This is a genomic window from Vibrio sp. D54 (assembly GCF_021728075.1).
GTDB classification, from domain to species: Bacteria; Pseudomonadota; Gammaproteobacteria; order Enterobacterales; family Vibrionaceae; genus Vibrio; species Vibrio alginolyticus.
Window position 1 is genome coordinate 57672 of the sequence record NZ_JAKKCS010000013.1, and the last position, 57671, is coordinate 115342.

General features: G+C 45.3%; 50 protein-coding genes (2 of these 50 cut by a window edge). 21 read left to right on the top strand and 29 right to left on the bottom strand.

Annotated elements, in window-relative coordinates; genetic code table 11:
• From L3V37_RS16645 to dapD, 3 genes are all read left to right on the top strand, one after another.
• Nucleotides 1-610, top strand: partial view of an iron-sulfur cluster assembly scaffold protein gene (locus L3V37_RS16645; protein WP_237306628.1) — the 3' portion only. 83 nt of this gene lie to the left of the window's left edge; the window shows 610 of its 693 coding nt (coding positions 84-693); its start codon lies beyond the left edge, outside the window; the stop codon is at nucleotides 608-610.
• 23 nt (nucleotides 611-633) lie between these two features.
• Complete coding sequence (locus L3V37_RS16650; RefSeq protein ID WP_009707468.1) at nucleotides 634-1617, top strand: GGGtGRT protein; 984 nt, start codon at nucleotides 634-636, stop codon at nucleotides 1615-1617.
• 324 nt (nucleotides 1618-1941) lie between these two features.
• The gene (dapD, locus tag L3V37_RS16655; protein WP_005391708.1) at nucleotides 1942-2973 is read left to right on the top strand and encodes a 2,3,4,5-tetrahydropyridine-2,6-dicarboxylate N-succinyltransferase; all 1032 of its coding nucleotides are present in this window, start codon (nucleotides 1942-1944) and stop codon (nucleotides 2971-2973) included.
• An 81-nt stretch (nucleotides 2974-3054) separates the two neighbouring features.
• Here dapD and glpQ read toward each other — a convergent pair whose 3' ends face one another.
• Nucleotides 3055-4110 carry a glycerophosphodiester phosphodiesterase gene (glpQ, locus tag L3V37_RS16660; RefSeq protein ID WP_025768218.1) on the bottom strand — a complete coding sequence of 352 codons (1056 nt, stop codon included), beginning with the start codon at nucleotides 4108-4110 and terminating at the stop codon, nucleotides 3055-3057.
• A gap of 56 nt (nucleotides 4111-4166) precedes the next feature.
• Complete coding sequence (glpT, locus tag L3V37_RS16665; RefSeq protein WP_005380199.1) at nucleotides 4167-5531, bottom strand: glycerol-3-phosphate transporter; 1365 nt, start codon at nucleotides 5529-5531, stop codon at nucleotides 4167-4169.
• Between the two features lie 896 nt (nucleotides 5532-6427).
• Here glpT and L3V37_RS16670 point away from each other — a divergent pair.
• The 5 genes from L3V37_RS16670 (at nucleotide 6428) to L3V37_RS16690 (ending at nucleotide 12776) form a co-directional block, all read left to right on the top strand.
• Nucleotides 6428-7282, top strand: coding sequence for an MIP/aquaporin family protein (locus L3V37_RS16670; protein ID WP_005380195.1), 855 nt, complete (start codon nucleotides 6428-6430; stop codon nucleotides 7280-7282).
• Between the two features lie 59 nt (nucleotides 7283-7341).
• The gene (gene glpK, locus L3V37_RS16675; protein ID WP_005380193.1) at nucleotides 7342-8859 is read left to right on the top strand and encodes a glycerol kinase GlpK; all 1518 of its coding nucleotides are present in this window, start codon (nucleotides 7342-7344) and stop codon (nucleotides 8857-8859) included.
• Between the two features lie 159 nt (nucleotides 8860-9018).
• Complete coding sequence (locus L3V37_RS16680) at nucleotides 9019-9810, top strand: DeoR/GlpR family transcriptional regulator (RefSeq protein WP_005380192.1); 792 nt, start codon at nucleotides 9019-9021, stop codon at nucleotides 9808-9810.
• A gap of 177 nt (nucleotides 9811-9987) precedes the next feature.
• Nucleotides 9988-11547 (top strand): glycerol-3-phosphate dehydrogenase, encoded by a 1560-nt coding sequence (gene glpD / locus L3V37_RS16685; RefSeq protein WP_017636005.1) that lies wholly within the window; start codon nucleotides 9988-9990, stop codon nucleotides 11545-11547.
• 275 nt (nucleotides 11548-11822) lie between these two features.
• Nucleotides 11823-12776 carry a CorA family divalent cation transporter gene (locus tag L3V37_RS16690; protein ID WP_005380188.1) on the top strand — a complete coding sequence of 318 codons (954 nt, stop codon included), beginning with the start codon at nucleotides 11823-11825 and terminating at the stop codon, nucleotides 12774-12776.
• 73 nt (nucleotides 12777-12849) lie between these two features.
• On the opposite strand, the gene L3V37_RS16695 is transcribed toward L3V37_RS16690, so the two are convergent.
• Nucleotides 12850-14034, bottom strand: a complete 1185-nt coding sequence (locus L3V37_RS16695) for an NnrS family protein (RefSeq protein ID WP_005380186.1) — start codon at nucleotides 14032-14034, stop codon at nucleotides 12850-12852.
• A 182-nt stretch (nucleotides 14035-14216) separates the two neighbouring features.
• Between L3V37_RS16695 and L3V37_RS16700 the strand changes: the two genes are divergently transcribed.
• Nucleotides 14217-14768: a gamma-glutamylcyclotransferase family protein gene (locus L3V37_RS16700; RefSeq protein ID WP_154205079.1), complete on the top strand. Its 552-nt coding sequence runs from the start codon at nucleotides 14217-14219 to the stop codon at nucleotides 14766-14768.
• A gap of 38 nt (nucleotides 14769-14806) precedes the next feature.
• Here L3V37_RS16700 and L3V37_RS16705 read toward each other — a convergent pair whose 3' ends face one another.
• Nucleotides 14807-15403 (bottom strand): outer membrane beta-barrel protein, encoded by a 597-nt coding sequence (locus L3V37_RS16705; protein WP_012841470.1) that lies wholly within the window; start codon nucleotides 15401-15403, stop codon nucleotides 14807-14809.
• Nucleotides 15404-15549: 146 nt separating this feature from the next.
• Nucleotides 15550-15882: a tRNA-binding protein gene (locus tag L3V37_RS16710; RefSeq protein ID WP_005494151.1), complete on the bottom strand. Its 333-nt coding sequence runs from the start codon at nucleotides 15880-15882 to the stop codon at nucleotides 15550-15552.
• Nucleotides 15883-16059: 177 nt separating this feature from the next.
• Here L3V37_RS16710 and L3V37_RS16715 point away from each other — a divergent pair, with 177 nt between their 5' ends.
• The gene (locus tag L3V37_RS16715) at nucleotides 16060-17058 is read left to right on the top strand and encodes a substrate-binding domain-containing protein (RefSeq protein ID WP_237306629.1); all 999 of its coding nucleotides are present in this window, start codon (nucleotides 16060-16062) and stop codon (nucleotides 17056-17058) included.
• 90 nt (nucleotides 17059-17148) lie between these two features.
• Here L3V37_RS16715 and L3V37_RS16720 read toward each other — a convergent pair whose 3' ends face one another.
• A complete protein-coding gene (locus tag L3V37_RS16720; protein WP_237306630.1) occupies nucleotides 17149-18537 on the bottom strand; it encodes an MFS transporter in 1389 nt (462 codons plus the stop codon).
• A 70-nt stretch (nucleotides 18538-18607) separates the two neighbouring features.
• On the bottom strand, nucleotides 18608-19678 hold the full coding sequence (locus L3V37_RS16725; protein ID WP_130545050.1) for a cellulase family glycosylhydrolase: 1071 nt from the start codon (nucleotides 19676-19678) through the stop codon (nucleotides 18608-18610).
• Between the two features lie 212 nt (nucleotides 19679-19890).
• Between L3V37_RS16725 and L3V37_RS16730 the strand changes: the two genes are divergently transcribed.
• Nucleotides 19891-20916, top strand: a complete 1026-nt coding sequence (locus tag L3V37_RS16730; RefSeq protein ID WP_237306631.1) for a LacI family DNA-binding transcriptional regulator — start codon at nucleotides 19891-19893, stop codon at nucleotides 20914-20916.
• Between the two features lie 73 nt (nucleotides 20917-20989).
• Here the strand turns inward: L3V37_RS16730 and galM are convergent, their stop codons facing one another.
• The 4 genes from galM to galE form a co-directional block, all read right to left on the bottom strand.
• The gene (galM, locus tag L3V37_RS16735; protein WP_237306632.1) at nucleotides 20990-22054 is read right to left on the bottom strand and encodes a galactose-1-epimerase; all 1065 of its coding nucleotides are present in this window, start codon (nucleotides 22052-22054) and stop codon (nucleotides 20990-20992) included.
• A gap of 9 nt (nucleotides 22055-22063) precedes the next feature.
• Nucleotides 22064-23224, bottom strand: a complete 1161-nt coding sequence (gene galK / locus L3V37_RS16740) for a galactokinase (protein ID WP_237306633.1) — start codon at nucleotides 23222-23224, stop codon at nucleotides 22064-22066.
• A 109-nt stretch (nucleotides 23225-23333) separates the two neighbouring features.
• Complete coding sequence (locus tag L3V37_RS16745; RefSeq protein WP_237306634.1) at nucleotides 23334-24386, bottom strand: UDP-glucose--hexose-1-phosphate uridylyltransferase; 1053 nt, start codon at nucleotides 24384-24386, stop codon at nucleotides 23334-23336.
• An 82-nt stretch (nucleotides 24387-24468) separates the two neighbouring features.
• Nucleotides 24469-25488 (bottom strand): UDP-glucose 4-epimerase GalE, encoded by a 1020-nt coding sequence (galE, locus tag L3V37_RS16750; protein ID WP_130545046.1) that lies wholly within the window; start codon nucleotides 25486-25488, stop codon nucleotides 24469-24471.
• 379 nt (nucleotides 25489-25867) lie between these two features.
• Between galE and ebgR the strand changes: the two genes are divergently transcribed.
• From ebgR to L3V37_RS16770, 4 genes are all read left to right on the top strand, one after another.
• The gene (gene ebgR, locus L3V37_RS16755) at nucleotides 25868-26854 is read left to right on the top strand and encodes a transcriptional regulator EbgR (protein WP_005494135.1); all 987 of its coding nucleotides are present in this window, start codon (nucleotides 25868-25870) and stop codon (nucleotides 26852-26854) included.
• Nucleotides 26855-27200: 346 nt separating this feature from the next.
• A complete protein-coding gene (gene ebgA, locus L3V37_RS16760) occupies nucleotides 27201-30299 on the top strand; it encodes a beta-galactosidase subunit alpha (protein ID WP_130545045.1) in 3099 nt (1032 codons plus the stop codon).
• 3 nt (nucleotides 30300-30302) lie between these two features.
• A complete protein-coding gene (locus L3V37_RS16765; protein ID WP_130545044.1) occupies nucleotides 30303-30755 on the top strand; it encodes a beta-galactosidase subunit beta in 453 nt (150 codons plus the stop codon).
• A 78-nt stretch (nucleotides 30756-30833) separates the two neighbouring features.
• Nucleotides 30834-32267: an amino acid permease gene (locus L3V37_RS16770; protein WP_005484989.1), complete on the top strand. Its 1434-nt coding sequence runs from the start codon at nucleotides 30834-30836 to the stop codon at nucleotides 32265-32267.
• A gap of 48 nt (nucleotides 32268-32315) precedes the next feature.
• Here L3V37_RS16770 and L3V37_RS16775 read toward each other — a convergent pair whose 3' ends face one another.
• Nucleotides 32316-33260, bottom strand: a complete 945-nt coding sequence (locus L3V37_RS16775) for a LysR family transcriptional regulator (RefSeq protein WP_237306635.1) — start codon at nucleotides 33258-33260, stop codon at nucleotides 32316-32318.
• 88 nt (nucleotides 33261-33348) lie between these two features.
• Between L3V37_RS16775 and chrA the strand changes: the two genes are divergently transcribed.
• Entirely contained in the window at nucleotides 33349-34488 is a 1140-nt protein-coding gene (gene chrA / locus L3V37_RS16780) for a chromate efflux transporter (RefSeq protein WP_237306636.1), read from the top strand.
• Nucleotides 34489-34601: 113 nt separating this feature from the next.
• A complete protein-coding gene (locus L3V37_RS16785) occupies nucleotides 34602-35717 on the top strand; it encodes a phosphatase PAP2 family protein (RefSeq protein WP_213912240.1) in 1116 nt (371 codons plus the stop codon).
• A gap of 99 nt (nucleotides 35718-35816) precedes the next feature.
• On the opposite strand, the gene L3V37_RS16790 is transcribed toward L3V37_RS16785, so the two are convergent.
• The 14 genes from L3V37_RS16790 to L3V37_RS16855 all read right to left on the bottom strand — a co-directional run bounded on the left by L3V37_RS16790 (nucleotide 35817) and on the right by L3V37_RS16855 (nucleotide 48348).
• Nucleotides 35817-36830, bottom strand: a complete 1014-nt coding sequence (locus L3V37_RS16790) for a lipopolysaccharide assembly protein LapB (protein ID WP_005386465.1) — start codon at nucleotides 36828-36830, stop codon at nucleotides 35817-35819.
• Between the two features lie 20 nt (nucleotides 36831-36850).
• On the bottom strand, nucleotides 36851-37792 hold the full coding sequence (locus L3V37_RS16795) for a type II secretion system F family protein (RefSeq protein WP_005386462.1): 942 nt from the start codon (nucleotides 37790-37792) through the stop codon (nucleotides 36851-36853).
• 2 nt (nucleotides 37793-37794) lie between these two features.
• Nucleotides 37795-38763 carry a type II secretion system F family protein gene (locus tag L3V37_RS16800; RefSeq protein ID WP_046875024.1) on the bottom strand — a complete coding sequence of 323 codons (969 nt, stop codon included), beginning with the start codon at nucleotides 38761-38763 and terminating at the stop codon, nucleotides 37795-37797.
• Nucleotides 38764-38772: 9 nt separating this feature from the next.
• Nucleotides 38773-40218 carry a CpaF family protein gene (locus tag L3V37_RS16805; RefSeq protein ID WP_046875025.1) on the bottom strand — a complete coding sequence of 482 codons (1446 nt, stop codon included), beginning with the start codon at nucleotides 40216-40218 and terminating at the stop codon, nucleotides 38773-38775.
• A gap of 12 nt (nucleotides 40219-40230) precedes the next feature.
• Nucleotides 40231-41439 carry an AAA family ATPase gene (locus L3V37_RS16810; RefSeq protein WP_237306637.1) on the bottom strand — a complete coding sequence of 403 codons (1209 nt, stop codon included), beginning with the start codon at nucleotides 41437-41439 and terminating at the stop codon, nucleotides 40231-40233.
• Between the two features lie 4 nt (nucleotides 41440-41443).
• Entirely contained in the window at nucleotides 41444-41977 is a 534-nt protein-coding gene (locus tag L3V37_RS16815; protein ID WP_005386454.1) for a TadE/TadG family type IV pilus assembly protein, read from the bottom strand.
• Nucleotides 41974-42438, bottom strand: a complete 465-nt coding sequence (locus L3V37_RS16820; RefSeq protein ID WP_237306638.1) for a TadE/TadG family type IV pilus assembly protein — start codon at nucleotides 42436-42438, stop codon at nucleotides 41974-41976. The genes L3V37_RS16815 and L3V37_RS16820 overlap by 4 nt, the downstream gene beginning before the upstream one ends.
• A gap of 1 nt (nucleotide 42439) precedes the next feature.
• Nucleotides 42440-43765, bottom strand: coding sequence for a pilus assembly protein TadG-related protein (locus L3V37_RS16825; RefSeq protein WP_237306639.1), 1326 nt, complete (start codon nucleotides 43763-43765; stop codon nucleotides 42440-42442).
• Between the two features lie 25 nt (nucleotides 43766-43790).
• Entirely contained in the window at nucleotides 43791-44015 is a 225-nt protein-coding gene (locus tag L3V37_RS16830) for a hypothetical protein (RefSeq protein WP_031781045.1), read from the bottom strand.
• A 13-nt stretch (nucleotides 44016-44028) separates the two neighbouring features.
• Complete coding sequence (locus L3V37_RS16835) at nucleotides 44029-45492, bottom strand: type II and III secretion system protein family protein (RefSeq protein WP_237306640.1); 1464 nt, start codon at nucleotides 45490-45492, stop codon at nucleotides 44029-44031.
• 7 nt (nucleotides 45493-45499) lie between these two features.
• Nucleotides 45500-46255 (bottom strand): Flp pilus assembly protein CpaB, encoded by a 756-nt coding sequence (gene cpaB / locus L3V37_RS16840; protein WP_005386448.1) that lies wholly within the window; start codon nucleotides 46253-46255, stop codon nucleotides 45500-45502.
• Nucleotides 46256-46268: 13 nt separating this feature from the next.
• Nucleotides 46269-47582 (bottom strand): AAA family ATPase, encoded by a 1314-nt coding sequence (locus L3V37_RS16845; protein WP_237306649.1) that lies wholly within the window; start codon nucleotides 47580-47582, stop codon nucleotides 46269-46271.
• A 71-nt stretch (nucleotides 47583-47653) separates the two neighbouring features.
• Nucleotides 47654-48145, bottom strand: a complete 492-nt coding sequence (locus L3V37_RS16850) for a prepilin peptidase (RefSeq protein WP_237306641.1) — start codon at nucleotides 48143-48145, stop codon at nucleotides 47654-47656.
• A gap of 5 nt (nucleotides 48146-48150) precedes the next feature.
• Nucleotides 48151-48348 (bottom strand): Flp family type IVb pilin, encoded by a 198-nt coding sequence (locus L3V37_RS16855; RefSeq protein ID WP_237306642.1) that lies wholly within the window; start codon nucleotides 48346-48348, stop codon nucleotides 48151-48153.
• A 336-nt stretch (nucleotides 48349-48684) separates the two neighbouring features.
• Here L3V37_RS16855 and L3V37_RS16860 point away from each other — a divergent pair, with 336 nt between their 5' ends.
• On the top strand, nucleotides 48685-49410 hold the full coding sequence (locus tag L3V37_RS16860; RefSeq protein WP_151515083.1) for an AraC family transcriptional regulator: 726 nt from the start codon (nucleotides 48685-48687) through the stop codon (nucleotides 49408-49410).
• Between the two features lie 148 nt (nucleotides 49411-49558).
• A complete protein-coding gene (locus L3V37_RS16865) occupies nucleotides 49559-51250 on the top strand; it encodes an AMP-binding protein (RefSeq protein ID WP_237306643.1) in 1692 nt (563 codons plus the stop codon).
• A gap of 68 nt (nucleotides 51251-51318) precedes the next feature.
• On the opposite strand, the gene L3V37_RS16870 is transcribed toward L3V37_RS16865, so the two are convergent.
• Entirely contained in the window at nucleotides 51319-51528 is a 210-nt protein-coding gene (locus L3V37_RS16870) for a DUF1127 domain-containing protein (protein ID WP_005380156.1), read from the bottom strand.
• A 97-nt stretch (nucleotides 51529-51625) separates the two neighbouring features.
• Here L3V37_RS16870 and L3V37_RS16875 point away from each other — a divergent pair, with 97 nt between their 5' ends.
• On the top strand, nucleotides 51626-52573 hold the full coding sequence (locus L3V37_RS16875) for a LysR substrate-binding domain-containing protein (protein ID WP_130545035.1): 948 nt from the start codon (nucleotides 51626-51628) through the stop codon (nucleotides 52571-52573).
• Between the two features lie 118 nt (nucleotides 52574-52691).
• On the opposite strand, the gene fusA is transcribed toward L3V37_RS16875, so the two are convergent.
• Nucleotides 52692-54782, bottom strand: a complete 2091-nt coding sequence (gene fusA / locus L3V37_RS16880) for an elongation factor G (protein ID WP_005386444.1) — start codon at nucleotides 54780-54782, stop codon at nucleotides 52692-52694.
• Nucleotides 54783-54997: 215 nt separating this feature from the next.
• Nucleotides 54998-56377: a DNA repair protein RadA gene (gene radA, locus L3V37_RS16885; protein ID WP_005386443.1), complete on the bottom strand. Its 1380-nt coding sequence runs from the start codon at nucleotides 56375-56377 to the stop codon at nucleotides 54998-55000.
• A gap of 136 nt (nucleotides 56378-56513) precedes the next feature.
• On the opposite strand from radA, the gene L3V37_RS16890 reads away from it, so the two are divergent.
• A protein-coding gene (locus L3V37_RS16890; protein WP_005380143.1) for a PilZ domain-containing protein crosses the window boundary here: on the top strand, nucleotides 56514-57671 show its 5' portion. It continues 1191 nt past the right edge of the window; only the first 1158 of its 2349 coding nucleotides appear in the window; its start codon is at nucleotides 56514-56516; its stop codon lies beyond the right edge, outside the window.

A 57671-nucleotide genomic window follows, 5' to 3' on the forward strand; every position in this document is an offset into this window, starting at 1 on the left:
CGCAATGATCAATCCAAAAGACGTTATCGCGATTTCTGGTCTTAGCCACGGCGTTGGTGCTTGTGCTCCTCAACAAGGCGCAGCAAAACTGACTCTTAACGTCAAAAACGGCATCATCGAAGAAGCTTTGATCGAAACGATCGGCTGTTCAGGCATGACTCAATCAGCCGCGATGGCCGCAGAAATCCTAACTGGCAAAACCATTCTTGAAGCACTGAATACCGACTTGGTATGTGATGCTATCAACGTCGCGATGCGCGAAATCTTCCTTCAATTTGTTTACGGTCGTACTCAATCTGCTTTCTCTGAAGGCGGCTTGGAAATTGGTGCGGCACTGGAAGACCTTGGTCAAACTCAACGTAGCCAAGTGGGTACTAGCTACTCAACCAAAGCAAAAGGCGTGCGTTACATGGAGTTGGCTGAAGGCTACGTAACAAAACTCGCACTAGACGAAAACAAAGAAGTGATTGGTTACCAATATCTCAACCTAGGCAAGATGATGAAAGCCATCAACGAAGGCGTATCTGCTGCAGAAGCCGCAGACAAAGCAACGGGGACTTACGGTCGTTTTGACGAAGCCGTAACGATCATCAACCCACGCCAACAATAATTGCCACCAAGAGGAAAGAGATTATGAACACTCCAATTACTGAATCTGTACGTCGCACATTAGACGAAATGCAACTTTCTTCTCTGGAAGAGGCTTACCAATACTGTATGGATCGTGGTATCGACCCTAAAGCACTAGTGATGGACACTCAACCTATCGCGTTTGAAAGCGCTGCCGATGCCTACACTCTAGGTACCGCTTTGGCGATTTTCCGCGGTGCAAAAACAGCAGAAGAAGCGGCAAACATCATCGGTGAAGGTCTTCAGGCGTGCACTAAACCCGGCAGCGTGGCAGAGCAACGCCGAGTGGGTATCGGTCACGGTGCATTGGCGGCTCGTCTATTGAATGAAGAAAGTGGCTGTTTCGCTTTCCTTGCCGGTCATGAGTCATTCGCAGCGGCAGAAGGCGCAATCAAAATCGCATTGAACGTGAACAAATCACGTAAAAATCCGTTGAAAGTTATCCTAAATGGTTTGGGTAAAGACGCCGCTTACCTAATCTCACGCATCAATGGTTTCACTTACGTACGCACTCAATACAACTACCAAACTGGTGAGTTAGTGGAAGTAGAACGTCGCCGTTTCTCCCAAGGTCCACGTGGTGAGATCCTTTGTTACGGTGCAGACGATGTGCGTGAAGGCGTGGCTATCATGCATAAAGAACAAGTGGATGTGAGCATCACTGGTAACTCAACCAACCCGACTCGCTTCCAACACCCAGTAGCAGGTATCTACAAAGCGGAACGTAACCGTGAAGGCATGCCTTACTTCTCAGTTGCATCAGGTGGTGGTACTGGTCGTACTCTACACCCGGATAATGTGGCGGCAGGTCCTGCCTCTTACGGTATGACAGATACCATGGGTCGCATGCACGCCGATGCGCAATTCGCGGGTAGCTCTTCAGTACCTGCACACGTAGCAATGATGGGCTTCATCGGTATGGGCAATAATCCAATGGTAGGTGCAACGGTTGCACTTGCAGTAGAGGTCGGTGAGCTAAGCCTCTAAGTCGATTTATCGCTTTACTACCCAAAGCCAGTAAATCCAACAAACCCAGTGTAGGGGGAGTGACTTCGGTCCTCCCCTTATTTTTTGCGATGCTCCCTTCTCCCACTTCACTGTGTCTCTGCCCAAAATCGGTCTGATAAGGCTTTTGCGACACATTTCTCATCAGACAAACATATCTCTAAAAAGACAAAAGGTATCCATCTACGGACTTTCTCCATTTCCCCTCTTTAAACTCCCTAGCACTCTCATTATGATGACTGACAACTTAATTATTTCTTGTCAATGAACAGACGAGACACAAGACTCAACACATGGAGATCAACTATGGCTTTCTTCTCTCTAGCCTTTGGTACGGCAACTAAAAACCGCGACGGCAAAATCATTGAAGCGTTTTTCCCAAACCCAGTTCTTAACCCAAGCGAAGCGCTTGTTAACGCACTAGCAGCAGTAGCAGGTTACGAGCAAGGCAACCAAGCTATCGAGATCTCTGCAGCACAAAGCGCAGAACTGGCAGCAGCATTTGAAGCAAACGGCGATGCGGCAAACGCATCTTTCGCAGCAAAAGCAGCAGAATCAGCACAACCACTTGTACTGGTTATCCTTGCCACTGACGAACAGCCACAAAGCGTTGCTGAAGGTTTCTTAAAACTTCAACTTATCTCTAACCGCCTAGTTCAACCGCACGGCACGGTACTAGACGGCATCTTCGGTCTACTACACAACATCGCATGGACTAACGAAGGTCCAATCGATCTACCTGAACTAGCAGAGCGTCAAATTGAAGCTCGCCTAGCGGGTCGTGCACTAAGCGTAGATTGCGTAGACAAGTTCCCTAAAATGGTGGACTACGTAGTACCAACTGGCGTTCGTATCGCTGATACTTCTCGCGTACGTCTTGGCGCACACGTTGGCGAAGGCACAACAGTAATGCACGAAGGCTTCATCAACTTCAACGCGGGTACAACAGGCGTGAGCATGGTTGAAGGTCGTATCTCTGCTGGCGTAGTGGTTGGTAACGGCTCTGACATCGGCGGCGGCGCATCTATCATGGGCACACTATCTGGCGGCGGTAAAGTTGTAGTTTCTATCGGTGAAAACTCTCTACTAGGCGCGAACGCAGGTCTTGGCTTCCCAATGGGTGACCGTTGTACTATCGAATCAGGTCTGTACGTAACTGCTGGTTCTAAAGTACGCATGCTAGATTCTGCTGGCCAAGAAGTAGAAGTAGTGAAAGCACGCGATCTTGCAGGTGTTTCTGACCTACTGTTCCGTCGTAACTCTGTAACAGGTCAAATCGAGTGTCTTGCTAACAAGAGCGCGGTTGAACTGAACAGCGAACTGCATAAAAACAACTAATTCATTCGTGAATTAACCCTACGAAAAATCCCCCAGCAGGAAACTGTTGGGGGATTTTTTAGCTTACAGCAAAATGCGTGATTACTGATTTAAAAAGCTGACCGCTTTATCTGGGAAATCAGTAAACAAACCATCCACTTTTACTTGGTTGTAGTACACATCCATCATGCCTTCAAAGCTGTCAGTGTACGCTGGAATGCGTCCTGGATCGGCGCGGAACGTGTATGGATGCACTTGCAAGCCAGCGTCTTTTGCAGCCTTCATCAACGGCTTGATGATGATATTGTCTTTGGTTGACTTATCATCCACCAGCATCGGCTTCCAAGGTCCAATTCCTTCCGCGTAACTCGCTACTTTCTTCATTCCGTCGGCTTCGAACATCCAGTCATAACTGTATGGTGTTGCCTTGTCGCCTTTGTACACCATAGTTTCGTTCCAGTCCGTGTAAGCCATAAGCTGAACGAGCTTTAAGTCCATGTCCATTGCAGGCATGAGTTCACTGTTGATGCGTTGAAGTTCATTCGCATCAAAACACTGAAGGTAGACTTTGTCGTCTTGAGAGCCGTAACCGTACTGCTTCAAGACTTTAAGTACTGCTTTAGAAATGTCCTTACCTTCATGACGATGGAACCAAGGCGCTTTAATTTCTGGGTAAATACCGATGTCATAACCCAGCGTTTTGTTTAAGCCTTGGATCAGCTCAATCTCTTCAGCAAACGTCGGCACGGTGAAATCAGATTTCCACATAGGGAATCGGGTTGGATAGCCCGCTACTTTGTTGCCTTTGTCATCGATATTAAAGCCTTCAGTTACTCGCAAGGATTTGATTTCCGCCAGAGTGAAATCAATCGCATAATAACGACCATCTTTACGTGCACGATCAGGAAAACGCTCCGCAACATCCGTTACGCGATCGAGATAATGGTCATGCAACACGACCAACTGGTCATCTTTCGTCATTACCACATCTTGCTCTATGTAGTCAGGTTTCATTGCGTAAGCAAGTGCTTTGGCTTCTAGCGTGTGCTCAGGCAAGTAGCCCGATGCACCACGATGCGCAATGACAAGCGGCTTCGCAATCGCACCAGCAGAGAGGCTAAGTGCTAAAAAAGTAAGACATACTGACTTTGTTTTCATTGTTATTTCCTTGATAAAGCGAAGAGGCAGTATTCCACTGCCTCTTTAAATAAATATTACGCTAGCGCTTCCTTCTCGCGCTCTTTTTGCTCGTGGTGCGCACGTTCACCTAAGAAGGCGTACATCAAACACACGATAGAAGTAATACAAGAACCCACTAAGATGATAAAGCCACCATCCCAGCCAAAGTGGTCTACGGTGTAGCCCAAAATCGCGTTTGCGGCAACTGCCCCACCCAGGTATCCAAACAAACCAGTAAGACCAGCGGCAGTACCTGCGGCTTTCTTCGGAGCGAGTTCAAGTGCGTACAAACCGATCAGCATAACCGGACCATAGATTAGGAAGCCAATTGCAATAAGCGCCATCATATCTACTGTTGGGTTGCCTGCAGGGTTAAACCAATAAACCATCACTGCAACTGTCACTAACACCATAAATAAGATACCAGCAGGTGCACGACGACCTTTGAACAATTTGTCAGAGATCCAACCACACAATAGTGTTCCTGGAATGCCAGCCCATTCGTATAAGAAATAAGCCCATGACGATTTATCTACCGAGAAATCCTTCGCTTCTTTTAGGTAAACAGGTGCCCAGTCCAGTACGCCGTAACGAATTAGGTAAACAAATGCGTTTGCAATTGCAATCGACCAAAGAAGTTTGTTGTTGAAGACGTATTTGAAGAAGATTTCCTTCGCTGTCATTTCTTGTTCATGGGACTTGTCATAGTCATCTGGGTAATCGTCTTTGTATTCTTCAATAGGAGGCAGACCACAAGACTGAGGGGTATCGCGAACCGTCATCCAAACAAACACAGCAACCAACGTGGCGAAAAATGCAGGAACATAAAATGCAGTGCGCCAATCATCGTTAAATGCCCACAGGCCAAGAATAAATAGTGGACCAATCAAGCCACCACCCACGTTGTGCGCCACGTTCCAAACCGAAACGATCTCACCACGCTCTTTACGTGACCACCAGTGCACCATGGTTCGGCCACAAGCAGGCCACCCCATCCCTTGGAACCAACCGTTTAAGAAAAGCAAAATGAACATCGCAGTGACGCTACCAGTCGCCCATGGCATAAAGCCAAAGCAAAACATCACTAATGCAGACATCAATAGGCCGCCACTAAGGAAATAGCGAGGGTTGGAGCGGTCTGAAACGCTGCCCATTAGAAACTTAGAGAGACCATATGCAATGGAAACAGCTGCCAAGGCGACACCTAAGTCTCCGCGGCTAAAGCCTTGCTCGATAAGATAAGGCATCGCCAAACTGAAGTTTTTACGAACTAGATAGTAACCGGCGTAGCCAACAAAGATACCGATAAAGAGTTGCCAACGGAGGCGAGAGTAGGTGCTATCGATGCTGCCAGGGGACAGACGATCAATGTGCGCCTTAGGTTTGAATATTCCAAACATAGGAACCTCATTATTTTGTATGCGATGGTAAAAACACAAAAGGAGCGAACGAAACAAAATAAATCTTCGTTCGAAAGTTCATGAATTGTATGGAGTTAGGATTTTATTTCTGTGACAAATGTTGCACATGAATTAAATATAAGTAAATACAGTAAATTATATGAGCATTAATTAGATCATCGTTCAACTTTACTCAAGATTCGTTAATATTAAACTGATGTTCAAACCCCTCACTTTAGCATTCCAATTCGAAACCTTTGAAACAAAGGCTCGAATTAGAACATAAACTAACCGTAAAAAGGGCGATTTACGCCTGCCCTACTCGCTCCGAACCAACTAATAACTAAAAAGCTGAAAAACGATCACGTTTAGCATCAAACGAAATAAAAAAAACAATTTTTTATTTGAATACAAGCCGAAGCAATGATTCACAAACACAAGACATTAACAGCGTTTATTCTCTTCTCAACTCATCCTATTGGTATCAATGGGATGACGATTTTTTCTAAAAGTCCAAACATGACTGCGTATTTTTATATCACTGCTAGCCCTTGATACATTTGACATCCTCCTACTCCTTTAGGGTTAACTGCTACACAAGTTCTGTGTAATAAATCTCCAAGCACGTAGCAGCTTCACAAAACTCCTCTTACCAGTTGTGCATTCTTTTTCACATCGGTAATTTGAGCGCTCTCAACACTGGCCTCGTGACAAATAAATTATTTTCGTTGTGTTCTTTTCCGGTTAAAAGATGCGCCATTTAACAAAAACGAAGACTTTGATTAACAAATTTATGCTCAAACGCTCATTTTTAACGCTCGTTTGTTTTCGCAAACGTTTATATATGCACAATAGTATCGTGCTAGACAGGCAAAAATGATCAAAGGACTTTTAACATGACAACGAACAAACACCCCTCTCTGCTCGGAGAATGTTTGGCCGAGTTTATCGGTACAGGACTACTTATTTTCTTCGGCGTAGGCTGTGTTGCAGCCTTAGTTCTAACAGGCGCATCATTTGGACAATGGGAAATCAGTATTGTATGGGGCTTCGGTGTCGCCATCGCTATTTACTGTACGGCTGGCGTCTCTGGTGCACACATCAACCCTGCCGTTACCATCGCACTTGCTATGTTCCATGGTTTTGATAAGGCGAAAGTGGTGCCATACATTATCGCTCAAATGCTTGGGGCATTCTGTTCTGCTGCATTGGTATACAGCTTATACAGCAACCTTTTCACCGACTACGAAATCGCTCATAACTTCGTTCGCAGCAGCCAAGATGCACTAGCAACTGCTGGTATCTTCTCAACCTATCCGCATGCCTCCCTCTCTTTCTTTGGTGCTTTTGCTGTGGAATTCGTTATCACTGCTGTGCTGATGTTTGCGATTCTGGCTCTGGGCGATGAAAATAACGGCGCAGCACGTGGCGCAATGAACCCTCTATTGATCGGTATTTTGATTGCCGTCATCGGTGGTTCACTTGGCCCACTAACAGGCTTTGCGATGAACCCTGCTCGTGACTTTGGACCGAAGCTGTTCGCTTACTTCGCAGGTTGGGATTACGCTCTGACAGGTGCTAAAGACATTCCTTACTTTATCGTGCCTTTACTTGCTCCGATTGCAGGTGCGTGTTTTGGTGGTTGGTTGTATCCAAAAGCGATTGCCGCTTACCTTCCACAACAAGGCCACGGTTGTACGATTCCAAACCAATGTGAGACGGAAGAAGAAACAGAAGAAGCTAGAGCTTAAAACTGACGTAACTCGAACATTTACTAAAATATAAATAACGAAACAAAAGGATTCTTACCATGACTGAGCAAAAATACATTGTTGCCCTGGACCAAGGTACAACAAGCTCTCGCGCAGTGATTCTTGATCACGATGCGAACATCGTAAGCGTCGCGCAACGCGAATTTACTCAGATTTATCCAGAAGCTGGTTGGGTTGAACATGATCCAATGGAGATCTGGGCAACACAAAGCTCTACTTTAGTAGAAGCTCTAGCTAAGTCTGGCATCCGTAGCGACCAATTAGCGGCTATCGGTATTACTAACCAGCGTGAAACGACCATCGTCTGGAACAAAGAAACAGGTAAACCCGTTTACAATGCGATCGTATGGCAATGTCGCCGTACTGCTGATATCTGTGAAGATTTAAAAGCACGCGGTCTCGAAAACTATGTACGTGACAACACTGGTTTGGTGCTTGACCCTTACTTCTCAGGTACCAAAGTTAAATGGATTCTGGACAATGTTGAAGGCGCACGAGAAGACGCAGAAGCAGGCAAGCTGTTGTTTGGTACTGTCGATACTTGGTTAGTTTGGAAGATGACTCAAGGTCGCGTTCACGTAACCGACTACACTAATGCATCGCGTACCATGCTGTTTAACATCAACGATCTATGTTGGGATCAAAAAATGTTAGATGAGCTTGGCATTCCAGCATCTATGATGCCAGAAGTGAAGCGCTCATCGGAAATTTACGGTAAAACCAACATCGGTGGTAAAGGCGGTACTCGTATTCCTATTTCTGGAATCGCAGGTGACCAACAAGCGGCGCTTTACGGCCAAATGTGTGTTGAAGCGGGTCAAGCGAAAAACACTTACGGTACGGGTTGTTTCTTGCTAATGAATACGGGCCAAGAAAAAGTCACTTCGACACATGGCCTTCTAACTACTTTGGCTTGTGGTCCTGCAGGCGAACCAGCTTATGCACTTGAAGGCGCCGTATTCATGGGTGGAGCTTCTATCCAATGGCTACGCGATGAATTGAAAATCCTAAACGGTGCAGAAGACTCTGAATACTTCGCGACAAAAGTGGATACATCAAACGGCGTTTATGTCGTGCCTGCATTTACTGGTTTAGGCGCTCCATACTGGGATGCCTACGCACGTGGCACGATTGTCGGCCTTACTCGCGGTGTGAATTCAAACCATATCATCCGTGCAACATTGGAAGGCATCGCTTATCAAACTCGTGACGTACTGGATGCGATGCAAGCTGACTCAGGCATTAAGCTTGCGAACCTTCGCGTCGATGGTGGTGCAGTAGCGAACAACTTCCTAATGCAATTCCAATCCGATGTATTGAACACAGAAGTACACCGCCCTCAAGTAACTGAGGTTACCGCTCTTGGTGCAGCCTACCTTGCCGGCCTTGCAGTTGGTTACTGGGATAGCATTGATGAGTTGCAGAATAAAGCGGTACTTGATCGCACCTTTGAGCCACACGATGATGAAGAAAAACGCAATCGTCGTTACAAGGGCTGGAAACGTGCAGTGAAATGTGCACAAACCTGGTCTGAACTTCACGACGAAGAAGATTAATCTCATCTCCATAAGAAAAAAAGAGCGCCATTTGTGCGCTCTTTTTGCGCTTTATCCCCGATTCCTGAACTCGCTTACTTCTCACAACGAGCAAATTCGAGCACAATAGAGCTTCGAATTTGAAGCATTGGCCGTTACCAATGCACAAGGGAGTGGTAAGTGAAGCAAATACCTCGACACCAGCAGATTGTTGAGCTGGTGAAAAAACAAGGCTATGTCAGCACGGATGAGTTAGTAGAAAGATTCAATGTCAGCCCACAAACCATCCGACGCGATCTCAATGAACTCGCCGATGACAACAAAATTCGTCGTTATCACGGTGGAGCCACTATTCCTCTCAGTTCTGAAAACACATCTTACAACACGCGTAAAGCGCTCAACTTCAATGAAAAAGATGTCATTGCAGACGAGGTAGTCAAACACATTCCAGATGGTGCCACACTATTCATCGATATCGGCACCACACCAGAAGCAGTTGCGCGAGCGCTCAATAAAAACCATAAACAGTTGCGTGTTGTCACCAACAACATCAATGTTGCGACCATTCTTTTCCCTAACCCTGAAATCAAAGTCATCTTAGCGGGTGGAGAAGTCCGCAGCAGAGACGGCGGTATTGTTGGCGAGGCTACCCTCGATTTCGTTAAACAGTTCCGTCTCGACTTTGGTATTCTCGGCATTAGCGGTATCGACTTCGATGGCTCGCTATTAGACTTTGATTACCACGAAGTCCGGGTCAAACAAGCGATCATTGACAATAGCCGTAGTGTATTTCTTGCCGTAGACCACACCAAGTTCGGGCGCAATGCTATGGTGAAACTAGGCAATATTGCACAGCTCAACATGATCTTTACCAATAAGCAGCCACCAGAAGAAATCTTGTCAATTTTGAAGGAAGCTTCTATCCCACTTGAAGTGGTTGAAGCTAACGAATCAAACTCCGAAAACGAGTAACGTCAATCGTATAACTCCCCCTCAAATGACCTCTGTCTTAATTAGACAGAGGTTTTTTTTGTGTCTAAATCACACAAAACGCTCACAAACGAAAATAATAGATGATCACAAACGAAACCTGAGCTAGGATTACATTATGTTCTAAAATGCTCGTTCGCTCACAAAGAGGTCAAATTTATGAGTATACAAAATAATGCTTCCACTACTAGCTCATCCACTACCTTAGACTTGATCGTAATCGGTGGCGGCATTAACGGAGCTGGTATTGCAGCAGACGCAGCTGGCCGAGGTTTGAGTGTTGGCTTATATGAAGCAAATGACTTCGCATCTGCGACTTCTTCAGCAAGTTCTAAACTGATACACGGCGGTTTACGCTACCTTGAACACTACGAGTTTCGTTTAGTTTCGGAAGCGCTCGCAGAGCGTGAGGTTATTCTTCGTAAAGCACCACACGTCGCACTACCAATGCGTTTCCGTTTACCGCATCGCCCATTCCTACGCCCAGCTTGGATGATTCGTTGTGGCCTTTTCCTTTACGATAACTTGGGTAAACGTACGACGCTGCAAGGCAGTAAAACCGTCAACCTTGCGAAGTCTGGCTTGCTAAAACCAGAAATGAAAACGGGTTTCGAATACTCTGACTGTTGGGTTGATGATGCACGTTTAGTATTACTGAACGTTCTTGCGGCTCGCGAAAACCATGCTGAAGTGCGTAACTACTGCCGCGTGGAAAAAGCACACCGTGAAGGTGGTATCTGGCACGTTACTATTCACGATGTGATGACAGACCAACGTTTCGAACGTAAAGCGAAAGCGTTAGTCAATGCTGCGGGGCCTTGGGTAAAACAGTTCTTTGATGATGGATTAGAGCAAGCCTCTCCTCGTAACATTCGCTTAATCAAAGGCTCGCACATCGTTGTTCCTCGTATCCACAACGAACCGCAAGCCTACATCCTTCAAAACAAAGACAATCGCATCGTATTTATGATTCCTTACTTAGATAAGTTCTCAATCATTGGTACAACAGATGTGGAATACAAAGGTGACCCACGTGAAGTGTCGATCTCAGATGACGAAGTCGATTACCTCATTGATATCGTAAACCAACACTTTGTCCACCAGTTGACTCGCGAAGATGTAGTTTGGACATACAGCGGTGTTCGTCCTTTATGTGACGATGAATCTGACTCTCCGCAAGCAATCACACGAGACTACACGCTAGAGCTCGATGCGGAATACGACCATGCACCTCTGCTTTCTGTTTTTGGTGGTAAGTTAACGACCTACCGTAAGTTAGGTGAAGCAGCAATGAAGAAACTTGCTCCGTTCCTACCTGAAATGGGTAAAGACTGGACCGCCAACCAAACCCTTCCTGGTGGTAACTTCAGCTGTAGTCGTGAACAATTAGCTAAACAAATTCACGCTAAATACACTTGGGCGCCAGAAGCATTGATTCTTCGTTATGTCACACAGTTTGGTACCCAAACCTGGAACTTAATGGAAGGCACAACAAGTGAAGCTGACTTAGGACAAACGTTCTCGGCACAAGCAGGTGGTGTTTACCAACGTGAGATCGATTACTTAATGAACCATGAAATGGCAATGACCGATGAAGACATTTTATGGCGCCGTACTAAGCTTGGTCTTTACATGAACGAGGAAGAAAAACAGGCCTTAACGGACTATTTAAAGAAAAAGCTACAACAGAAAGTGGTTAATCTTTCTCAAGTTGGCTAACAGCTCCCCTCCCTCCCCCACAATAAAGCCTGCTTAGTTGCAGGCTTTTTGTTTTGTTGTTTAAGCACAACACCTTGGTGCGCTCCACTCGATTGCAAATAAGAACAACTATTCATAGACATTTGGCGTTAAATACAATCATACTCATTTGAAAAATAATGCATCAATGACTTCAGAGTACCGTACTCAGAGTATTGCCTCTGTATGGCAATGCAATTCTCGCGAAAGAAGTATCTTGAGGTTATTTTGGTATCGGCTCAAACAAGGAAAAGAAAATGGGTTTTATGATTGAACATTGGGACTTCTCAACCCCAGAAGCAACTCAACAATCCACCACGGCAGAGCAAATTCAAGCGAAGCATTGGTACCATTGCGAACGGCTGCATCCTGATATTCGTGGTTGGCTGGAGCAGAACCAAGTACCTCGAGCTACGGTTGATCATCTATTAGCCGACGAAAGTCGACCATCTTTCCATCCTTTGGATGACGAGAACTTCATGTTGATTTTACGAGGCGTCAATATGAACGGCAATGCATCACCAGAAGATATGCTTAGTATTCGAATTCTCTACTTTCAAGGCGCACTCATTTCAACTCGTAAAATTCCATCACGCGCGATCATGGAGATTCGCCAAGCATTAGCTGAACACAAAGGCCCAAAAAGTCTTGCCAGTTTACTTCATCAGATCATTGAAGGATTAAACAGTAAAATAGACATTTACCTTGATACGATTGAAGAAACACTAAACCAGTTCGATGTGAATGATGAGTCGACGTACAAACATATGGCGACTCAAAAAGCACTGATTTCTATCAAGCGTTTTATTCGTCCTCAGCAGTACGCTATCCGTGATCTTGTGGAGTCAGAATCAGAATTGATTGCTTTGAGACCTCATCAATATCGCTTCGCACACAATAATATTACGCGCATAAATGAAACACTTGAGTTTTATCTTGGAGAAGTGGCGCTTTTCCAAGAAGAGATCAAACATCATCGTGATGAGAAAACCAATAAAAACAGTTACCTGTTTACTTTGGTAGCAACGATTTTTCTACCAACCAGCTTCTTAACAGGTTTACTCGGTATCAATGTTGGTGGAATGCCAGGCGTGGATTCCACCATGGCATTCACCTGGTTCTGCATCGCCTTAATTGTCATTTTTGGTCTAGAGTGGTGGCTATTTAAACGCTTGGGGCTCACGAATAAAGCGGACGACGAAGACGAATAAACACTAAACCTATAAAGAACAAAAACCAAAAGAGGAGCACGCGGCTCCTCTTTTCTCTACTCACATTAGAATCTTATCCGGGGTGACCATCCACACGAGGGGTCACAAGCATCACACCAAAGCGCCACACAAATAGCCCAAACGCAACAATCCATAATCCACCGCTGATATCAATCCACAGTATCATGTTCGCTGGATCAAAGATCACGGCGAAACTGCGAACCAAAGCTGCCGCGGTAATCGCTGCAAACGCAAGGCTCATGTTTGGCCCTTTGTAGATCATGCGACCAGTATGTCCCATCGTCACCCGTGTAATCATCGCTAAAATCAAACCGCCTAACGCACCTATCGCAAACAGGTGAATGAGGTTATGGCTGGCAAATGCATCTCCCCAGACGCCTCGCAAAATTAAGCTTAGTGGTAAACACAAATACGCAGCATGCAGCGACCACACTAAAGGCTCGTTCAGGGTTAACCAAGGTTTCCAGCGAACAAAACGCACCAACTGAGCAACACCTGCAAATAGCATCAAAGGACTACCTAGTTCTGCAAACGTCACAGGGAAAAAGCTCAGCACAAATAGCATTACCAATGGCAAGTTCGCGAACCACTCTAACCAAGCCAATGGTTGCGCTTTTTCGAAATTAAATCGACGCGCAGTAAAAAATGGAATCACACGTCCGCCCATCACTGACAACAGCAAGGTAAACCACCACAGCATTGCTTGCCACACCGCTGAAGAGCTAAAGGGCGGCATACCTTTTATCGTTGCGTAGCTTGCAAAGTTCGCAAAGATGGCTAAAAGAAACAGTGGAACGAAAAACAAATTACGCCAACCTTTGGCTCGATACACACGAATGCCCACCTCATAGGCGACAAACAGTAAAAATACCGCTTCGATACTGCTGGTTAACCATAACGGTGCTTGTGTCCAAAGCAATATGCGGGGCACTAACCACAAGCCAAATAAAGCCAGAAGCATGTAATGCTTGGTACCATTAATGCCAGTCCAGTTTTGTACCGCGGTCAGTACAAAGCCAACTACAATGGCCATCGAAAAACCGAACAACATTTCATGTACGTGCCACCACAATGCAGGCACGGCTAATGCGTTTGGCTGTCCGCCTTGGAACATCCACACCCACAACGCAATCGCAACAATGGCGTAAATCGACCCAAACAGAAAAAACGGCCGAAAGCCTAATCGCAGCCATGCGGGGATTTTTTCTTCTACTTTTTTATCGGTGATATTCAGCATTATCTTGCCCTCAAGCGTCTCTCGATGCTGGTTAACTCAACTACATATTGATGCTACCATAAACATGTATAAAAAATACATGTTTATAATTAAGATTATACTTAAGAGGTAAAGTTGTGCTTCAGATGCGGGTTAGGTATAAACATGAGAGGCACAACTATCAGTTAAGGGATGCAACGACAATGTACATATTTGGCTATGGCAGTTTGATTAATTCTGCGTCGCGTAAGTTAACCGGACAAACGGGAGAAGCCATTCCCGTCATAGCACATGGGTTGGTTCGCTACTGGGGGAAGATTGACGACAGCTACAGCCTCTCTCCATTAGTGGTGAACCAAGGCGATGGACAGGTTAATGGCGTTTTACTCGAAGTAAATGAAGAAGCGCTCGCAGAATTCGACCGCCGTGAGCGAGGTTATCATCGTATTCAACTTCAGCCAGATCAAATCGAAACAGATGCGAGTTTTAACCAAGAACATGACATTTGGGTTTACGTAAAAGACGAGCCACTACCACCATGCGCAAAGAGCCCAATCATGCAAAGTTATGTTGATACCGTGCTGGCAGGTTGCTTGGAAGTTTCCCACGCGTTTGCAGAGCATTTTGTGCGTCACACCATTGGCTGGCAACACGCGAAAGAAAATGACCGCCATCAACCCAAATATGGCAACCTTGCAGGCGTACAAGATCACCACTATGAGTTGATTGATAATCTGATCAAAAAAGGAGCCTAACGGCTCCTTTTTAGTATCTATGTTTTGCTTACGCGAGCTTAAAACTTGTAATCAACGCCAACGTACAGGCTGTCAAAATCAAATTCAAGATCGCCACCACCTTCAACATCGATGGTTACTGTAGAAGCACGGTAGCCACCAGAAACAACCAGACCTGAAGCAAATTCATAACCCACTTCAGCACCATAGTTAAAGCCAGCATCGCTACCATCAGTCTTACCAGTGAAACCAGAAAGGTTTGATTTTGCCTCTAAATCAACCCCAGTTACACCTAGACCAACAACAGCACCAACATAAAAACCAGTGCCAGAGAATTGGTACTTAGGTTTAGCATTAAGGTTGAATGAATAACCTTCAACAGTAGCTTCTAACCAATTACCCGCGCCCGATGCTTTTTCTTCGAAGCTACCGTAGTAAATGTACTCACCTTCTAAAGCCAATTTGAAGTTTTCTGAATATTGCAGCTCTTTACCTACCGCAATACCCAAACCTGTAGCTGAAGAGCTGTAAGAGTGACCTTCAACTTCAAGATCAGAGTTAAGAATATCTGCGCCAACATACCAGTTACCTTTTGCTTGAACTGACGCTGAAGCAACCACTGCACCTAAAGCCAATAATGGCAATACTTTTTTCATTATAATTTCCTATGTTTTTCATACTGTTAAACAGTTTTTAAAAGCGCGGAGATTATAAATAGAGTTGAATATATTCCTATTGATTTATTTATAAAATGAGACACAAAACATAAACACGAACAATAAAACGTTTGCTTGATTAAACTCTAAACAATTCTCACCCCAGTCGGCATCGCTCTTTCTGGCGTAAGCAAGACACTTTCGGATTCATCATCCGTTTCTGCGCATAACAACATACATTCAGAGGTTTCACCGCGCATTTTGGCTTTGGCAAGATTACATAACACGACCACTTGCTTGCCCATCAACTCTTCCTCGGTGTAATAAGGCACTAAGCTGGTTACGGTTTGCAATGTTTTTTCACCAATATCAATTTGCACAATATACAGCTTGTCTGCATTTTGATGACGAGCCACTTCAATGATTTTTCCGGTACGAATTTCCAGTTTGGCAAAATCAGAGTAAGCGATAGTTTCCATAATTAAAACCCCAGTAAAGTTTTACTAAAAAGACAACGTTTACACTATCAGTAAGCTTAATAAATACAAGTGGTAAAGATCTCATTTCCGAAAGCAAATCCTCTATCAAATTGCACTTATTACACAATGGGTGTTTAATACTTTCAGTCAAAATTTTTTAGCCACTAAAGGTTCTATATGGCAACGATCAAGGATGTCGCGAAAGAAGCCGGCGTTTCGGTCGCAACGGTTTCTCGCGTGATCAACAAGTCCCCAAAAGCCAGTCGATCATCGGTAGAGTCGGTCACCAAAGCAATGAGCAAATTGGGCTACAGACCCAATGCCGCAGCTCGCGCATTGGTGAGCCAAAGCACAAATACCATGGGTGTGTTGGTGAGCGATGTGTCCGATCCTTTCTTCGGCACGCTGGTCAAATCCGTCGATAATGTCGCGCGCGAAAATGGCAAACATATCTTGATTGGCAACGGTTACCATAATCCAGAAGATGAACGTCAAGCCCTAGAATTGCTGATCAACAGCCGTTGCGATGCAATAGTCATCCACTCGAAAGGCTTATCTGATGAGGAGCTAATTGGCTATGCCCAAGAAGTGAAAGGTATGGTGCTTATCAATCGTCATATCCCAGAGCTTGCTGAGCGCTGTATTTCCCTTGATAACCGCAAAGGAGCATTCCTCGCGACAGAATATTTAATTCGTCACGGGCATCGCAAAATCGCTTGTATTGCCTCATCCCACGATATCGAAGATACCGATGAGCGATTGCAAGGTTACCAAGCAGCATTGAAAGAACATGGTATTGAACTCTCCAAAAGCTACATCGACTACGGTGAACCCAACAGTGATGGTGGCGAAGTTGCGATGACCAATCTGTTAACCAAATCTTTGGAGATTACTGGAGTGGTGGCCTACAACGACTACATGGCCGCTGGCGCACTGGCAGCGTTGGATCAAAATGGCATTGACGTACCAAGTAAGGTTTCTATGGTCGGGTTCGATGATGGCTTAATCGCCCGCTTTGTTCACCCTAGCTTGACTACTATTCGCTACCCAATCGAGATGATGGCAGAACGAGCCGCCCGTTTGGCTTTGGCGCTATCTCGTGACGAGAAAATTGAAGACGAAACCATTATTTTTAGTCCAACTTTAGTACGAAGAAATTCTGTTGAGCGTTGTTGATGGTGGATAACCTGTAAATTGAAAACGAAAAGCCCGCTCAGGTTATTGAGCTGGCTTTTTCTTGGAGCACTTGTCGAGACGATATGGATTCTAGCTCAAGGCTTCGTTCGGTTTTGCAGACTTCACGTCAACGCCTTGCGCAAACTCACCACGCTGTAATTTTTCTCGTAAAATCGCGTGTTGGTCTTCGGTAAATGTGTAGCGAGACATAATGAAAATGCGCACTAGAGCTCCCAATGTCGGTAACAACGCAATACAGAAGAACATACCACTGAGCGCGGTTTCCGTTTGCGCCGCATTTGGTACATAGCCAATCATCGTCAAGATTACCCCCGTTAAGCCGCCCGCTACCGCGACAGAGAGTTTGCCTGTAAAGGTCTGTCCCGAAAATGTGATCGCCGCGGTACGTTTGCCGCTGTGGTAGTAAGAGTACTCTACTGTGTCTGCAATCATGGCCGAGATAAGAGGGTTAGTCATCATAAAGATGCCTGTGATCACCGCTAACCACGCCATCACGACCGTTGGATTATCATAGCCAGTAAAATAGAACCCAATGCGAGCGATGATCTCTAAAACACACAGCGCAATAAAGATGTCACGTTTTTTGAAACGCTTTGTCAGCACTGGCGTAGCCAAACACGCAATCGCACTTACCAAAGTGATGGTACCAATCAGAGAGACTAACCCTGCGTCACCCATGTTGTATGTGAAGAAGAAAATGTATAAGCCATTCACCAGATTGAAGAACACATTCATGAAAAACGCTGCCAGAATAAAAAACAACGGCTTGTTTTTACAAACGGCTTGAAAGGTTTGTTTTAGCGTGACTTTTTCACAGCTCTTCGTCGAGATGCGTTCTTTGGTGTTATAAAAACCGTTCAGCATGAAGAACAAACCCGCGATCATCAACACAATCACTGCTGGTAAGTAACCCTGATCTGCGCGGCCATCAGCGAAGTAAGCACTCAGTTTCGGGAACACAACCAAAGTTGCACCAATACCTGCATTCACCCCTAACATGGCACAAGTTGCCGCTTTTGCTCGCTCTTGTGGTTCATCCGTCATAACAGAAGACATAGACCAAAACGGCACATCAGAAATGGTGTAAAGCGTCCCCCAAAGAATGTAAGTGATACCGGCATACATCACTTTTGTCGATGTATCAGCATCGATGTTATAGAAAGCGGCAACCGTGACCAGAACAATCAGAACCGGCGTAAACAGCATGTAAGGGCGGAATTTACCAAAGCGAGAGTCTAACGTGTCCATGTATCCGGCAATGAGCGGATCGTTCACCGCATCCCACACACGAGCAATCAAAAAAATCGTACTTGCCGCAATTGGAGAAATGCCCAAAATATCGGTATAGAAATAAAGAATAAAAGAGCCGACTAGACCAAAGCTAAAGCACTGGCCTACCCCATAGCCGAAGTAAGACATCAGCTCCTTATTAGTGAGTTTGTTTTGTAGAGTAGTCATTGTTCACGTCTCAATTGATTTTATTGTAAATAAGAAACCGACCCATTTCTCAGAGTCGGCTCACAGGCAATTAATCCACTTCTGCGAGTGTTTTGATCAATTGCACTTCGCTTGCGTCATACGGCTGTCCTTGCTCATCAAGCAGATCGTGGAACCATTGACTCGCATAGTTTGCATCGCTACGTTTTATCTCTGGCCAAGGCAGATGCGTTTGTGTTTTTCCTTTCACTAATCCCCACTGGTAGCAGCCAATACTTTTCTGTTTAAAGACCGGAAGCTGTTCGTGCATGTACGATTGCGCATGACGAGCAAGCCACTCAGTACACATCATTGGTCGGTTGTAGCTTTCTACAATTTCAACGGCTTTATGGAACAGATCGAGTGGTAAGTAAGCGTGGAAAGTAATGATGTCCGATAGCTCCATCGCTTTGCGATCGGTTGGGTGTTCATAAATCGGTAGGCTTCGGTCAAGAATGCTTGGCGCATGCCAAGCGCCGACGGTAAGAGGCTGAGTTGGGTTTTCTTCACGTGCCCACTCAAACGCTTGTTCCATCAGCTCATGACTAAAGGTTTCCATTTCTTCGTCGTAAGCAATCTCACCCGTGGTGGTGAAAATCATGCGGTTGGTTGGCTCGTTATAAAGATCCCAAATAACGATTCGAGGGTCATTTTTGTAGGTAGAGATGATGTCGCGAATATACGCTTCGACCTCACCCCACATAGATTTTTCCATCACCACATTGCGACCAGGACTTGCTGCTGCTTGGCTGTTGTGCAAATCCGGTACGGGCGCTTTTTGTTCACCAAGATAAGGGTGGTCGCCCGAAAAACCGCAGTCATCCATCGGCGTGAGCATCACTTTGATTTGATTGCGTTCGCAAATATCCAGAAAGCGCTCAATTCGCGCATGTAAACCATCGCGATCCGCTTGCCAAACTATAAATGGTAAGTTGGTACGTAAAGTGTTGTAACCCACATCATGCGCCCAAGCTAACTCTTGTTCCATCACCTCAGGTGCAAAAGATTCCGCTTGCCACATCTCATTCCAGTTAACCGCTGTGCGCGGTAAATAGTTAAAGCCACGTAGCCAGCCATGCTCTTTTTGCCATTGCCACGCTTTCTCTTCCGACCATCTTTTCATCTTACTCACCTTAAAATTAATATATTAACTAATAATATTAGCTAATATATTAATTAATGATTTAATGACTAGATGCTCAAAGAATAAACGTGGTGAAAATCACAGCTTTTAAGTTGCTCTGACTTACTTTTGTGATCTTTATCTTTAAAGGATGATCCGAACTTAATCTTTAGCTAATATCTTTAGCTAACGAAATTAAGTAAAAGAGCAGAATGGCTAAAAAAATCACCATGAGTGACATTGCGGCGGCGGCTGGCGTCTCTCAGTCGACCGTATCGCTGGTATTGAATGGCTCAACTTCCGTAAAAATCGCGGAAGCGACCAAACGTAAAGTGCTCGAAACCGCAGAATCACTTGGCTACAAAAACAAAAAGGTTGCCCATGCTTTGGGACGCCCTAAAAAGATCGCATTGGTGATCAACGGCTTAACCAGTTATGACCCATTTATCGATGCCATCAATGCAGCGAGAGAAGAAGCGTGGTCGAACGACTACATATTGGTGACGTTCAATTACAGCCATGATGAAGTGTTGGCAAGCAAGATTGAGTCGGAGATCAACGGCGGCGATTACGCAGGCTTGGTTTACGCATCCAGTATGACGCGAGAGTTGGAGCAGCAACGCGTCACCACTTCCTTATCGACTGTACTGCTGAACTGCACCAACGAAGAACACACCGAAACGCCAAGTATTTTGCCGGCCGATATGATTGGAGCTTATAAGGCAGTTTCACACCTCACGACGCAAGGTTATCGTCGCATTGCCATGCTGTCTGGTGAAAGTTGGATGCTAGCCAGTAAGCAACGTGCCGATGGTTATCGTAAGGCTCTCATTGATGCAGACATCATTCCTAACTCAGAGTATTTAGTCGATGCAAACTGGTCGCTAAAAGAAGCGCACCAGCAAACACTGGCACTACTGAATATGGAGCCGCCGCCAGAAGCGATTTTCTGTAGCAGTGACTATATGGCAATGGGGTGCTACCAAGCGATAGCGGAGTTGGGGTTGAAGATTCCTCAGGATGTTGCCGTTGTCGGTTACGATAATCAGCAAATCGCCTCTGAAAGCTTCCCAGCATTAACGTCGGTTGAACTGCCCTACTCAGACATGGGTAAACTCGCAATCGAATCGTTGATGGCACTGATTGAAGGGCAACCGTTGCTTTCTAACAAACGCAAAGTAGAGGGTGAGCTCATCGTTCGAACCTCTTCGACAAAAACAAAAAAGGTGGGCATGTAGCCCACCATAACACCCAAAGTCGTTGGAGTTGCAGCATCGCTGCCGCTGCAAGTTCAAAGGGTAGAAGTGCTATCTAAAATTCAAACTGGTAAATAGTTTGATGCTGATAGCAATCCCCAGAGCTCAACACCCCATTGTTGAGTCCCCATTCTGGTTTGTTTGGCCCGTCTGGAAAGTACTGCGTTTCCAATGCTAGGCCGTCATAGCGTTCGTAAGTTTTACTTGCACCTGGCGTACCGGCTAAGAAATTACCTGAATAGAACTGGATGGCAGGTTTGGTGGTTTTCACCTTCATCACCACATCTTCTTTTGGTGCAATTAAAACCGCAGTGACAGACACGCCATCGGTCACTTCAGCCGTGAATACAAAGGCGTGATCGTAGCCACCAGCAGTTTTCTGATCTTGCTCGGCAAGAAATTCTTGGCCAATCGATTTTGGCTCGGTGAAGTCGAAACTGGTACCCGAAACTGGCTTTTGTTCACCAGTAGGAATTAACCCAGCATCTGTTGGCAAATAATACCCAGCGTTAAGCTGTAAAGTATGATCCAAACTTTTCGCGCGGCTCGCCTCCCCAGTCAAGTTAAAGTAGGCGTGATTGGTTAAATTCACTGGAGATGTTTTGTCGGTCTTAGCATCATAGGCGATAGCCAGTTCATTCTCGTCAGTGAGCGTGTACGTCACCTTCACATCGAGATTTCCCGGATAGCCTTGGTCACCGTCCGGGGAGCGAAGTGAAAAAGTGACCTGTTGATCATTTTGCTCTTCAACCTTCCAGCGGCGTTTATCAAACCCTTCTAGGCCACCGTGCAGTGAGTTTTCACCGTTATTGATACCAAGTTGATACTTCTCTCCGTCTATCTCAAACTGCCCCTTCGCAATTCGGTTAGCAAAGCGGCCAACAATGGAACCGAAGTAAGCGTCTTGCTTCATGTGTTCAGCCATATTTGGTGAGCGCAACAACACTTCACGGTTTTCACCATTTACCGGTAATGTGCAACTCAACCATGTCGCACCGATATCCATAAACGACGCCGTCATACCATTCGCGTTGGTCAAATGAATCAGAGTCGCAGTTTGGTCATCAAACGACGGCGTTTGCGCCATCGCTTGTTCTAGTTGTTGAAAATAGGCTTTCATCATCATTCCTTACAGCACTTCAACCAAACCCGCACCATTTTTGGCTTGGCAAACATAAATCGACTCTTTTAAGCCCGTAGCCGCTTGGTACTTCGCTTCAACTGCCGCTTTCACGTCATCAACCAGTGCTGGCGGTACAAGTGCCACGATGCAACCACCAAAGCCACCGCCAGTCATGCGCACGCCGCCTTGATCACCGATCACCTCTTTGACTATATCCACCAGCGTATCGATTTCTTTTACCGTGATTTCGAAATCATCGCGCATCGAGGCATGAGACTCGGCCATCAGCTCGCCCATACGCTTCATGTCGTGTGCTCGTAGCGCTTGTGCCGCTTCCACAGTACGATCATTTTCTGTGATGACGTGACGTGCACGCTTGGCCACCATTTCATCCAGCTCAGCGACTTTCTCGTTGAACTGCTCAATCGTCACATCACGCAAAGCTTTCACACCGAAAATGCGCGCTGCTTCTTCACATTGCTGACGACGAGTGTTGTATTCGCTGTCGACCAAACCACGTTTTTTATTCGAGTTGATGATCACGACAGCCATGTCTTCTGGCATAGAGACCGTTTCAGTTTCAAGGCTACGGCAATCTAATAGCATCGCATGATTTTCACGCCCTTCCGCTGAAATCATTTGATCCATGATGCCGCAGTTGCAACCGACGAATTCATTCTCTGCTTGCTGACCGTTTAACGCGATTTCGGCTTGGCTGATCTCAAGATTGAACAGCACTTTGAACGTCTGGCCAATCACCACTTCCAACGCCGCCGATGAGCTCAAACCCGCGCCTTGAGGCACGTTGCCGCTGACTGAAATATCCGCCCCAGTAAACTGGTAGCCACGCGCCAGAAGACACTTCACCACGCCGCGAATGTAGTTCGCCCACATTTTGGCTTGCTGGAAGGTAATGGCTTGCGTGATATCGAATTCGTCCACTTCGTTACCGTAATCGACCGACACCACACGCACGATATTGTCTTCACGCTTTGCCGCCGCCACGACCGTTTGGTAGTTAATGGCACACGGTAGGACAAAACCATCGTTGTAATCGGTGTGCTCACCAATCAAGTTCACACGACCAGGCGCTTGAATAATATGGCTAGGTGCGTAGCCCAACACTTGCTCAAATGACGCTTTCACATTTTGGATAAGTTCAGACATAGGGACGTTCTCTTAAAATAGTAATTTGTGTGGGATAGCGCGTTGAGCCTAACTTTCTATCTGTAAAGTCGCGCTATCCCGTTATTCGTAATCAGTCCAATTTAAAGACTTAGCATTCTTTGTAGTGGACATCACTCACATCACGCAGACGCTGCGCCGCTTGCTCTGCGGTGAGGTCACGTTGGCTTTCTGCCAGCATTTCGTAGCCCACCATGAACTTACGAACCGTGGCACTGCGCAGTAGTGGCGGATAAAAAAGTGCATGAAGCTGCCAATGGTCGATGTCTGTGCCTTCGTCAAAAAACGGCGCGTAGTGCCAGCCCATCGAGTAAGGGAAAGAGCATTGGAATAAATTGTCGTAACGGCTGGTCAGCTTCTTAATCGCTCGCGCTAAATCGTCTCGTTGCTCATCGCTGAGTTCGCTCATGCGACGAATGTGCGTTTTCGGCAACAACATGGTTTCGAACGGCCAAGCAGCCCAGTAAGGCACCACCGCCAGCCAGTGTTCGGTTTCCACCACAATGCGTGAACCGTCTTTGAGTTCCGCTTGTACGTAATCCACCAGCAAGTTGCTGCAGTGTTCTTGGTAGTAGGCTTTTAGGTTGTGCTCTTTACGCTCGATTTCATTTGGTAAGAAGCTGTTCGCCCAGATTTGACCGTGCGGATGAGGCTGAGAACAGCCCATGGTTTCGCCTTTGTTTTCGAACGCCTGAACCCAAACGTATTCCTTGCCGAGCTCTTCAATTTGCTCATTCCATGTATCAATCACGCCACGAATTTTATCCACTGGCAGCTCCGGTAAGGTTTTGCTGTGATCTGGCGAGAAGCAAATCACTCGGCTCAAACCACGCACACCTTGCGTTTTGAATAGCGGGTTGTTTGACTCTGGTGCATCTGGTGAATCCACCATCAGCGCAGCAAAATCGTTATTGAACACATAGGTGCCTTCGTAATCTGGATTAACATCGCCAGAGATACGTTCGTTGGTTGGACAAAGGAAACATTTACCGTCATAACTTGGTAGCTCATCCAATGCGGGCTTTTCATCTGCGCCGCTCCAAGGACGTTTTGCACGGTGAGGTGAAACCAAAATCCATTGCCCAGTCAGGGGGTTGTAACGGCGGTGTGGATGATCCACTGGGTTAAATTCGACATTCGACATGTTACTTACTCAACTCTTTAAAATTCTTCAAACTCAGCTTCCCAAACCGTGAGAAGCGCAGATAGCAACGCGGCGACGTAAACTACGCAGGGGAATAGCCATTGGGATTTTTTGACTGCCAGTGCCACGTATCGACAGTCATTTCAGCTACCGTGCGTGTTGCTTTCCAGCCTAGCTCACGCTCAGCTTTTTCCGTGCTTGCCCAACATTCAGCAATATCCCCAGGACGACGCGGGCATAACTCGTAAGGCACAGGTTTACCGCAAGCGGTCGCGAACGCATCCACCATCTCAAGTACGCTCGAGCCTTTACCCGTACCTAAGTTGTAAATGTGCAAACCCGATGTTTCCCCCACCGATTTCAATGCCGCAATATGGCCGTCGGCCAAATCCATCACATGGATGTAATCGCGCACGCCAGTGCCATCAGGTGTTGGGTAGTCGCTACCGAATACCGCGAGTTTTTCTCGGCGGCCAACAGCGACTTGGGCGATAAATGGCATCAAGTTATTGGGAATGCCTTGTGGGTCTTCCCCCATACAGCCCGATGGGTGCGCGCCAACTGGGTTGAAGTAACGCAGTAAGGTGATGCTCCAATCGTTTTCAGCATGGAACAGATCGCTTAAGCACTGCTCCACCATATATTTGCTGCGTCCGTATGGGTTGGTGGTTGCGCCTGTTGGTGAATCTTCCGTAATCGGCACTATTTCAGGGTCACCGTAAACCGTTGCCGATGAACTGAATACGATGCTTTTCACGCCCGCTTTACGCATGCTGCGCGCTAACACCAATGAACCATTGACGTTGTTGTCGTAGTACTCAAGTGGTTTTGCCACCGATTCGCCAACTGCTTTGAGGCCAGCAAAGTGGATCACGGCTTGGATGTCGTGCTGCGCGAATACCGTATCCAAAAAGGCTTCGTCACGGACGTCACCTTGGTGGAACGCAGGCTGTTTGCCAGTCAGCGCTTCAATACGGTTTAACACTTCCAGTTTGGCGTTACACAAGTTGTCGACGATGATAGGTTCTATTCCCGCTTCAATCATCTGAATGCAAGTGTGACTACCGATATACCCCATACCGCCTGTGACAAGAACTTTCACTTTTGCTTCTCCACGTTTGCTGCTTTCTGTTCATACCTCACTCTGATGCGCTAAAAGCCAATCGCTATTGCATCGAATCAGTACGCCCATTTCTTAACTGGCTAAAAGTCTAGCAACCAATCTCGATCCAGATCCGTGATCAAATTCAAATTGTGTAAACGTTTCCACTAAATTACACGAAAGCCTTATTTTAGATGCAGACTTTAGTTAAATTAAACCGGGAAGATGATGAGCAGTGAAGATGAGTCGAGCAGATACCGCTCTCTTTCATGGATCGCACGATTTTACTAAAAGTTTGTGCATCCCTAAGTAGCTGTTTACAATAGCCAGATTATTGAGTTCTCACTTGGACTGTGAGCAATGCCAACGGGAAATGTACATGGCAACACTAAAAGATATCGCCACTGAAGCGGGCGTCTCACTTGCAACTGTATCGCGAGTTTTGAATGACGATCCGACGTTGAGCGTTAAAGAAGAAACCAAACGCCGCATTTTAGAAATCGCAGAAAAGCTGGAGTACCGCACCAGCAGTTCGAAGAAAGCCACCAAAGAAGCCAAGCAAAAACATCACTTTTTGGCCTTGTACAATTACAAACAAGAAGCAGAAGTGAATGACCCCTACTACTTGTCGATTCGTCATGGGATTGAAACTCAGTGCGACAAACTCGGCATTACGCTAACCAATTGCTACAACAGCGAAATTGATGTTGAAACGCAAAAGATTACGGGTGTCCTTTTAGTCGGGAAAGTCGACCAAAAGGTGGTCAATAAGTTACCTAAACGCCTGGCCGATAGCATCTGTTACATTGACTTTTCAGATCCAACTAGCCCTTACGATTGCGTTGATATCGACCTTGTAAGAATCAGCAAGCAAGTGGTTGATTTCTTTGTACAACAAGGCTACGAACGCATCGGCTTTATTGGTGGACAAGACGAGCCCAACACCGCAGACATTCGTGAAAATGCGTTTGTGGACTACGGCAGTCTAAAAGGTGTGGTTTCTGAAGACGACATTTATCGTGGCGATTTCTCTAGCTTGTCCGGTTATGACTTAGCGAAAGAGATGCTGGCCAAAGGCGATTTCCCAAAAGCGATGTTCATTGCTTCGGACTCCATTGCGATTGGTGTGTTACGAGCAGTGCATGAGTTTGGTTTAAACATTCCTGATGATATTGCGCTGATCAGCGTGAACGACATTCCTACCGCGCGCTTTACCTTCCCTCCTCTATCTACCGTTCGTATTCATTCTGAAATGATGGGGATTCAAGGCGTGAACTTGTTAGTAGAAAAATACCGTGACGGACGCGCACTGCCCCTTCAAGTGTACGTTCCAAGCAAGCTCAAGCTACGCGGCACAACTCGATAAAAACACCCTCAAAACTGCTCAAATAAAGCACTGAATTTTCAGTGCTTTTTATTTCTTCTTTTATTTTCTACCGAATTTTTACTGTTTTTACTTTCCAAAACAATCTAGAACGCATTCCTTTACTCTGATCACATCTTGCTCAACATTGGTCATTTAAAACGTGACCAAGTTAAAGTAAAACGTTTTCACCAATTTATTTTAGTAAAACTTTTACTAATATCTTTCTCAGATTATTCATAAGCATTTTTCACAATACATCGGCCGTTGTTTTTGCACTGATGTTGAGCCGCGATGAAACCAATCCGCACTCCAACATAAGCGCACCAAGCCGAGGGGAGATCAAAACGTGAACAATTGGGAAAACTTCCAACACTTACACGAGAATCGTATGGCACCACGTGCGTACTTTTTCTCCTACGACTCTGTTCAGAGCGCACAAACCTTTCAACGTGAACTGAGTCGCCGCTTTATGTTGCTCAGCGGCCAATGGACATTCCGTTATTTCACCAACCCAATGTTGGTGCCTGATGCGTTTTATTCACAAACAATGAACGACTGGGGACACATTACCGTCCCAAACATGTGGCAAATGGAAGGCCACGGCGATCTGCAATACACCGATGAAGGCTTCCCATTCCCGATCGACGTCCCGTTTGTACCAACCGACAACCCAACGGGCGCTTATCAACGCACATTGACACTTGGTCCACAGTGGGATAACCAACAAACCATCATCAAGTTCGATGGCGTGGAAACCTACTTTGAAGTGTACGTAAACGGCGAGTACGTCGGCTTTAGTAAAGGCAGCCGTCTTACTGCGGAGTTCGACATTTCTGCCTACGTACACCAAGGCGAAAACTTGCTGTCTGTACGCGTGATGCAGTGGGCCGATTCCACTTACATTGAAGACCAAGACATGTGGTGGACGGCGGGGATCTTCCGTGATGTTTACCTAATCGGAAAAGAGAACATTCACGTCCAAGACCTCACCATTCGTACCGATTTCGCCAACGATTACCAAAGTGCGACGCTCAGTGCTCAAGTCGAATTGGAAAATCTTTCTACCGCTATCGCGTCTGGCTACACGCTGGAATACGCGCTGCATGACAAAGGCACTGTCGTAGCCAGTGGTCAATGCGATTCACTGACTATCCAAAACCACCACTCAACAAGCTTTGCGATTGATATGGTGAATCCTACGCATTGGACGGCTGAAAACCCTTACCTTTACCACTTGTTCATCACCTTAAAAGATCACCAAGACAACGTAGTGGAAGTGATCCCACAACGCGTGGGTTTCCGTGACATCAAAGTGCGCGATGGCCTGTTTTACATCAACAATCAATACGTGATGCTGCATGGTGTCAACCGTCATGACAACGACCACCTAAAAGGTCGCGCAGTGGACATGGACCGCGTGGAAAAAGATCTGATTTTGATGAAGCAACACAACATCAACTCGGTTCGCACCGCACACTACCCGAACGACCCACGCTTCTACGAGTTATGTGATATTTACGGCCTGTTTGTGATGGCAGAAACCGATGTGGAAACCCACGGCTTTGCCAACGTTGGCGACCTGAGCCGTATCACCAATGATCATGCTTGGGAAGCGGTGTTTGTCGATCGCGCAGTGCGTCATGTTCATGCGCAAAAGAACCACCCTTCGATCATCATGTGGTCACTCGGTAACGAATCGGGTTATGGCTGTAACATCCGCGCCATGTACGCCGCAACCAAAGCCCTTGATGACACCCGTTTGGTTCACTACGAAGAAGACCGCGATGCTGAAGTGGTGGATGTGATTTCCACTATGTACTCACGCGCTCAACTGATGAATTACTTTGGCGAACACCCACACGAGAAGCCACGCATTATCTGCGAATACGCACACGCGATGGGTAACGGGCCGGGTGGTTTAACCGAATACCAAAACGTGTTCTATGCGCACGACCACATTCAAGGTCACTACGTTTGGGAATGGTGTGATCACGGCATTCTAGCGCGTGATGAACACGGTCAAGAGTTCTACAAATACGGCGGCGATTACGGCGACTACCCAAACAACTACAACTTCTGCATGGATGGTCTGATTTACCCAGATCAAACCCCGGGCCCAGGTCTCAAAGAATACAAACAAGTCATTGCACCGGTGAAAATCCGCGCCGTTGAAGGTTGCCATGACCGCTTTATCGTTGAGAACAAATTGTGGTTCACCAACCTCGATGATTACACCATTACTGCTGACGTGCGTGCCGAAGGTGAAACCCTGCGCAGCGTGCAATTCAAAGTCGAAGCTTTGGTCGCCAACAGCGAACGTGAAGTGACCATCGACTTGCCAGAATTGGATGAGCGCGAAGCCTTTGTTAACTTCACCGTACGCAAAGACAGTCGCACACTTTACAGCGAAGCCAACCATGAAATTGCGGTGTATCAGTTCCAACTGAAAGAAAAGACCGCGTCTGCACCTGCGTTCATCAATCGCAACGCACAACCTTTGGTGATTAACGAAAGCCGTTTGGAACACGTAATTGAAGGCCATAACTTCACGCTTACTTTCTCGAAAGTAAACGGCAAGCTAACTTCTTGGCGCGTAAATGGCGAAGAGATCATTCAATCTGAGCCAAGACTGAACTTCTTCAAACCGATGATTGATAACCACAAACAAGAGTATGAAGGTTTGTGGCACCCAGCGCATCTGCAAATCATGCAGGAGCACTTCCGCACACTTGCAGTGGAAGCAACTTATGATTCCGTCTTGATTACGACCACCAGCATCATTGCGCCGCCGGTCTTTGATTTTGGCATGCGTTGTACCTATCGCTATCAAATCAATGCGCAAGGCCATTTGAACGTGGAACTGAGTGGCGAGCGCTACGGCGACTACCCTCATGTGATTCCGGTCATCGGCTTGGATTTGGGCATCAACGGCAGCTTTGATCAAGTGATTTACTACGGTCGTGGCCCAGAAGAAAACTACCAAGACAGTCGCCAAGCTAACCTCATTGATGTTTACCACACCAATGTGGCGGACATGTTCGAGAACTACCCGTTCCCGCAAAACAACGGCAACCGCCAACACGTGCGCTGGGCATCGCTAACCAACCGTCATGGCACAGGGTTATTGGTGAAACCTCAGCAAGAAATCAACTTCAGCGCGTGGTTCTACACCAACCAAAACCTGCATCAAGCGCAACATACGATCGAGCTAGAAAAGAGTGGCTACATCACCCTTAACCTTGACCATCAAGTGATGGGGTTAGGCTCGAACTCATGGGGCAGTGAAGTGCTCGACTCTTACCGCGTGTACATGGACGAGTTCCGTTACGGTTTGACGCTGATGCCACTGCAAGCAGGCGATTGCAACGCACAAGTGATGGCAAACCATGATTTCGACAACGCGTTTTTCACTCAAACCAATACTCAATCAGTCAACGAGGCTTAACCCATGATCGTGTTAGACAGCTTAGAGCAATTCAAACAGGTATATCGCAACGGTCGTAAATGGAACCGCTGTGTGGAAGCCATTGGCAACATCGGCAACATCAAAAATGGCGTGATGCACTCGATTGGCGATTCACTGGTTTACATGGTTGAAGATGGCATCGCGAAACAAACCGAAATGTTCATCGGTAACCGTCGTTACTTCGATGTGCATTACTACCTCGAAGGCCAAGAAACCGTTGAGTTCGCGGATAAAACCGCGTTGACACTAGAACAAACTTATCGTGATGAAACCGACCGCGAATTTTTTTCTGGTCAGGGTGAAACACGTGAGCTTTGCGAAGGCCAAGTGGCAATTTTTGAAAACAGTGAAGCGTACCGCTTCCACGGAGACAACCGCGTAAGAAAAGTGGTGCTCAAAGTGACCATCGAAGATGGCTACTTCCTAAATAAATAAAACAAGAGAAGGGCTGTGGTCACAGCATTACAAGCCTTTCCTCCCTACAATTCCAACGTGATTCACCGGAGATAGAACATGTCTGAATCCAAACGTAATACGATAGGCAAATTCGGGTTGTTGTCCCTCACCTTTGCCGCAGTATTTAGCTTTAACAACGTAATCAATAATAACATCGAGATCGGTCTAGCTTCTGCGCCAATGTTCTTTCTGGCGACCATTTTTTATTTCATCCCTTTCTGTTTGATCATCGCAGAATTCGTATCTCTGAATAAAGATTCTGAAGCGGGGGTCTACGCATGGGTAAAAAGCTCACTCGGCGGTCGCTGGGCGTTTATCTCTGCCTACACTTACTGGTTCGTTAACCTATTCTTCTTCACGTCCTTACTGCCGCGCGTTATCGCTTATGCGTCTTACGCGTTCTTGGGCTATGAATACATTCTGACGCCATTCACCACTACCGTGCTCAGTATGATTTTGTTTGCGTTTGCGACTTACGTATCGACAAACGGCGCGAAAATGTTGGGGCCAATTACGTCGGTGACCTCCTCCCTCATGCTGCTACTGACAATGTCGTACATTTTACTGGCTGGCGCAGCGTTGATCGGCGGCGTAGAACCAGCTGACCCAATTACTGTAGAAGCAATGATCCCTGATTTCAGCTGGGCATTTTTAGGCATTACTACATGGATCTTTATGGCGGCAGGCGGTGCGGAATCGGTCGCGGTTTACGTAAACGATGTAAAAGGCGGCTCGAAATCGTTTGTTAAAGTCATCATCATCGCAGGTATCTTTATCGGTGTGCTTTACTCAGTCGCGTCTGTTTTGATTAACGTGTTTGTTCCTAGCGAAACCCTAAAATACACAGGCGGATCGGTTCAAGTATTTGAAGGTTTGGCTGCGTACTTTGGTTTGCCAGAAATATTGATGAACCGCTTCGTAGGCTTGGTATCCTTCACCGCTATGTTTGGCTCTCTACTGATGTGGACAGCAACGCCAGTGAAAATCTTCTTCTCTGAGATTCCAGAAGGCATTTTTGGTAAGAAAACCGTAGAGCTGAACGAAAACGGCGTGCCAGCTCGCGCAGCTTGGTATCAGTTCCTTATCGTTATCCCATTGATGATCATCCCAACATTAGGTTCTAACACCGCTCAAGATCTGATGAATACGGTGATCAACATGACCGCAGCCGCTTCGATGCTGCCACCGCTGTTCATCATGCTGGCGTACCTGAATCTGCGCTTGAAACTGGATCACGTCGAGCGTGATTTCAGAATGGGCTCACGCAAAATGGGCATTGCTACCGTATCGGTACTGATCGCTATCTTTACAGTTGGTTTCTTAGCATCGACCTTCCCTACTGGGGCCGACATCATGACCATCATTTTCTACAACGTTGGCGGTATCGTAATTTTCCTTGGCTTTGCTTGGTGGAAGTACAGCCAATACGAAAAATCATTGAATCAAGAAGAGCGTATAAAAGAAGCCGCGCCAGCTTCGCAAGCGGTATAACACAGACTCTCAATGACAAACATTCTGGGCACCCTTTGGTGCCCTTTTTTATATGTGAGAGGTGATGGTCGAAGAAACCAACTCGCGTAGCCAAATGCCTTTGTCTTCATTGTTTCGGCTGGAATGCCACAGCATAGCAATATCAAAATCCGCAACGGCGATCGGCGGCTTAACGGTAACGAGATCGTCCGAAAAGCCCTCCGCCAATGCCATTTTTTCTGGCACGATGGCAATGAGATCGCGTTTTTTCAATAAATGCCGAATAGTGAGAAAGTTGCGCGACGCCACGGTGACTTTGCGGCTCAAGCCATGTTCTGCGAGCTTTTGGTCTACTTGTGTCTTTAAGCTCCCATCGGGACTTACCAGAGCTTGCTCTATGTTCGCGAACGCTTCCAGAAACAGCTGTGTTTCCCCTTGCAATACCTGTTTATCACACATGCACACGTGCTTTTCGGTGTACAAGTACAAGCTCTCAAAGTTGTCATCCAACACCGGCATGCTGCCAATAATGACATCGAGCTTTTCATGCTCAGTTAATGCCACGTAGTTGCTACGATTGACGTTAATAAAACTGATCTGCGCCTCTGGGGCGCGCTGGCGTATTTCGTCATAAAGCCGAGGAGCAAAGATAAACTCGGCATAATCCGTTAACCCGATGCGACATACACCCGCGTAATTTTCAGGTTGGAAGGCAGACTTAGTGAGCAAGTCTTTGGCGATAGAATCCAACAAGTGATGCACAGTTGGCGCGATGTGGTGAGCGTGCTCGGTGGGCTCCATCTTGTGCCCTTTTCGCTCAAAAAGCGGGTCGTCAAACAACAACCTTAAACGAGACAAACTATGACTCATCGCTGACTGGCTAACGTAATTTTTCTCTGCCGCGACGCTAACGCTTCGATAGCGATACAAGTAGGAAAACGTCACCAATAAGTTCAAGTCAATGTTGCGCCACTGAATGTCCTCTTTCACTCCAACATCCTCATCCCATTTCATTCATAGATGAAATTAAAATCATCAATTTGAGTCATTTTAGAGCATTCGATAAATTAGCAACAATGCTTTTTAGATAAACAGGCTCGACATGTTCACCATATTCAAAACTTTTTTCTGGCTGGGTTGGTTCAGCTTCGGCGGCCCGGCGGCTCATATTGGTTATTTTCGCCAAACCTTTGTTGAGAAACTGAAATGGCTTGATGACAGCGAGTACGCGCAAATTGTCGCGCTCAGTCAGTTTTTGCCGGGACCGGGCTCAAGCCAAGTTGGCTTTGCTTTAGGCTATAAACGTGGCGGTTTAGGTGGCGCATGCGCAGCATTTGTCGGATTCACGCTTCCTTCAGTGGTCATCATGTTGGTGCTGGCGATGGTGAGCAGCCAAATCACCGACACCGCAGTGTTCCAAAACATCGTTCACGGCCTAAAACTGCTCGCAGTCGTCGTCGTGGCGGATGCGACTTGGGGCATGTACAAAAACTTCTGCCAAAGTAAACTGACCGCGGGTTTGTGCGTCGCGACTGCGATTGCGTTGCTGGTGGCACCAAGCATCATGACGCAAATGTTCGTGTTGATCGCAGCAGGTTTTGTCGGAATGCGATATCTAAAGAAAGACTCCGCGCCATCAGCCGAGCCGTTTAAACCGTCTATCGCGCCATTGGCTCTATTTGCGATGCTTTTACTCGGCTTACCGTTAGTGGCTCATACGTTACCTTTACTTGGGCTGTTTAGTGATTTTTTCCAAGCTGGTAGCTTAGTGTTTGGTGGCGGTCATGTGGTTCTGCCGCTTCTGCAAAACATTGTTGGCGACCAGCTCAGCCAAGATGCATTTTTAACAGGCTACGCCGCTGCACAAGCTGTACCAGGGCCAATGTTCACCTTTGCGACTTTTATCGGTTATGAGCTTTCGGATACGCCAATTTTAGGTGCGCTGATCGCAACGCTTGGCGTATTCCTCCCTGGGTTTCTTTTACTACTTGGCGTTCTTAAGAACTGGCAAACACTGGCAGGAAAACCGCTGGTCTCCGGCGCCATCAACGGTGTAAATGCCTCGGTAGTAGGGTTACTACTCGCGGCACTTTACCAGCCAGTATTTAGCAGCGCAGTTGTTGCTCCCATCGACATGGCGTTAGTGGTTGCAGGTTTTTATCTACACAAAAAGCTCAACCTTTCGGTTCTGTGGATGATCGTGTTTTTTGTGGCGGCAGGCCTTGTCACGGGCATGATGTAGCCTGCTGATACGCCAACTATTGAATCCAGATAAACCACGGGTACTCAAATACGAGTGCCCGTTTTCTCAACTAAGCTTAATGATATTGGAAGGATAGAGATGACGGATCATCAATGGAACAAGACAACAATTACGAGCTCAACCTTAGCTGGCAGCAAAAAGCATCGGCTTTACTCACATCAGTAAAGAATGAGTTATTGAACGATAAGATTTTCTACACCTATTGCTTTATCTCGACTGCTGTCATTTATCTTTGTTCTTTGTATCTCGATTTCCCTATCGATTACTCTTTTACCACTTACCTTGAAACACTCATACAAGCTTTGTATGTCACAGGTTTAAGCTGGTGTATCTACTATTATTTCTATCTCATACTGCGCAAAGAAAAACAGCCAGCAAAGCGCTTCATACGAAAACTGAAGCATCTTATTTTTCCGCTGTACCGACCTGTATCAGTGTTTGTTTCGATGATGGCACTCAACCTGATTTTCTCTAACCACACGTTTTTGAAATCGCTGATTCCAATCATCAATCCATTCAAGTGGGATCTGACCTTTGCGAATATTGATTCGTTGCTACACTTCGGGTTTGCTCCGTGGGAGTTGACCCATGCATTATTCTCCAATGCTTGGGCCTCATTAGGGCTAAATGTAGCCTACAACGCATGGTTTTTTTGTATGTGGGGCATACTCATCTTTTTCCTTATCTACAAAAAATACCCGTTGGTAAGGCAACAGTTTTTACTCACGTTCGCATTGTCTTGGATGATTCTTGGTGTCTTCTTCGCCACGTTGCTTTCTTCAGCAGGCCCATGTTATGTGGAGCTTATCACTGGAGATGAACAGTTTGTTCCTCTGATGAAAACGCTCGAAGTCCAAAGCCAATATCTTACCAATGTAGACGCTGGGCAATTGTGGGCATTGCCTACACAGCAATATCTTTGGGATGAGTACATCGCGAATGCCAATGGTATTGGCTCTGGCATTTCGGCAATGCCGAGTTTGCACGTTTCCATTGCGGTTTTGATGGCGCTATCAATTTATAGACTCAACAAAACCATCGGCTACTTTGCTTACGCTTTCGCAGTCATCATTCAAATCGGTTCGGTACATTTAGCCTGGCATTATGCGATTGATGGCTACCTCGCAACACTCTTGACGGTGATGTTATGGAAGATAGTTGGTTGGGCTTTACGGCGCTATGCTTCTTACCCTGAAAGAAGCGAATGACGGCTAATTGAACAAACACCTTTGCAACGGACTACTCCCCATAAATGAAAAAGCCACTCTATCTTGCAGAGTGGCTTTCTTTTAAAAGGGTCTTCAAATTTATTGGAGAAGCGCGGTAGAGGTATCCCCTCGCTCTCTCACCATTGCCAATGCTCGTTCTAGGTTTTTATTTGCCAGTTCATAGTAGGCAGGGTTCTTATCAATAGCCTGTTGTAAATAAGGAATCGCCTCTCCTGGTTTGCCTTGAAGGATCAAGAAATAGCCAACATTGTTGAGCGCTTCGGGTTCTGTCATGTGTCGACTAAAAATACTCAGAGCTTGTCGTGGCTGATCTTTAGCTAAAGCAATGAGACCTAAATTATTGATTCCCCTCTCATCTCCTGGCTTGATACTTAGTGCGGCTTGAGTAAAGTGCGCCGCTTTTGAGTAAGCTTTTTCCATGTAGTAGGAGTAGCCAAGGCTGACCAAAGCGTTTACGTTTCTTGAGTCAATATCCAACGCTTTTCGAATTAACGCCTGCGCAATATCGTGGTCGCCACGAATGTCGTAAAGCACACCTAGACCGGAGTAAGCAGAGACTGGTGATTTATCATCATAGCGATATGTTGCAACGCTCTCTGCAGTAATGTTGTCTTTAGTGATGGTAGGATCGCCATCCATGCGAATTTGGTCAGCATTCAAAGCGCGTATGTAGTAGCTTTTCCCAACGTCCTTTTCTCCACGTTTCGTGTATAAAGTACCTAGCTCAGTCAGGGAACCAATATGATCGGGGTTCTCAGCCAAAGATGCTCGAAATGATTTATCGGCGAGCTCTGAATTCTCCCTAGCTAAATGGATGCGACCCACGGTGTACAAGGTTTTATCTTTATGGACTGCATTAGGGAAAGAGAGTGAGCGAATATATTCATACAAGGCTAAGTCGACATTTTTGTTGCTTAATGCAATATCCCCTCGTGAGATTGCCTCTTCCTCTGTTTTGGGAGGTTCATCATTAGTGAGAGACTCAACGGGCTTACCTGAGTACAGCGTTGAATCGAAATCTGATGACTGTTCAGTTGTTGAACATGCGGTAAGCACCAACAACGAGATGATGACGTATTTCTTAATCCACATAACGATCCCTATTTTGCTTTTTAATTAGAAAATGCCTCAGCCAATGAAATTAACGCAGGTCCGATAGCCACAATAAAAAAGCAAGGCCAAATAAATAGCACCATTGGAAACATCATTTTGACTGGGATTTTTGCAGCAATTTCTTCTGCTGCTTGTTGACGCTTATCCCTGTAGTCTTCGGTATATTCACGCAAGGAGTTGACTAAACTCCCCCCTATTCGAGAGGCATGGCTAAGCATACTTACCAGCCCCATTAATTCTTCTAACCCTGTCCTTAATACTAGCTCCCTCAGCGCTTCTGGCATTGGTTTGCCCGCTTTAATTTTGTTGCACACCGTATCGATTTCATCGGCAAGCTCTGGGTGAGAGATAACCAATTCATCAGCAACCCGACGCAACGCTGCATTAAAGCCAAGCCCTGATTCGGTACAAACCACCAGCAAATCAAGCATGTCGGGCACACCTGCACGAATCGCTTGCTGACGCTTGTTCACCATTCGACGCAAAATAAAATCAGGAAATAAAAGCCCAATAAATACGGATAACGCCATATACGTGTACAGGTATTTAGATTCCGGAACCGAGAAATACACCAGTGCCGCCACCATCACACCTAAGATTGTCGTGACCGATTTAATGGCATAAAACATCGATAATGCATTGCTTTCATGAAACCCAGCATGCATCAGTTTATTGCGTGTCGTTTGGCGCTCTTTTTCACTGGTTGGGGAAGTTAAAGGCGCTAACGACTCCAAGGTGTCTGACATTTTTTTGTTGTGATGAGAGACTTCTTTCTTATCACCAGACAATTCGGCTAACTTTCGTTTAATTGGCGAGTTAACCCCGATAATTATCGAGCCTAACGTCATCACAACCAACACTGTAGTGATGAGGATCAACCCCATAAGCAGTGTTTCTTGGCCGACAGCAAAATCGTTTAACCATCCTTGAATACTTTCCATGGCTACACCTCAATATTGACGATTTTACGAATCCAAAGCGTGCCGATAAACAACGCTACCATCCCACCAATGACCATTTTGATCCCCATTGGATGCGTGTGGAGTAACTCAATATACTCAGGTCGAACAAGGGAAATGATGACGTACAAACCAAAAGGCGCTAATACTAATACCCATGCCGACATTCGAGATTCCGCCGAAATGGTTTTTATTTTTCGAGCGAGTTTGAAACGAGCACGTAGGATATGGGAGAGCTTCTCAATGTTTTCGACTAAATTACCACCCGTTTCCTTTTGCAGTAACACCGCACTGGAGAAAGCAAGCATAGATACGGTAGGAGTTCTCTCCGACATTTGCATAATCGCCAAACGGAGGTCATAACCATAGTTGAGTAAATTAAAGGTATTCATGAACTCAGGACCAAGCGGTGCACTAACCTCTCTGCCTACTTCTCCAAACCCCTGCGTAATTGGCTGCCCTGCCTGCAAAACTCGCTTGATGATATCGAGAGCCTCTGGCAGTTGCTCTTCAAATTTCATTAAACGATCAGCAATCCTTTTCTGTATGTAGAAGTAAACAGACACCCAGCAAGCAAACGCAACACCAGCACAGAGGTACCAAACTTGCCCGAACAAGAACAGAAATAGACCAACCGCAGTCCCTCCGAGGAATGTGAGGAAAATAAACCGACTGAACCCCATGTGTATCCCAGCCAGTTCCAACTTCTTCTTAAAGTTATCGAACAGGCTAAACCTCACAAGCCATCGCTCTAATGGCGATAGATTCTTGAGCGAGTTTTCCCTTAATAAAGAAATACTCTCTTGATCAATATGTTTATGGCTTTCGTGTATCCGCTTGATTAATTGCTTATGCTTAACCTTTTTACCCGCAGAAGGCAGAATTAACGCTTGGCTAATAAAGAATACGGACAAAAACAGCAGTACAAGAAAAAGGGGGAATTGACTATCCATAGCAATCTCCTAACGGGCTTTTTCATTGAATATTTCAAATGGTACGTCTAAGCCTCGTTTTACTAATTGGTCATGGCAGCTTGGTACAATCCCTGTAGCCATGTAATCACCTAACACATTGCCTTCTTGATCGACCCCTCTTCTTTGGAAGGTGAAGATCTCCGACATGGTAATAACGTCACCTTCCATGCCATTAATTTCTTGTACGCTAACCATGCGACGTTTACCGTCTTCCTGACGATCCATTTGCACAACAATATTGATGGCAGACGCGATCTGCGCTCTCAAGTTTTTTGTCGACACATTCCACCCTGCCATCGAGAACATATTCTCAATCCGGCTCAGCGCATCTCTTGGTGTATTCGCGTGGATAGTAGCCAAAGACCCATCATGACCCGTGTTCATTGCGGATAGCATATCCACCGCTTCTGAGCCACGAACCTCACCAACAACTATCCGATCGGGACGCATACGAAGTGAGTTTTTTACTAAATCACGCTGAGAAATTTCACCCTTACCCTCGATATTGGAAGGACGTGTTTCCAAACGGATAATATGTGGCTGTTGGAGTTGTAACTCTGCCGAGTCCTCAATGGTTACAATGCGTTGGTCGCTAGGAATAAAGCTCGACAAAATATTTAGCGTGGTTGTTTTACCAGAACCTGTACCACCAGAAATCAGGATATTCATTTCCCCCACAACCGCCGCATTAAGAAACTTCGCCATTTCAGGAGACAACGATCCAAGTTCTAATAGGTTATCCATATTCAAACGTTCAACCGCAAAACGTCGAATAGAAACTGAAGGCCCATCAATAGCAAGAGGAGGTATAATCGCATTAAAACGTGAGCCATCTTTGAGTCGAGCATCCACCATGGGTGAAGCCTCATCGATCCTTCGACCCACTTGGCTTACAATACGGTCGATAATGTTGCGCAAATGGCGTTCGTCTAAAAAGGTGTGCGGTGTTTTCTCCAACTTACCAAAACGTTCGACGAAAATATTTTTCGGGCCATTTACTAAGATATCTGAGATTGTTTGATCTTCAAGAAGTGGCTCAAGAGGCCCCAGGCCGAACACTTCATCTTCAATTTGATGTATTACGCGGTTTCGCGCTTCTGAACTCAATGGGTGTGTTTGATCTTCCGCAATGAGCTGAACAACCGCTTCGCGCAACTCCTCTTTCGCGCGATCTTCTTGCAAATGCGATAGAAGCCCGAGATCCAAGGTATCCAGTAGTTTCTTGTGGTAGTAGTGTTTTATCGAGAGATCTTGTTCTAATTGCTTTTTCTGCTCCTCGATCGCTTTCATCTTGGCTTCTACCGGCGACAAAGACTTTTGCTCATCTGACGTGTCTTCATCAGATTTTGCCAACTCGACATTCACAACCTTGGATTCTTTTGTTTCATCTACGGAATTGAAAGAACTCCCGACGCCTTTCCGTTTGAAAAACATAACTCCCCCTTACTAAGAAAATAGTTTTTTTATCCAACTTTGATTCTCTTTGGTCGGACTTTCTAATAAGTGCGATATTTCAGCCAAAGACGCTTTCAGCGCACTATTTTTCTTAGATTGAACAATTGGGTTGCCCAAATTAGCGCTCTCGATAGCAATAGCAAAGTTATTAGGTACTAAGTGTATTGCATGTCCACTAACCGCATTTTCAATGTCTTTCAACGATATTGTCGATTTCTTTTCAAAACGATTAACAATTAGTTCAACCTGATGACTACTTAAACCATAGTCTAATTCTAAAGAACGTATATAACTAACAGCATGCTTCACCGAGGTAACATTCTGTTGCAGAATCAAAAAAACATGTGTTGCCGGAGAAACAATTTGTTGATAAACGTGCTCAACGCCATGAGATAAATCCACAATAATATGTGAGTAAAACTGCCTCAAAATAGGTAATAATTTACTAACTTGAACCGCATGCTTGTAATTACCTTTAGGATCATTTTGGTTAAAACACAAATAATTCAAACCTGAAGGATGCTGGTAGACTAGTCCTTCTAGTGATAATTCATCTAAATCATTAACAGAGTCAATCACATCATTAATATTGTATTTAGGCTTACAGTTTAAATAATCAGCGGCATCACTAAACTGCATATCCAAGTCAACGAGCAACACTTTACTCTTAGCATAGCTTGATAATTCTATTGCTGTATTAATAGCCAAAGTGGTTGCTCCAGAGCCACCTTTTGTATTAATAAACAATGTTAGGTCGCCCATTTTCTTATTGGCAATCTTTTCATCCGCGGTAGATTTTAATAAAGGATATAGCTCGCCAAAATCAACCGAACGAGACAAATAATCTGTTGCCCCAAGCCTTAATGCCATTTTAAGGGATGCAGTATCGTTCTCGTCGCCAAATACAATCAAAGCGGTATGATTATGTTGTAAACTGCTGTCACTAGAATAAACATGAGCCACTTTCTGAGCCCAGCTTTCACCGGTTTCAATATAAATGAGATCAGGAACTTGCTTATTTTTCACAAAGTCCAAGTTAAAGGTATCTAGCTCTATCCAATCAATATTTAGATTTACACACCTTGATAGTTCATCAGCAATGTGAATTTTAAAATTTGATGTAGAATAAACTATCCAAATAATCAAGTTAGTTTTTAAACTTTTATGTGTTTCATTATCTATTTTGACTGGTTTCAACATAAAGCTACTCCGCGGAACAATCCGAATAAACAGCAGGGTTATCAGCTTCAGGCTTTAATACACCTAAGCTTTCTGCCGGCAATACAGTTTCAAAAGCAGGCGTTTTTCCTACTGCACTAATAAGCGCAGCTAACACAAAAAACTTAAATTCATAATCAACTGCTCTTGCTTGAACATATTTTATTTTTGAAAACTGAGCATCTAACACTGTAGATGCTGCAGGTGGAGTACTCAAAAAATCCGACACATCAACAGTTGCACCTGTATCGTCTAAATATTCGATTTGTAAATTATTAGCGGTAAAACCTGAAGGATATAGACTCTCCAAAGCTTGATGATTAGGTATTTCATCACGTTCAGAAATAAAACAAACCGTGGCAAGTCGTGCCGCTCGCCTGGTAATTTCGTTGACCATTTGCACTGAATAAAAGTAGATTGCAAACTCAATAATCATGAACAGTACTAACATTACCGCAAGTGCAATTAACGAAAACTCAACTTGGGTCAGTCCTTTCTGTTTCCTTATCCATTGTTTCATGGGCTAGTCCTCATTGACGCAGAAGAGCCAATACTGAAAGCCAAAGAGGTTCCGGTAAAAGGTAAGGTTGAGAAAATAGGCTCATAATTATAAGTAGCCGATATGGTGACAACCTTATTGGTGTCCGTTGGTTGAGTCACAATAATGTCAGCAGCTTCAATATAGTCGATTACCGGCGTACCAACGCCACTCGGCGTGCCATAGATCACCACATTTTTAATATCAGATTCTTCAGCTATGCCTTCAAAATCTAACGTGCCATAAGTATCAATCACGGCATACCGTACGCCATTTTGCAATGCTTTGTTGACCTCTGTGTATTGAATAAAAGCTCGGCTCACGTCGATAACTAATACGGTCAGCATCAGTAGCACTGGCAATGCAAGAATAAACTCTATAATTGCCAGTCCTTTCTGGTTAGCCATCTTTTTCATCTGATGCTTTCTATTGGAGTACATCATATTAAGACCCTCCACTTGACGGGTCTTTGTATAGAACGATTTTGTATGGCCCAACTCCATCTTCATCCGGATCTACCCCAGACGACGCATTTTTTACCGTACAATCCTCTAGAAACTGACCGAATATTTCCGATTCATTCCCCTTGTTTTGCACTTCCTGAGTAACAAAAAAGCATCCTAGGCCCAGTACTTCTAAATCCATCTTGCCGCCTTTTTTTGGAGCTTCATCACAACGAACGATCGGCACTCGTAATACCCTTCTATCGGTTTTCCCATCCGCTCGGTAATATTGCGACTTGCACGCGCCGGGCCCCCCCGTACAAGCGGCTAACCCTTCGACATAATCAGCATAATAAAACGCATCGTTATCAACGGCCGGGTCTTCCGCATCCTGATATTGTTGTTGGTAATTGTCGTATGTTACGTTGGACTCTTCGATGTACTTATCTGAAGTAATGCCTTCATCTGGCTTACCCCCATCAAATCTCGTATTTAGACCTTGCGCTACTGGTCCCGTACCTTTACCAGTCTCTGTTGTGACTAAATCACCGACTGTTATGCACTCCTCAGTATCCCCTGCCAGCATTTCTCTTACTGTATTTTTACCGGAACCAAAGTCTAAAAGGTGATAGTTACCCGAACCAATGCCACCATCCGTGTGCCCTGATGGTTTCAATACATGAATAGTGTCAGCATCTCGATCTTGTGCACCATTGTAGTTTGGGTTTGAAGAAGGAATGTATCCCCACGCCAGATCAGCTGAGCCTACATCGCCACACATAGCAATAGGCGACACGTTACATGTAGTAATGCTTGGCGCACTTGGTCCTGCAACAGCACTCGCTGACACCCCTTTCCCTTTGTCGAGCCCAAACATGCCACTTAAATACTGTGTCAAAAGAACATTACTAACGGCAACACGAACATAGATGTCGCTGTCACTGCCCAAAGAGAACTCTCCAGCTTCAACAAATGAGCCTTTAGCGTTCGAATTTGAGAAAGTTACATCTATGTTTTCCCCCGTGTAAACTAATTCTTGGTTACCATCAGACGCAGCAGAATGAGTCAGAGCATCATTCGCCGCCTGCGTCGCTAAACTAAGCCGCTCAGCCAAATCTGCCGCGTCGGTCCTTTCATCGACGACAACCGCAGCCGCTAATGCAGCGGAGTCGACCGCGTTTTGTAGTCTTGTTTTATTGAGTACTTGGTGATTCAAATCAATACCAAAGGCTGCAACACCAAGTAAAAATAATAAAACTAAACTAATTAATACCAAGGTAATCCCTTTCTGAGCTCTCCTTGGCGCTATATGCATATTCCTTCGCATAGCCCCTCCTAAGTGAACGTATCACTTAATCATCTTTGGCTACCCCATTGTTGTTATATACCTCTAAGCTAACTTGTGTGCGCTCACCACTACCTTCCGGTAAGTAGCCCAAATTCTCATACCAGGCTTCTGGATTCAGAGTTTGTTCAGCGCGCAGCTGGCTAACCGAGATACCAAGCTCGGGGTCATTCGCACAGCCAAACAAGCCGAATGATGTGAAACAAATGGTCATTATCATTATGCTTTTCATCTTGTTCTCCCACTTATAGACTGTGCCCAAACTTGCCCTCAGAGCCACCTTCTGACGAACCGTATTGAATAAAATTGTTGTTAGTATCTTCTTCACTGATGTCGTTTAGCTGGTACCTATCGAAATCCAACTCAGCACCTTTACCAAGCAAATAGAACTCCACATCGTTTGGAGCAACAAAACCATCTGTTGGTAGCGTGATTCGACGTCGATCAATTGGGGTTGCTAATCGAGGAGTAACCAGAATGACTAGTTCTGTTTCCCCAGAGGTAAATTCTTCACTCTTAAACAAGCGGCCTAACACAGGTAGATCACTCGCACCAGGTATACCATTCGCAACGTTACGCGCGTTTTCACTCAATAGCCCCGCAATACCAATGGTTTGACCATCTGCTAGCTCAATCGTTGTACCAGCACTTCGTTTTGTGATTGGTGGAATAAAGAAAGTGGCATTCACTTCGTTTGGATTAAACGTCAACACACCAGAATTGGAAATTTCACTCACATTGACGTTCAGTTTGAGATTGATTCTCTTATCACTCAAAATAAACGGAACAAAGTCGAGTTGAACACCGTACTCTTTGTAGTCGATGGTAATACCATCTTCATTTGGTACTGGAATTGGGAATTCACCACCAGCGACAAACTCGGCTTGCGTACCACTTAATGCGGTAAGGCTAGGCTCTGCTAACACTTTCGCCACGCCATTTTGTTTCGCCACATCAAGCGCGAAGGTAAACAAGGTATTACTGTCGATAAACGACCCAAGAAAACCGAAATCTTCGACTGTTGGAACGTTCAAAATCGGTCCAATTCCATCAATACCGCCACCAGCAGTCGTACCACCCCAAGTAAAATCCCCACTTCTTTGGAAAAAGTGGAAGTTTGAGTCAAAGCGTCTTACTAGTGTGCGCTGCACTTCGGCAACGGTCACTTCTAGCGTCACCTGTTGAGCCCCGCCAATAGAAAGTAGATTGATCACCATGCTGTCATCATCTTTAGAGCTATCATCTTCTTCATCTGCCGCTTCACCCAAAGCGAAGGTTTCAGCAATTTTGACCGCAGTGTCCATGTTTTGCTGACTGCTGACCAAGCCTTTAAGTACCACTTTTTCTTGCGCACTGTGCACTTCGATATTTTCATCCGGCAAGAACTGATAAAGCTTCGACTTAAGCGTATTTAGATCATGCGTGACTTCCACGTTAAACTGCTCAATTAACCGGCCTCTGCGATCCCACACCGACACATTCGTGGTACCTAACTTCTTACCAATAAGAAACAGCTCGTTCGATCTGAGCACTAAAATATCCAAGACTTCTGGATCCCCTAATGTCACTTTCTTCGCTTGGCCGGATATCATCAATTGGGTTGATTGGTGATGCGCAACTGTCACGACTTTTCCTGACTGCACCGTGGCTGCGTTAACAGACAAGCTGACAAAAAGTAACTGGCTAACAAGTAATATTATTGTTTTCATAATTCACCTAATTGCTGACTCGGACACTGGATGCCTGAGATCCCTTAATAATGGTCACACTAGGTCGTGGCGTGTATTTTCTTGCTACAACAGGTTTATCCACTTCATGAGGGTTGCGCAGAGCAAGCTGTATATCGCCTTTGCTGTTCGCCGATAAGAGCTTTTCTGCCTCTTTCGGTGTTACTTCTAAAGTCACAGCGCGTACAATCACGGGTTTGTTATCATTCGTTTTGGCTGTTTGGTCCACCGCAAGAACATTGATATTTTTAAGCACTGTTTTTGTTGTGGCGTTTTTACCTTGTCCATAACTCACTGTATTCAGGACATCGACCTTGTTGCCTGGTAACAAAAAACCTGCCACACCGATAACGTCATTTACGCGAATAGTGATTGCTCGCTTGTTTTCTGGAATTAATGCAGCAAGTGTTGCGCCTTCACCAGGTAGGGCAAGGCGATGAGGGTTAACAAGTTCACCCGCGTAAATAGTATTGGCAACGATTCTTCCCAATGCCTGTTCTTTTACTTTCAATGTTTCATCATCTATCCAATCCACTTCCATGAGCTTAGTAGACAAATGTTTCTCAGAGAGAATAGTTCCTGGCTCTAGCTCCATGGCGGCAACTAAAACGGGATGCCTTTCGACCTCTTCTAACTCGACTGTTGGTTGGTTTCTGCCATCCATCCATTGTTTAGCGATCAAAACGGCGGCAAGGCCGAAAACAATGGAGAGCAACAGCAACATGATGACTTGAGTCCGACTCATAATTTAGATCTCCCTATTCATCCACTGTGAAGTACAGTCCCCAGGCACGGGTTAAAATGTCTGATGAGACGACCTTCTCTTTCCCTTCGAACACCAAAATATCGCGGCTAATACCGAGTAAGTCTTTTGGTAAACAAGGGTAGTTGGCGACATCATTGTCGCGATGTAACTGACTTAACGTATCGAAAAACTCAGGCACAAGCGTCATTTGGTAATCTTTAGCAAGCGAAACCCAAAGCGCTTGATAATCTGTCAAACCAAGCGGTGTAAACTCGATCTTGTAACCCAAACGACGTAAAAAAGCAGGGTCAGCAATTTTGCTTGGCGCAAAATTGGATGAGAATGCCAAAGTAAGCATAAATGGCACCGTTACTTGTTGACCATTTGGCAGCGCCAGATGGTCAAATAAGTATTCCATTGGAACGATCCATCTATTTAGCAAGGCATCAACAGGCATTGACTGACGACCGAGATCATCAATCACTAAGATTCCGTTGTTAGCCATCATTTGCAGTGGCGCAATCCATACACGATTATGCTCGCTGTGGTTTACCTCAAGCATCTCCAATGTCAGCTCACCGCCCACTTGAATGTTTGGTCTTTCACAAAGAACCCAGCGTTTGTCGTAATGGGTTTCCAACTTAACGAAAACCTGAGAATGGGAGTTGTCTAAACGACGGTGATGATGCTCTGAGAACACTTTGATGATGTTGCCATCGGCATATACGGCGTAAGGAATAAACACCGAAGTGTTCATTGCATTGAGCACTCTTGATGCAACGTAACTTTTACCAGTACCCGCGTGGCCGTAAAGCAACAAAGCTCGTCCAGAGTTGATAGCAGGTCCGAGAACAGGAACTAAGTGATCCGAGCCAAAAACATCAGATAATGCACGCTCTACATCGATACGGGTAACAGGGTTTTTGCGTAGATCTTGTCCTTCAACAACGGTCCAATACTCTTCCAAAGAAACTGGAACAGGACCGATATACGGATCTTTTCTATATGCAATGTCTGCTTCCGCAAGTCCTAATTCCGTTAGACTATAACGAATGTTCGAGTACGAATGGTTTAGCTTCTCAGATGTAGGCTGATATACCTCAACCCAGCTTCGTTTCCTCAACTGCGCCAAAGCAAGTTCAACAATATTTGAAACCACGCATAACCGCTGTGTTAACTCGATCAAATCACATTTCGGATAGGCAGACAGATGTTTCAACACGAGGTTTTCGACGACTGAAGCCGGTATGCCAAGACCCTCGATAGACGAAGGCACTTTTGGTGAATTTATTTGTGGCACGAGTTTTTCCCAATACGCAGAGCCCATCACACTTCCCCTCCTTGAAGTTGCCTAGCCAACTGATGCTGAATGTACTGCATGCCATTTATTATTTTTATTTAGTGGGTGTAGGAGAAATAAGCTAATCCAATTACGATTATCGGCGCGAAAGGAATGACTAACGGCTTATTAGACCTAAAGCCTGGTGTTACTTTTTCTGAGCAATACCCTTTTATCTGGTGTGATAGAGCAACACTAGTCGATGACACGTGTAACATTAGATAAAAAATGCCCACGATGCCTCCAGCAAGTATTATTCCAGTAGACGCTTCCCCAAGATTACTCAGACCGAGCCATGTTCCTACGACGGCGAGTAACTTGACGTCTCCTCCAGCCATTACTTTGAACAGATACAGCGCGAAACACACTGCAAACGCAACCAGCCCACCATATACATGATCCAAACCACTTGTGGCTGGGTTGTAAATTACGTTTGCAGTAACAGCAACCAAAAGCATAAGCACCGCTTTATTTGGTATTTTGTGTTTCTGAGCGTCTGAGACTCCAATCGCAATAAGCAATGACCAAATAATTAACTCAGTCTCAAGCATTAATCTTATTGACCAGTTCCACCAGCTTCACCAGCTCCACTAATATCGCTTGCGACTGCTACAAACTTGTCTGCGAGAGTTCCCCAAAAGTCTGTGCTCAACATCGCTGCTACAATTAGTGCCGCACCTAGGATGTACTCCAAAAGTGTTAGCCCCTCTTCGTCTTCCATGAAGTCCTTGATTAGATTGCGAAAGTTATCCATAAGATTATCCCCTTTATTTAACCAAATCTCGCTTGTCCATGACGCAGGTATCATATACACCCGAATCATGCTTAAACATTAGTCATCAAGAATTAGGGGGGTTAGGACTTTTTTGCCAAAGGTTAGTACTTTCTTGCCTGTCTGCGCTTCAGAGGCAAAATGTATCATAAATAAGACATACCACTGTAAGCTATGTGACACATTTCACACTTGCAGTATGACTATACAAGCCTAAGCTTAATAAACGAAAGGGTGAGGTCTGAAGCTCAAGGAATGAGGCTCGACTGACCTCAATGCATACTAACACTGGTGTAGTACGTACTGAGCAGGATTCATATGGATAAACAGACCAAAGCTTACTGGATAGGAGAGACCCTTTGCTCGCTGCCGGAACAATTTCGTTGTGAGTTTGATGGGTGCTTTGACATTATGGACTGCAGTAAAGATATCTCAGTCCTCAGTGATAAAGAACATAGCTATTTCTTTTACTACATAACCTGTGATCATCAAGAGCACTTGAAAGGTGTTATAACGCTCTGTAAAAACCTCGACAAAAAACTGATCGTCGTATCTCCAAAAGATACAGTTCCCCACTTGCCGCCCAAGCATATTTGTGCGGAATATTATAAGTTGAACGAGCTCACTCTTCCTATCTGGCTTTCACAGATAAAATTGAAATACTTTTTGCATAGTAAAGTAGACGAAGAACAAATCTCGGTAGATAAACTTTTCTCTCGAAGCGGCAAGTCAAACTTTTCAGACGTAGTCCATTACATCGCCAATAACGTTCATAAGGACCTAAGAGAAGAGGAAGCAGCCGCTCTTTGCCATTACTCGCCGAACTACTTTTCCAAAGTTTTCCACCGTAAAGTGGGTATGTGCTTTCGTGATTATGTCACGGCGAAACGCATTTCATTAGCTAAGAAAATGCTAATTGAAAATGAATCGATGAAAATTGCTTACATTGCTTATCAGTGCGGGTATCGAGACGTTTCTTACTTTTCTCGAATTTTTAAGAAAAAAACGGGGCTGTCTCCAGCAAATTATCGACAGCAGTTTTAGGCTTTATTTGTAGCGACTGTCAGGACAACTAACGCTATCTTCCCCACATATTTCATCAAAATGCATTCCCGTGTCGCGATTTAACATGCTAAAGTTAACAATGCGTTAACAATTATAAATACAATGAGAAGACATGGAGTCACTTAAAATGAATCAGCCGAATCTAAATAGCGCTGCTGGTTGCGCTCTCCCACCACCAAATGAAATGATCCTCAAATGGGCTCAAGAGCGTCCAAATGAGGTCTACCTAAAACAAATTATTAACCGACAGTTTGTTGAGTACACATTCTCTGATGTTGCAGATCAAGCCTTAAAACTTGTCAGCGCACTACGCTCGCTTGGTGTAAAGCCTGGCGACAAAGTCGCGTTAGTATCTAAAAACTGTGCAGAATGGTTTATTTGCGATCTTGCTATGATGCTTGGTGACTATGTCAGTGTGCCAATCTTTCCTACCGCCGGTGCAGATACCATCGAATACTGTGTGACTCATAGTGAAAGTAAAGCGATCATTGGCGGAAAACTCGATGATCCCAAAGCAACTCAGCAAGTCATTGATGCTATGCCTGAACTCATTAGCATCGCTCTACCTTATGACACGGCACCTAAGTGTAAGCACGAATACCAAGCGATCATTGCTGATGCAGTGCCAAGTGAAGAGCGTCCGCAGCATTACGATGACAAGCTAATGTCGTTGGTGTATACCTCAGGCACATCAGGGTTACCGAAAGGCGCGATGCTAACTTACGGCGCATTCAGTTGGTCTGTTCAGCAACTGATCAATCATATTGGTATCCAAGAAAACGACCGATTGTTCTCTTATTTACCGCTCGCTCATATTACAGAGCGTGTTTATATCTTCGGTTCATCGATTATGGGTGGCGTACCAACAGCATTTCCAGAGTCACTGGACACTTTTATCGAAGATGTGAAGATGCACCGACCAACTCTGTTTATCTCCGTCCCACGATTATGGACGCTATTCCAGCAACGTATTCAAGACAAACTTCCACAGAAGAAGCTCAATATTCTGTTGAAAATCCCATTCGTCAATTCTTTGATCAAGAAAAAGCTAGCAGATGGTCTAGGTTTAGATCAGGCTCGAGTATTGGGCTGTGGCTCTGCACCTGTCTCGCCAGCGCTGTTGGAATGGTACCACTCAGTGGGCCTTGATATCACAGAGGCTTGGGGGATGACGGAATCATTTGCCTACAGCACGCTCAACTACCCATTTAGAGCTGACAAAATTGGTAGTGTCGGTAATGCAGGGCCAGGCATTGAGTTAAAAATCGCAGCTGATGATGAAATCATGGTGCGTGGCAAAGGGCTATTTTCTGGCTACTACAAAAATGACATTGCCACCCAAGAGTCTTTTGATTCAGAGGGCTGGCTACACACAGGCGATATCGGCGCTATCGACTCAGATGGTTATCTAACGATTCAAGGCCGTAAAAAAGATAACTTCAAAACCGCCAAAGGTAAATTTGTCTCTCCGGTTCCTATCGAGAAAAAGCTTTTCGAGTACAGTCGCGTAGAGATGATGTGTCTCATCGGTTTAGGGCTACCCGCTCCGATTCTTTTGGTTGTGCCACATGACTTCCCTAACTTTGATCGAGAGCGATACGCACGTACCACACGTAAAGTTATTGCCAGGATGAATCAAGAACTCGCCTCTCATGAGCAAATCAAAGGTGTGTTAATGATTAAAGAACCTTGGAGTATAGAAAATGGCGTACTGACGCCAACGCTTAAAATTAAACGTCATGTGCTCGAACAAAAGTATCATGAGATAGGCCACAATTGGCCAAAAGATGAATTGGTCGTGTGGGAAGAAGACTTGTAATTTTGCTTGCACTCCTTAACACCATTGGGGAGTGCAACTTAACTTTGAGCTTGAATCAAACTCATAAACTACTCTCTCCAGAATGGCTTACTCACTTCACAACTAATCTCCCTTTCACCTAATCCAATATCGTCCCAAAGGTGCTTTGGTAACTCTCTCAAGTGACGACGTGTCTTATAGTTCCTTCTCCAAGCCGCCAGTTTAGAATAAATTAACTGTAACCCGCTCTGATGGGCAGTAGGTATAGTACGTTCACAAGTGTGTGTCATGTTTTCCATTTCAAAGATTCCTATACAATGTTGACCACTTAATAATCAGCGACTACGCTGATATCCTCAAACGATAGAATCTGCCATAGAGTTAAGGAAAACTAATGTGAAAGATCGAATGCCTCCCTTACAGGGCTTGTATTACTTTTTCGTTGCAGCAAAGGAAGGAAGCTTTAAAACGGCAGCAAAAGAACTGTTTGTTACGCCAGCGGCCATTAGTCAGCAAATTCGTCATTTAGAAGAGTTCTTAGGCACGGACCTATTTGTTCGTCAGCACAGAAAAATCGTGCTCACACCAGAGGGAGAGCTACTGTTTAGTCAGGCAGAAAGAGGGTTTGCTCATTTGCAACAAGGGGTTAGATTAGTCAATCAAGATCCAAACCCGAACCACCTTTCGATATCAACACTCCCCTCTTTCGCTCATCATTGGTTAGTCCCGAAAATTACGGCTTTTCGCCAGCGTCACCCTGATATCGCCTTGCTATTAGAACCAACCAATGATTTGGTGTCTTTTCAAGATAGTCAGATAGATTTATGTGTTCGTTACGGTTTAGGAAAATATCCCAATTTAGAATCACAATGGCTGATGGACGAAGCTTTTTATCCTGCTTGTCATCCGGTGTACCAGAAAGAGCACGGGATCTATAACATCGAGGATTTAAGCAAAGCTGAGCTGATTGAAGATGTTTGGCCTGATCTTGATTGGAATATGTGGTTAGCAACCTTGGGTCACTGCGCAGCAAAGCCTACCTTAAAATACAGTGGATCACATCTCGTACTTGAGGCTGCACTATCACTTCAAGGCGTGGCATTAGTAAAACACAGTTTAGCCCATCAATATTTTCGTTCTGGCAAATTGGTCCGAATTGGAGATATCGCCATCAAGCCCAATTTTGCGTATTACTTGTGCGCGCCAAAAGGCTACTTAAAAAGACCTAAAGCTCAATTGTTTGCGCAATGGTTGAAGGAAGAAATAGAAATATTTGAAAAGTCAGTGGTGCCAGACTTTAGGACCATTGACCTAAAAGGCAACAGCACTAGAACGGCATCATAACAATCGTCAAAACAAACGCTAAATAGGAATAAAACAAAAACGCTCTGCGTATAAGACTGCTAGATACAAAAAGCCCCGCACTAAGCGGGGCTTTCAAGTTATAGAGTTAACTTAAGAATTACTTCTTAGCGTTACGCTCTTTAACGTCAGCAATTACTTGCTCTGCAACGTTTGTTGGACATGGTGCGTAGTGTGAGAACTCCATAGAGAACTGACCACGACCAGAAGTCATAGTACGTAGAGTACCGATGTAACCAAACATTTCTGATAGAGGTACATCACCCTTGATACGTACGCCTGTAGACGCTGCTTGTTGGTCTTTGATCATACCACGACGACGGTTAAGGTCACCGATTACGTCACCAACGTGATCTTCTGGAGTGAACACGTCAACTTTCATGATTGGCTCAAGAAGTTGCGCGCCAGCTTTAGGCATAGACTGACGGAATGCACCTTTCGCTGCGATTTCGTAAGCGATAGCTGAAGAGTCAACTGCGTGGAAACCACCGTCGAATAGTTCAACTTCAACGTCTAGAGTAGGGAAGCCAGCTAGAACACCGTGCTCCATCATTGACGCAAAGCCTTTCTCAACTGCAGGCCAGAATTCTTTAGGTACGTTACCACCAACAACTGTTGATTTGAACGTGAAGCCAGAGTTTGGCTCACCTGGTTTGATGCGGTAATCGATCTTACCGAACTGACCAGAACCACCAGACTGTTTCTTGTGCGTGTAGCTATCTTCGATTGCTTGAGTGATAGTTTCACGGTAAGCAACCTGTGGAGCACCAACTTCTAGCTCAACGCCGTAAGTACGCTTAAGGATATCTACCTTGATGTCTAGGTGAAGCTCACCCATACCTTTCAGGATAGTTTCGCCTGAATCTTCATCAGTCTCAACTTGGAATGATGGATCTTCTGCAACCATTTTACCGATCGCGATACCCATCTTCTCAGAACCGCCTTTATCTTTAGGCTTAACTGCGATAGAGATTACTGGATCTGGGAAGATCATTGGCTCAAGAGTACATTCGTGCTTAGGATCACATAGAGTGTGACCAGTTTGAACGTTCTTCATACCAACTACAGCGATGATGTCACCAGCTTGTGCTGAATCGATCTCGTTACGCTCGTCCGCGTGCATCTCAACCATACGGCCGATACGCTCTGTTTTACCAGTTGCAGAGTTAAGGATTGTGTCACCTTTCTTCATCTTACCAGAGTAGATGCGGATAAAGGTTAGAGCACCGAAGCGGTCATCCATGATCTTAAATGCAAGAGCACGTAGTGGCTCGTCTGCAGATACAGTCGCAACTTCACCAGTTGGCTCACCAGTCTCTGAATCAGTTAGAGGCTGTGGATCAACTTCTGTTGGAGATGGTAGGTAATCAATTACCGCGTCAAGAATAAGTTGGATACCTTTGTTCTTGTACGCTGAACCACAGTAAGTTGGGAAGAATGCTAGATCACGAGTACCTTTACGGATACAACGTTTGATGTCTTCTAGAGATGGCTCTTCGCCTTCTTCTAGGTAAGCCATCATTAGATCTTCGTCTTGCTCTAGAGCAGTTTCGATTAGCATTTCACGGTATTCAGCAGCTTTTTCTACCATGTCTGCTGGAATATCTTGAACTTCGTAGTTCTCTGGTTGGCCAGACTCATCCCATACGTAAGCTTGTTGGCTTAGTACGTCTACAACACCTACGAAATCTTCTTCGATACCGATAGGTAGAGTCATAACTAGAGGTGTAGCACCTAGTACGTTCTGTACTTGATCTACAACTTTGTAGAAATCTGCGCCCATACGGTCTAGTTTGTTAACGAAGATCAGACGTGATACGTGTGATTCGTCAGCGTAACGCCAGTTAGTTTCTGACTGAGGCTCAACACCACCAGAACCACAGAATACACCGATACCACCGTCAAGTACTTTTAGAGAACGGTAAACTTCGATAGTGAAGTCAACGTGTCCAGGAGTATCGATGATGTTTAGACGGTGATCGTTCCAGAAACAAGTTGTTGCTGCAGACTGGATTGTGATACCACGCTCAGCTTCCTGCTCCATGAAGTCAGTAGTAGTTGAACCGTCGTGAGTGTCACCGATCTTATGGATCTTACCAGTTAGCTTTAGGATACGCTCTGTAGAGGTAGTTTTACCCGCGTCTACGTGAGCAAAAATACCAATGTTTCTGTATTTTGATAAATCAGTCATTGTCTTACTCTGTTAATAAGGTATAAAGTGCGCGCAGAGTATATCACATTCTGTCAATACTGATACCCTTGCGTGCGGATGGAAGAAAAAAAATTTTAACGTGAAATTTCCGTCCCCAAAGCATAGTCAAACACAGCAATTTATGTACTTTATTCGCATTTTATTGAGGACGAATAGAACAGTTTGTGATTGCACAAATACCATTCTTATGAGCATTACAGCTCGTCAAAAGCCTCTATAGCTTCCGACAATTTCTTAACGCCGTGAATTTGCATGCCAGGGATGCCACCTTTCGGCATGTTGGCTGCTGGCACGATGGCTTTCTTGAAACCATGTTTGAACGCTTCATTCAAACGCTCTTGCCCACTTGGCACTGGACGGATTTCGCCCGCAAGCCCTACCTCACCAAAAATCACCACATCTTTAGGGAGTGGACGGTCACGAAAACTCGATAAAAGCGCCATAACTAAAGCAAGATCAGCGCTCGTCTCCGTCACCTTAACACCGCCAACCACATTAACAAAGACATCTTGGTCTGCCATTTGTAAGCCACCATGCTTATGCAACACAGCGAGCAAAAGTGATAGGCGGTTCTGCTCCAAGCCGACCGCAACACGACGAGGGTTGGCTAACTGCGAGTAATCCACCAGCGCTTGAATCTCTACTAGTAGAGGGCGCGTGCCTTCCCAAACCACCATGACTGAAGAGCCTGATGTTTCTTCTTCACCACGAGAAAGGAAGATCGCTGATGGGTTACTCACTTCCTTCAATCCTTGGCCTGTCATTGCAAATACACCAAGCTCATTCACAGCACCAAAACGGTTTTTATGACTACGCAAAGTGCGGAATCGGCTATCCGTTCCACCATCGAGTAGTACCGAACAGTCGATAATGTGTTCAAGAACTTTGGGGCCCGCAAGGGTACCATCTTTTGTTACGTGACCAACAATAAATACCGCAACATTATTCTGTTTTGCGTATCGTGTCAGAGCCGTCGCAGATTCACGTACCTGAGCAACACTGCCAGGCGACGATTGAACATCAGAAACGTGCATCACCTGAATCGAGTCTATTACCATTATACGAGGCTGCTCTTTTTCGGCGATTTGGCAAATTTTGTCGACGTTCGTTTCCGATAGCATTTTTAAATGATCTTTCGGCAAGCCCAATCGGGAAGCACGCATTGCCACCTGCTGTAATGACTCTTCACCGGTTACGTAAAGCGTTGGCATTTGCGCAGATAAACTACACATGGTTTGCAACAGAAGGGTTGATTTACCTGCACCAGGGTTACCACCAATCAAAATTGCGGCACCTGGCACAACACCACCACCCAATACGCGGTCAAGCTCTTTAAACCCACTGGTGAAGCGAGGTACTTCTTGCAGATCAATTTCGGATAGCGTTTGAACCGTAGCTTCTGTTGCGGAACCAGCGTAGCCGCTTAAGCGTTCATTGCGAGCAACGGTTGGCGATGCAGCGATACGTACTTCTGTTATCGTATTCCATGCACCACATGCGTTACACTGCCCCTGCCAACGGGGAAAGTCCGCGCCACAATCATTACAAACATACGCTCGTTTTGCTTTCGCCATGATGCCTCAATTTTTTCTACAAATGTGACTAAGCACAGCCAAGTCAGACCTGAACTGAAATGAACTATTGATATACTTAAGTATTACTTCGCTTAGCCGATACAATTTAAAGTAACGACATACTCTAACAGAAATAATGCAGCAATCTGAAATTCTCTCGCTCGCAGAACGACTCATTCCCGTTTACGGTACGAATGACTTTGACTTTGTCCTTGGCCAACTGACCGAGGAAGAGCCGCCTTCGGCCAAAATTTTGGTTAAAATGGAACTTAACCGCTTAATGGCTCCATGCAAAAAAAGCATTGATTTGCGAGGTCGCGTTCAAGGCGAATGTCGCGAGTATATTTTGGATGGTATTCCACATTGGTTGGATGACGTTGCTTTCAACGCTTACCATAAAAACATCAAAAAGTTTGGCTGCTACACGGAAGGAATGTGGGAAGCATTGGTCAACACGCGAAATAACTTTCGCGTAATGAGCAAGCGCCTTACTCAGCAAAAAACGCAATCGTTAACGGATCCTAAAAGCCCGTTCTTAGCAGAACCCGTTCACCTAGGCTACGATTTAAAGCGCCAAGAAAAACGCTTGAAAGTCCAATCTCAAGTTGAAATTTGCCGTTCTAAAGGACAGCTTCTTCATGGATTAAGCATTGATTTATCTAGCTCTGGCGCAAAGTTTAAAGTCCCTAGCGCATTTAAATATAACCTTGGGGAAATTATTCAGGTCACGTTTACTGAATTTGCCAGCAAATCTAACGTTGCAGGTATAGAGAAACCGCTTGCATACCGCATACTCGCGGTTGATGACTGTTACGAAAATGATTCAGTTCGATACCTCAGAACCATACGCTTAACTGATACCAATGTCGTCACCAGAGTGATAGATGAAGCGCTCAACAGTGCTGCTAAAAGGGCTCGTCACGACAATCAAGACAAGATTATTCGAGCTCGAACTCGCGGTTATGAGCATATCGCACTAAAGCACACCAGCAGCTTGCCTCTATTCTTTGATGGTAGTGACCTAAAATTAGCAATGTTAACGCCAAACAATCAAAAGCTTTGGCAATACTGGCACGATGAGAGAAACCAGCAAATGTTTGGTTCCTTATTCAACGAGCAACGCATCGCGTCACTCATTAAGCCTGGTGTTAAAGGAACAACCAATGTCCTTTATTCATTTACTCACGAGCACGAGAATCGAACCTATTTCTATTCGATGTTTCGCCCAGAAGCAACTCGCGAACAGCGCCAGCTATTTTGGCATTTAGGTGGCAAACGAGAGAGTTGGCGCGCC

Bases quoted from the DNA above. Each gene is read 5' to 3' on its own strand.
- L3V37_RS16650 (WP_009707468.1), top strand. From the start codon at position 634: ATGAACACTCCAATTACTGAATCTGTACGTCGCACATTAGACGAAATG.
- dapD (WP_005391708.1), top strand. From the start codon at position 1,942: ATGGCTTTCTTCTCTCTAGCCTTTGGTACGGCAACTAAAAACCGCGAC.
- glpQ (WP_025768218.1), bottom strand. From the start codon at position 4,110: ATGAAAACAAAGTCAGTATGTCTTACTTTTTTAGCACTTAGCCTCTCT.
- glpT (WP_005380199.1), bottom strand. From the start codon at position 5,531: ATGTTTGGAATATTCAAACCTAAGGCGCACATTGATCGTCTGTCCCCT.
- L3V37_RS16670 (WP_005380195.1), top strand. From the start codon at position 6,428: ATGACAACGAACAAACACCCCTCTCTGCTCGGAGAATGTTTGGCCGAG.
- glpK (WP_005380193.1), top strand. From the start codon at position 7,342: ATGACTGAGCAAAAATACATTGTTGCCCTGGACCAAGGTACAACAAGC.
- glpD (WP_017636005.1), top strand. From the start codon at position 9,988: ATGAGTATACAAAATAATGCTTCCACTACTAGCTCATCCACTACCTTA.
- L3V37_RS16690 (WP_005380188.1), top strand. From the start codon at position 11,823: ATGGGTTTTATGATTGAACATTGGGACTTCTCAACCCCAGAAGCAACT.
- L3V37_RS16695 (WP_005380186.1), bottom strand. From the start codon at position 14,034: ATGCTGAATATCACCGATAAAAAAGTAGAAGAAAAAATCCCCGCATGG.
- L3V37_RS16700 (WP_154205079.1), top strand. From the start codon at position 14,217: ATGTACATATTTGGCTATGGCAGTTTGATTAATTCTGCGTCGCGTAAG.
- L3V37_RS16705 (WP_012841470.1), bottom strand. From the start codon at position 15,403: ATGAAAAAAGTATTGCCATTATTGGCTTTAGGTGCAGTGGTTGCTTCA.
- L3V37_RS16710 (WP_005494151.1), bottom strand. From the start codon at position 15,882: ATGGAAACTATCGCTTACTCTGATTTTGCCAAACTGGAAATTCGTACC.
- L3V37_RS16715 (WP_237306629.1), top strand. From the start codon at position 16,060: ATGGCAACGATCAAGGATGTCGCGAAAGAAGCCGGCGTTTCGGTCGCA.
- L3V37_RS16720 (WP_237306630.1), bottom strand. From the start codon at position 18,537: ATGACTACTCTACAAAACAAACTCACTAATAAGGAGCTGATGTCTTAC.
- L3V37_RS16725 (WP_130545050.1), bottom strand. From the start codon at position 19,678: ATGAAAAGATGGTCGGAAGAGAAAGCGTGGCAATGGCAAAAAGAGCAT.
- L3V37_RS16730 (WP_237306631.1), top strand. From the start codon at position 19,891: ATGGCTAAAAAAATCACCATGAGTGACATTGCGGCGGCGGCTGGCGTC.
- galM (WP_237306632.1), bottom strand. From the start codon at position 22,054: ATGAAAGCCTATTTTCAACAACTAGAACAAGCGATGGCGCAAACGCCG.
- galK (WP_237306633.1), bottom strand. From the start codon at position 23,224: ATGTCTGAACTTATCCAAAATGTGAAAGCGTCATTTGAGCAAGTGTTG.
- L3V37_RS16745 (WP_237306634.1), bottom strand. From the start codon at position 24,386: ATGTCGAATGTCGAATTTAACCCAGTGGATCATCCACACCGCCGTTAC.
- ebgR (WP_005494135.1), top strand. From the start codon at position 25,868: ATGGCAACACTAAAAGATATCGCCACTGAAGCGGGCGTCTCACTTGCA.
- L3V37_RS16765 (WP_130545044.1), top strand. From the start codon at position 30,303: ATGATCGTGTTAGACAGCTTAGAGCAATTCAAACAGGTATATCGCAAC.
- L3V37_RS16770 (WP_005484989.1), top strand. From the start codon at position 30,834: ATGTCTGAATCCAAACGTAATACGATAGGCAAATTCGGGTTGTTGTCC.
- L3V37_RS16775 (WP_237306635.1), bottom strand. From the start codon at position 33,260: ATGAAATGGGATGAGGATGTTGGAGTGAAAGAGGACATTCAGTGGCGC.
- chrA (WP_237306636.1), top strand. From the start codon at position 33,349: ATGTTCACCATATTCAAAACTTTTTTCTGGCTGGGTTGGTTCAGCTTC.
- L3V37_RS16785 (WP_213912240.1), top strand. From the start codon at position 34,602: ATGGAACAAGACAACAATTACGAGCTCAACCTTAGCTGGCAGCAAAAA.
- L3V37_RS16790 (WP_005386465.1), bottom strand. From the start codon at position 36,830: ATGTGGATTAAGAAATACGTCATCATCTCGTTGTTGGTGCTTACCGCA.
- L3V37_RS16795 (WP_005386462.1), bottom strand. From the start codon at position 37,792: ATGGAAAGTATTCAAGGATGGTTAAACGATTTTGCTGTCGGCCAAGAA.
- L3V37_RS16800 (WP_046875024.1), bottom strand. From the start codon at position 38,763: ATGGATAGTCAATTCCCCCTTTTTCTTGTACTGCTGTTTTTGTCCGTA.
- L3V37_RS16805 (WP_046875025.1), bottom strand. From the start codon at position 40,218: ATGTTTTTCAAACGGAAAGGCGTCGGGAGTTCTTTCAATTCCGTAGAT.
- L3V37_RS16810 (WP_237306637.1), bottom strand. From the start codon at position 41,439: ATGTTGAAACCAGTCAAAATAGATAATGAAACACATAAAAGTTTAAAA.
- L3V37_RS16815 (WP_005386454.1), bottom strand. From the start codon at position 41,977: ATGAAACAATGGATAAGGAAACAGAAAGGACTGACCCAAGTTGAGTTT.
- L3V37_RS16820 (WP_237306638.1), bottom strand. From the start codon at position 42,438: ATGATGTACTCCAATAGAAAGCATCAGATGAAAAAGATGGCTAACCAG.
- L3V37_RS16825 (WP_237306639.1), bottom strand. From the start codon at position 43,765: ATGCGAAGGAATATGCATATAGCGCCAAGGAGAGCTCAGAAAGGGATT.
- L3V37_RS16830 (WP_031781045.1), bottom strand. From the start codon at position 44,015: ATGAAAAGCATAATGATAATGACCATTTGTTTCACATCATTCGGCTTG.
- L3V37_RS16835 (WP_237306640.1), bottom strand. From the start codon at position 45,492: ATGAAAACAATAATATTACTTGTTAGCCAGTTACTTTTTGTCAGCTTG.
- cpaB (WP_005386448.1), bottom strand. From the start codon at position 46,255: ATGAGTCGGACTCAAGTCATCATGTTGCTGTTGCTCTCCATTGTTTTC.
- L3V37_RS16845 (WP_237306649.1), bottom strand. From the start codon at position 47,582: ATGGGCTCTGCGTATTGGGAAAAACTCGTGCCACAAATAAATTCACCA.
- L3V37_RS16850 (WP_237306641.1), bottom strand. From the start codon at position 48,145: ATGCTTGAGACTGAGTTAATTATTTGGTCATTGCTTATTGCGATTGGA.
- L3V37_RS16855 (WP_237306642.1), bottom strand. From the start codon at position 48,348: ATGGATAACTTTCGCAATCTAATCAAGGACTTCATGGAAGACGAAGAG.
- L3V37_RS16860 (WP_151515083.1), top strand. From the start codon at position 48,685: ATGGATAAACAGACCAAAGCTTACTGGATAGGAGAGACCCTTTGCTCG.
- L3V37_RS16865 (WP_237306643.1), top strand. From the start codon at position 49,559: ATGAATCAGCCGAATCTAAATAGCGCTGCTGGTTGCGCTCTCCCACCA.
- L3V37_RS16870 (WP_005380156.1), bottom strand. From the start codon at position 51,528: ATGGAAAACATGACACACACTTGTGAACGTACTATACCTACTGCCCAT.
- fusA (WP_005386444.1), bottom strand. From the start codon at position 54,782: ATGACTGATTTATCAAAATACAGAAACATTGGTATTTTTGCTCACGTA.
- radA (WP_005386443.1), bottom strand. From the start codon at position 56,377: ATGGCGAAAGCAAAACGAGCGTATGTTTGTAATGATTGTGGCGCGGAC.